The 55,150-nt window shown below is 73.6% G+C and carries 55 protein-coding genes (1 of these 55 only partly in view); 15 read left to right on the top strand and 40 right to left on the bottom strand.

Translation table 11 applies throughout. The annotated features are described in order from the left end of the window. The 3 genes from HMPREF0063_RS15390 to HMPREF0063_RS15380 form a co-directional block, all read right to left on the bottom strand. On the bottom strand, positions 1 to 1,431 hold the 5' portion of the coding sequence (locus HMPREF0063_RS15390; RefSeq protein ID WP_007079631.1) for a GMC family oxidoreductase. The gene continues 153 nt to the left of window position 1, outside the view; the window shows 1,431 of its 1,584 coding nt (coding positions 1–1,431); the start codon lies at positions 1,429 to 1,431; its stop codon lies off the left edge, out of view. Between the two features lie 131 nt (positions 1,432 to 1,562). Then, on the bottom strand, positions 1,563 to 3,119 hold the full coding sequence (menD, locus tag HMPREF0063_RS15385) for a 2-succinyl-5-enolpyruvyl-6-hydroxy-3-cyclohexene-1-carboxylate synthase (RefSeq protein ID WP_007079630.1): 1,557 nt from the start codon (positions 3,117 to 3,119) through the stop codon (positions 1,563 to 1,565). Then, positions 3,116 to 4,060, bottom strand: coding sequence for an o-succinylbenzoate synthase (locus HMPREF0063_RS15380; RefSeq protein ID WP_007079629.1), 945 nt, complete (start codon positions 4,058 to 4,060; stop codon positions 3,116 to 3,118). Before HMPREF0063_RS15380 ends, menD begins: the two co-directional genes overlap by 4 nt. Positions 4,061 to 4,166: 106 nt before the next feature. On the opposite strand from HMPREF0063_RS15380, the gene HMPREF0063_RS15375 reads away from it, so the two are divergent. After that, entirely contained in the window at positions 4,167 to 4,829 is a 663-nt protein-coding gene (locus tag HMPREF0063_RS15375) for an SDR family oxidoreductase (RefSeq protein WP_007079628.1), read from the top strand. A 301-nt stretch (positions 4,830 to 5,130) separates the two neighbouring features. Here the strand turns inward: HMPREF0063_RS15375 and HMPREF0063_RS15370 are convergent, their stop codons facing one another. From HMPREF0063_RS15370 to HMPREF0063_RS15360, 3 genes are read right to left on the bottom strand one after another with little or no spacing between them, the layout of a single operon-like run. After that, positions 5,131 to 6,129, bottom strand: coding sequence for an AMP-binding protein (locus tag HMPREF0063_RS15370; protein WP_007079626.1), 999 nt, complete (start codon positions 6,127 to 6,129; stop codon positions 5,131 to 5,133). Continuing rightward, complete coding sequence (locus HMPREF0063_RS15365; RefSeq protein ID WP_007079625.1) at positions 6,126 to 6,677, bottom strand: hypothetical protein; 552 nt, start codon at positions 6,675 to 6,677, stop codon at positions 6,126 to 6,128. The genes HMPREF0063_RS15370 and HMPREF0063_RS15365 overlap by 4 nt, the downstream gene beginning before the upstream one ends. Continuing rightward, positions 6,674 to 6,883, bottom strand: a complete 210-nt coding sequence (locus HMPREF0063_RS15360; protein WP_007079624.1) for a hypothetical protein — start codon at positions 6,881 to 6,883, stop codon at positions 6,674 to 6,676. Before HMPREF0063_RS15360 ends, HMPREF0063_RS15365 begins: the two co-directional genes overlap by 4 nt. Between HMPREF0063_RS15360 and HMPREF0063_RS15355 the strand changes: the two genes are divergently transcribed. Continuing rightward, complete coding sequence (locus HMPREF0063_RS15355; protein WP_007079623.1) at positions 6,882 to 7,829, top strand: 1,4-dihydroxy-2-naphthoate polyprenyltransferase; 948 nt, start codon at positions 6,882 to 6,884, stop codon at positions 7,827 to 7,829. The two genes, HMPREF0063_RS15360 and HMPREF0063_RS15355, sit on opposite strands and share 2 nt — an antisense overlap. A 10-nt stretch (positions 7,830 to 7,839) precedes the next feature. On the opposite strand, the gene cds1 is transcribed toward HMPREF0063_RS15355, so the two are convergent. Beyond that, complete coding sequence (gene cds1 / locus HMPREF0063_RS15350; RefSeq protein ID WP_007079622.1) at positions 7,840 to 8,925, bottom strand: L-cysteine desulfhydrase Cds1; 1,086 nt, start codon at positions 8,923 to 8,925, stop codon at positions 7,840 to 7,842. Beyond that, positions 8,906 to 9,172 carry a DUF4229 domain-containing protein gene (locus HMPREF0063_RS15345; RefSeq protein ID WP_007079621.1) on the bottom strand — a complete coding sequence of 89 codons (267 nt, stop codon included), beginning with the start codon at positions 9,170 to 9,172 and terminating at the stop codon, positions 8,906 to 8,908. Before HMPREF0063_RS15345 ends, cds1 begins: the two co-directional genes overlap by 20 nt. Before the next feature lie 41 nt (positions 9,173 to 9,213). Between HMPREF0063_RS15345 and HMPREF0063_RS15340 the strand changes: the two genes are divergently transcribed. Next, positions 9,214 to 9,483 carry a PLDc N-terminal domain-containing protein gene (locus tag HMPREF0063_RS15340; RefSeq protein WP_007079620.1) on the top strand — a complete coding sequence of 90 codons (270 nt, stop codon included), beginning with the start codon at positions 9,214 to 9,216 and terminating at the stop codon, positions 9,481 to 9,483. A 26-nt stretch (positions 9,484 to 9,509) separates the two neighbouring features. On the opposite strand, the gene ccsB is transcribed toward HMPREF0063_RS15340, so the two are convergent. From ccsB to hemL, 6 genes are read right to left on the bottom strand one after another with little or no spacing between them, the layout of a single operon-like run. Further along, complete coding sequence (ccsB, locus tag HMPREF0063_RS15335) at positions 9,510 to 10,433, bottom strand: c-type cytochrome biogenesis protein CcsB (protein WP_007079619.1); 924 nt, start codon at positions 10,431 to 10,433, stop codon at positions 9,510 to 9,512. Continuing rightward, the gene (gene resB / locus HMPREF0063_RS15330) at positions 10,430 to 12,040 is read right to left on the bottom strand and encodes a cytochrome c biogenesis protein ResB (RefSeq protein WP_050760983.1); all 1,611 of its coding nucleotides are present in this window, start codon (positions 12,038 to 12,040) and stop codon (positions 10,430 to 10,432) included. Before resB ends, ccsB begins: the two co-directional genes overlap by 4 nt. Beyond that, a complete protein-coding gene (locus tag HMPREF0063_RS15325; RefSeq protein WP_007079617.1) occupies positions 12,037 to 12,783 on the bottom strand; it encodes a cytochrome c biogenesis CcdA family protein in 747 nt (248 codons plus the stop codon). Before HMPREF0063_RS15325 ends, resB begins: the two co-directional genes overlap by 4 nt. Beyond that, complete coding sequence (locus tag HMPREF0063_RS15320) at positions 12,783 to 13,358, bottom strand: TlpA family protein disulfide reductase (protein ID WP_007079616.1); 576 nt, start codon at positions 13,356 to 13,358, stop codon at positions 12,783 to 12,785. The genes HMPREF0063_RS15325 and HMPREF0063_RS15320 overlap by 1 nt, the downstream gene beginning before the upstream one ends. After that, a complete protein-coding gene (locus HMPREF0063_RS15315) occupies positions 13,355 to 14,005 on the bottom strand; it encodes a histidine phosphatase family protein (protein ID WP_007079615.1) in 651 nt (216 codons plus the stop codon). The genes HMPREF0063_RS15320 and HMPREF0063_RS15315 overlap by 4 nt, the downstream gene beginning before the upstream one ends. After that, positions 14,005 to 15,342, bottom strand: coding sequence for a glutamate-1-semialdehyde 2,1-aminomutase (gene hemL, locus HMPREF0063_RS15310; protein WP_007079614.1), 1,338 nt, complete (start codon positions 15,340 to 15,342; stop codon positions 14,005 to 14,007). Before hemL ends, HMPREF0063_RS15315 begins: the two co-directional genes overlap by 1 nt. Before the next feature lie 176 nt (positions 15,343 to 15,518). Here hemL and HMPREF0063_RS17030 point away from each other — a divergent pair, with 176 nt between their 5' ends. Then, positions 15,519 to 16,721 (top strand): lytic transglycosylase domain-containing protein, encoded by a 1,203-nt coding sequence (locus tag HMPREF0063_RS17030; RefSeq protein WP_007079613.1) that lies wholly within the window; start codon positions 15,519 to 15,521, stop codon positions 16,719 to 16,721. Between the two features lie 80 nt (positions 16,722 to 16,801). On the opposite strand, the gene hemB is transcribed toward HMPREF0063_RS17030, so the two are convergent. From hemB to HMPREF0063_RS15270, 7 genes are all read right to left on the bottom strand, one after another. Next, on the bottom strand, positions 16,802 to 17,773 hold the full coding sequence (gene hemB / locus HMPREF0063_RS15300; protein WP_007079612.1) for a porphobilinogen synthase: 972 nt from the start codon (positions 17,771 to 17,773) through the stop codon (positions 16,802 to 16,804). 2 nt (positions 17,774 to 17,775) lie between these two features. Continuing rightward, entirely contained in the window at positions 17,776 to 19,422 is a 1,647-nt protein-coding gene (locus HMPREF0063_RS15295) for a bifunctional uroporphyrinogen-III C-methyltransferase/uroporphyrinogen-III synthase (RefSeq protein ID WP_425358314.1), read from the bottom strand. A 56-nt stretch (positions 19,423 to 19,478) separates the two neighbouring features. After that, a complete protein-coding gene (gene hemC / locus HMPREF0063_RS15290) occupies positions 19,479 to 20,402 on the bottom strand; it encodes a hydroxymethylbilane synthase (protein ID WP_245527772.1) in 924 nt (307 codons plus the stop codon). Between the two features lie 8 nt (positions 20,403 to 20,410). After that, on the bottom strand, positions 20,411 to 21,697 hold the full coding sequence (locus tag HMPREF0063_RS15285) for a glutamyl-tRNA reductase (RefSeq protein WP_007079609.1): 1,287 nt from the start codon (positions 21,695 to 21,697) through the stop codon (positions 20,411 to 20,413). Between the two features lie 156 nt (positions 21,698 to 21,853). Continuing rightward, a complete protein-coding gene (locus tag HMPREF0063_RS15280) occupies positions 21,854 to 22,534 on the bottom strand; it encodes a redox-sensing transcriptional repressor Rex (protein ID WP_007079608.1) in 681 nt (226 codons plus the stop codon). 459 nt (positions 22,535 to 22,993) lie between these two features. Then, positions 22,994 to 23,620: an MBL fold metallo-hydrolase gene (locus tag HMPREF0063_RS15275; protein ID WP_007079606.1), complete on the bottom strand. Its 627-nt coding sequence runs from the start codon at positions 23,618 to 23,620 to the stop codon at positions 22,994 to 22,996. Then, on the bottom strand, positions 23,620 to 24,705 hold the full coding sequence (locus tag HMPREF0063_RS15270) for an S-(hydroxymethyl)mycothiol dehydrogenase (protein ID WP_040321012.1): 1,086 nt from the start codon (positions 24,703 to 24,705) through the stop codon (positions 23,620 to 23,622). The genes HMPREF0063_RS15275 and HMPREF0063_RS15270 overlap by 1 nt, the downstream gene beginning before the upstream one ends. Before the next feature lie 152 nt (positions 24,706 to 24,857). On the opposite strand from HMPREF0063_RS15270, the gene HMPREF0063_RS15265 reads away from it, so the two are divergent. Beyond that, entirely contained in the window at positions 24,858 to 25,754 is an 897-nt protein-coding gene (locus HMPREF0063_RS15265) for an alpha/beta hydrolase (RefSeq protein WP_040320341.1), read from the top strand. Between the two features lie 126 nt (positions 25,755 to 25,880). Here the strand turns inward: HMPREF0063_RS15265 and HMPREF0063_RS15260 are convergent, their stop codons facing one another. From HMPREF0063_RS15260 to HMPREF0063_RS15250, 3 genes are all read right to left on the bottom strand, one after another. Then, on the bottom strand, positions 25,881 to 27,311 hold the full coding sequence (locus tag HMPREF0063_RS15260; RefSeq protein ID WP_007079603.1) for a phytoene desaturase family protein: 1,431 nt from the start codon (positions 27,309 to 27,311) through the stop codon (positions 25,881 to 25,883). After that, positions 27,308 to 29,062 carry a DUF3556 domain-containing protein gene (locus tag HMPREF0063_RS15255; protein WP_007079602.1) on the bottom strand — a complete coding sequence of 585 codons (1,755 nt, stop codon included), beginning with the start codon at positions 29,060 to 29,062 and terminating at the stop codon, positions 27,308 to 27,310. The genes HMPREF0063_RS15260 and HMPREF0063_RS15255 overlap by 4 nt, the downstream gene beginning before the upstream one ends. A 152-nt stretch (positions 29,063 to 29,214) precedes the next feature. After that, positions 29,215 to 30,501, bottom strand: coding sequence for a PucR family transcriptional regulator (locus HMPREF0063_RS15250; RefSeq protein WP_083788951.1), 1,287 nt, complete (start codon positions 30,499 to 30,501; stop codon positions 29,215 to 29,217). Between the two features lie 9 nt (positions 30,502 to 30,510). Between HMPREF0063_RS15250 and HMPREF0063_RS15245 the strand changes: the two genes are divergently transcribed. The 5 genes from HMPREF0063_RS15245 (at position 30,511) to HMPREF0063_RS15225 (ending at position 35,292) form a co-directional block, all read left to right on the top strand. Next, complete coding sequence (locus HMPREF0063_RS15245) at positions 30,511 to 31,821, top strand: glutaminase (RefSeq protein ID WP_040320340.1); 1,311 nt, start codon at positions 30,511 to 30,513, stop codon at positions 31,819 to 31,821. Positions 31,822 to 31,854: 33 nt separating this feature from the next. Next, positions 31,855 to 32,862: an alpha/beta hydrolase gene (locus HMPREF0063_RS15240; protein ID WP_007079599.1), complete on the top strand. Its 1,008-nt coding sequence runs from the start codon at positions 31,855 to 31,857 to the stop codon at positions 32,860 to 32,862. A gap of 197 nt (positions 32,863 to 33,059) precedes the next feature. Then, positions 33,060 to 33,620, top strand: a complete 561-nt coding sequence (locus HMPREF0063_RS15235; protein WP_040320339.1) for an RNA polymerase sigma factor — start codon at positions 33,060 to 33,062, stop codon at positions 33,618 to 33,620. Continuing rightward, positions 33,617 to 33,898 (top strand): anti-sigma factor family protein, encoded by a 282-nt coding sequence (locus HMPREF0063_RS15230; RefSeq protein WP_007079597.1) that lies wholly within the window; start codon positions 33,617 to 33,619, stop codon positions 33,896 to 33,898. The genes HMPREF0063_RS15235 and HMPREF0063_RS15230 overlap by 4 nt, the downstream gene beginning before the upstream one ends. Continuing rightward, a complete protein-coding gene (locus HMPREF0063_RS15225) occupies positions 33,895 to 35,292 on the top strand; it encodes a dihydrolipoyl dehydrogenase family protein (protein ID WP_007079596.1) in 1,398 nt (465 codons plus the stop codon). The genes HMPREF0063_RS15230 and HMPREF0063_RS15225 overlap by 4 nt, the downstream gene beginning before the upstream one ends. Here HMPREF0063_RS15225 and HMPREF0063_RS15220 read toward each other — a convergent pair. The 7 genes from HMPREF0063_RS15220 to HMPREF0063_RS16045 all read right to left on the bottom strand — a co-directional run bounded on the left by HMPREF0063_RS15220 (position 35,264) and on the right by HMPREF0063_RS16045 (position 41,712). Continuing rightward, complete coding sequence (locus HMPREF0063_RS15220) at positions 35,264 to 35,935, bottom strand: TVP38/TMEM64 family protein (RefSeq protein ID WP_007079595.1); 672 nt, start codon at positions 35,933 to 35,935, stop codon at positions 35,264 to 35,266. The two genes, HMPREF0063_RS15225 and HMPREF0063_RS15220, sit on opposite strands and share 29 nt — an antisense overlap. Beyond that, positions 35,932 to 36,978 carry an ABC transporter ATP-binding protein gene (locus tag HMPREF0063_RS15215; protein WP_007079594.1) on the bottom strand — a complete coding sequence of 349 codons (1,047 nt, stop codon included), beginning with the start codon at positions 36,976 to 36,978 and terminating at the stop codon, positions 35,932 to 35,934. Before HMPREF0063_RS15215 ends, HMPREF0063_RS15220 begins: the two co-directional genes overlap by 4 nt. Further along, the gene (locus HMPREF0063_RS15210; protein WP_007079593.1) at positions 36,975 to 37,760 is read right to left on the bottom strand and encodes an ABC transporter permease; all 786 of its coding nucleotides are present in this window, start codon (positions 37,758 to 37,760) and stop codon (positions 36,975 to 36,977) included. The genes HMPREF0063_RS15215 and HMPREF0063_RS15210 overlap by 4 nt, the downstream gene beginning before the upstream one ends. Continuing rightward, positions 37,757 to 38,644 carry an ABC transporter permease gene (locus HMPREF0063_RS15205; protein WP_007079592.1) on the bottom strand — a complete coding sequence of 296 codons (888 nt, stop codon included), beginning with the start codon at positions 38,642 to 38,644 and terminating at the stop codon, positions 37,757 to 37,759. The genes HMPREF0063_RS15210 and HMPREF0063_RS15205 overlap by 4 nt, the downstream gene beginning before the upstream one ends. Further along, entirely contained in the window at positions 38,641 to 39,885 is a 1,245-nt protein-coding gene (locus tag HMPREF0063_RS15200) for an ABC transporter substrate-binding protein (protein ID WP_007079591.1), read from the bottom strand. Before HMPREF0063_RS15200 ends, HMPREF0063_RS15205 begins: the two co-directional genes overlap by 4 nt. A gap of 22 nt (positions 39,886 to 39,907) precedes the next feature. Next, a complete protein-coding gene (locus HMPREF0063_RS15195) occupies positions 39,908 to 40,516 on the bottom strand; it encodes a CDP-alcohol phosphatidyltransferase family protein (protein WP_007079590.1) in 609 nt (202 codons plus the stop codon). Positions 40,517 to 40,626: 110 nt separating this feature from the next. Next, positions 40,627 to 41,712, bottom strand: a complete 1,086-nt coding sequence (locus tag HMPREF0063_RS16045) for an NAD(P)/FAD-dependent oxidoreductase (protein ID WP_007079589.1) — start codon at positions 41,710 to 41,712, stop codon at positions 40,627 to 40,629. A 42-nt stretch (positions 41,713 to 41,754) separates the two neighbouring features. Here HMPREF0063_RS16045 and HMPREF0063_RS15185 point away from each other — a divergent pair, with 42 nt between their 5' ends. Both HMPREF0063_RS15185 and HMPREF0063_RS15180 read left to right on the top strand, forming a co-directional pair. Next, the gene (locus HMPREF0063_RS15185) at positions 41,755 to 42,399 is read left to right on the top strand and encodes a DUF2461 domain-containing protein (protein WP_007079588.1); all 645 of its coding nucleotides are present in this window, start codon (positions 41,755 to 41,757) and stop codon (positions 42,397 to 42,399) included. Positions 42,400 to 42,545: 146 nt separating this feature from the next. Further along, positions 42,546 to 43,349 carry an SCO6745 family protein gene (locus HMPREF0063_RS15180; protein ID WP_007079587.1) on the top strand — a complete coding sequence of 268 codons (804 nt, stop codon included), beginning with the start codon at positions 42,546 to 42,548 and terminating at the stop codon, positions 43,347 to 43,349. Positions 43,350 to 43,365: 16 nt separating this feature from the next. Here the strand turns inward: HMPREF0063_RS15180 and HMPREF0063_RS15175 are convergent, their stop codons facing one another. The 3 genes from HMPREF0063_RS15175 to HMPREF0063_RS15165 are packed head-to-tail and all read right to left on the bottom strand — an operon-like array spanning position 43,366 to position 45,021. Beyond that, complete coding sequence (locus tag HMPREF0063_RS15175; protein WP_007079586.1) at positions 43,366 to 43,647, bottom strand: PqqD family peptide modification chaperone; 282 nt, start codon at positions 43,645 to 43,647, stop codon at positions 43,366 to 43,368. Continuing rightward, positions 43,644 to 44,564 (bottom strand): hypothetical protein, encoded by a 921-nt coding sequence (locus HMPREF0063_RS15170; RefSeq protein ID WP_040320338.1) that lies wholly within the window; start codon positions 44,562 to 44,564, stop codon positions 43,644 to 43,646. The genes HMPREF0063_RS15175 and HMPREF0063_RS15170 overlap by 4 nt, the downstream gene beginning before the upstream one ends. Then, entirely contained in the window at positions 44,527 to 45,021 is a 495-nt protein-coding gene (locus HMPREF0063_RS15165; protein ID WP_050760982.1) for a lasso peptide biosynthesis B2 protein, read from the bottom strand. Before HMPREF0063_RS15165 ends, HMPREF0063_RS15170 begins: the two co-directional genes overlap by 38 nt. Before the next feature lie 343 nt (positions 45,022 to 45,364). Between HMPREF0063_RS15165 and HMPREF0063_RS15160 the strand changes: the two genes are divergently transcribed. Genes HMPREF0063_RS15160 through cobT form a run of 3 tightly spaced genes read left to right on the top strand, consistent with a single transcriptional unit; the run spans position 45,365 to position 49,266 of the window. Continuing rightward, a complete protein-coding gene (locus tag HMPREF0063_RS15160) occupies positions 45,365 to 46,510 on the top strand; it encodes a nucleotidyltransferase family protein (protein ID WP_007079583.1) in 1,146 nt (381 codons plus the stop codon). Between the two features lie 29 nt (positions 46,511 to 46,539). Continuing rightward, on the top strand, positions 46,540 to 48,207 hold the full coding sequence (locus HMPREF0063_RS16040) for an ATP-binding cassette domain-containing protein (protein ID WP_169309999.1): 1,668 nt from the start codon (positions 46,540 to 46,542) through the stop codon (positions 48,205 to 48,207). 33 nt (positions 48,208 to 48,240) lie between these two features. Continuing rightward, positions 48,241 to 49,266: a nicotinate-nucleotide--dimethylbenzimidazole phosphoribosyltransferase gene (cobT, locus tag HMPREF0063_RS15150; protein ID WP_007079581.1), complete on the top strand. Its 1,026-nt coding sequence runs from the start codon at positions 48,241 to 48,243 to the stop codon at positions 49,264 to 49,266. A gap of 11 nt (positions 49,267 to 49,277) precedes the next feature. On the opposite strand, the gene HMPREF0063_RS15145 is transcribed toward cobT, so the two are convergent. From HMPREF0063_RS15145 to HMPREF0063_RS15120, 6 genes are all read right to left on the bottom strand, one after another. Beyond that, complete coding sequence (locus HMPREF0063_RS15145; protein ID WP_007079580.1) at positions 49,278 to 50,741, bottom strand: cobyric acid synthase; 1,464 nt, start codon at positions 50,739 to 50,741, stop codon at positions 49,278 to 49,280. After that, positions 50,738 to 51,304: an antibiotic biosynthesis monooxygenase gene (locus HMPREF0063_RS15140; RefSeq protein WP_007079579.1), complete on the bottom strand. Its 567-nt coding sequence runs from the start codon at positions 51,302 to 51,304 to the stop codon at positions 50,738 to 50,740. The genes HMPREF0063_RS15145 and HMPREF0063_RS15140 overlap by 4 nt, the downstream gene beginning before the upstream one ends. Before the next feature lie 4 nt (positions 51,305 to 51,308). Beyond that, on the bottom strand, positions 51,309 to 52,166 hold the full coding sequence (locus tag HMPREF0063_RS15135) for an ECF transporter S component family protein (RefSeq protein ID WP_050760980.1): 858 nt from the start codon (positions 52,164 to 52,166) through the stop codon (positions 51,309 to 51,311). After that, a complete protein-coding gene (locus HMPREF0063_RS15130; RefSeq protein WP_007079577.1) occupies positions 52,163 to 53,749 on the bottom strand; it encodes an ABC transporter ATP-binding protein in 1,587 nt (528 codons plus the stop codon). Before HMPREF0063_RS15130 ends, HMPREF0063_RS15135 begins: the two co-directional genes overlap by 4 nt. After that, complete coding sequence (locus HMPREF0063_RS15125; protein ID WP_007079576.1) at positions 53,746 to 54,864, bottom strand: energy-coupling factor transporter transmembrane component T; 1,119 nt, start codon at positions 54,862 to 54,864, stop codon at positions 53,746 to 53,748. The genes HMPREF0063_RS15130 and HMPREF0063_RS15125 overlap by 4 nt, the downstream gene beginning before the upstream one ends. Beyond that, positions 54,861 to 55,150: hypothetical protein (locus HMPREF0063_RS15120; RefSeq protein WP_007079575.1), on the bottom strand; the 290-nt coding region annotated here is incomplete at its 5' end. The genes HMPREF0063_RS15120 and HMPREF0063_RS15125, both read right to left, overlap by 4 nt.

The raw sequence follows: 55,150 nt of genomic DNA, 5'->3' as shown, positions 1-55,150 counted from the left end.
TCCCTCGACCGTACCCATCGAGCAGGTACCGACCGGGTGGTAGACCGTCTGGCCGATGCGGGCGACGGCCGCGAGGATCTCGTCGCGGGTGGGACGCCACGACCCCGGCAGCCACGGCTGCTCGATGAAGCCGCCCAGCGGACCGGCGCCGACCACGTCGTAGATGCGCTCGTAGCCGGCGACCATCGCGTCCAGGTCGGCCACGTCGTCGTAGTAGGCCGGTTCGATCTCGGGGTGCCACGTCGGGTCGGCCGACCGCAGCTGCAGGTAGCCCGTGCTCTCGACCCGCACCAGCGTCGACGCGATCGTCAACCCGCGCTTGGTGGGCTCGTGCAGCCCGTTGTCCCAGAACCCGGCCGGCAGCATGTGCAGCTGCAGGTCCGGCACGTCGAGGTCGTCGCGGGAGGTGAAGAAGGCGCCCGCCTCGGCGACGTTGGAGGTGAGCGGCCCGCGCCCGAACTTCTGCGCCATCAACAGGTTGCCGACCGACAGCTGCTCGGCCAGGTCGGTGGTGTGGCGGGTGTCGAACAGTGCGCCCGAGATCGGGTGGTCCTGCAGGTTGCGGCCGACGCCCGGCGAGTCGACGACCACGTCGATGCCGTGCGAGCGCAGGTGGGCGCCCGGACCGATGCCGGACAGCATCAGCAGCTGCGGGCTGTTGACGGCGCCGCCGCTGAGCACGATCTCCGAGCCGGCGTGGACCGTCTCGGTCCGGCCGCCCCGGCGGTAGGTGACACCCGTGGCGCGGGTGCCGTCCATCTCGATGCGCGTGACGAACGCCTCGGTGCGCACGGTCAGGTTGGGCCGCTGCATCGCCGGGCGGATGAACGCATCGGCCACGGACCAGCGACGACCCTTCTTGCAGGTGACCTGGTACATGCCGGCGCCCTCCTGCTCGGCGCCGTTGAAGTCGTCGGTGGGCTTGAAGCCGGCCGCCACGCAGGCCTCGACGAAGGCGTGGCTCATCTCGTGGTTCGAGCGCCGGTCCTCGACGTGCAGGGGGCCGTCGGTGCCGTGGAACTCGTCCCGCAGGCGCTGGTTGCCCTCGGACTTCTTGAAGTACGGCAGGACGTCGTCGTAGCCCCAACCCTCGGCCCCGTAGGCGTCGCGCCACTCGTCGTAGTCGGCCCGGTTGGCGCGGATGTAGATCATCGCGTTCATCGACGAACAGCCGCCGAGGCCCTTCATGCGGGGCCAGTCGGCGCGGCGTCCGCCGAGCAGCTTCTGCGGGGTCGTCTGGTACGACCAGTCCCACTTGGTGCGGAACAGCGTCGAGAACGCCGCCGGCAGGTGGATCATGTCGTCGTCGTCCATCGGGCCGGCCTCGAGCAGCAGCACCCGGACCGACGGGTCCTCGCTCAGGCGGGCTGCCACGACGCCGCCCGCACTGCCGGATCCGATGACGACGTAGTCGAAGTTCTCGGTGGTCATACGACCCTCTCGGTGGGGTGTGGCCGCCACGGCTCACGAGCAGCGGACGCCCGCGGACGGTTGTGGCCCGCGCCACAGGCGATGACCCGATCGTGACACACCGCTGACCGTGCCACAACCGCTGTCACGGTTCAGGCGAGCGCATCCCGCACCGCGCCCGACAGGCGCTGCTCGAGATCGCGTCGTCCGAACCGGTCGAGGGGCACCTCGACCACCTCGATCCCGGTGGGAGCCTGCGCCAGCACCGGCGCCAGACCCTCCACGGCGACCCGGTGGTGGGCGACACCGTGGGCCGCGCACAGGTCGGCGATGCTGCTGCCGGTGGGCGTGGCGTAGACCCGTTCAAAGGCGTCGGCGTACTCGGGGGCGCCCTGCTCCAGCAGCGAGAAGATGCTGCCGCCGTCGTCGGAGGCCACCACGACCGTGAGGTCGGGACGACGTTCCGCGACGCCGGCCAGCAGTCCGCCGGCGCCGTGCAGGAACGTCAGGTCCCCCATGTAGGCGAGGTTGCGGGTCGAGTCGCGGGCCAGCGCCGCCCCGATCGCGGTCGAGAGCATCCCGTCGATGCCGGCGAGCCCGCGGTTGGCCAGCACCATCCGCCGCTGGGACGCCGGGTGGGGCGCGGCGACCAGGTCGAGGTCGCGGATCGGGCTCGACGAGCCGACCACGAGCAGCCCGCCGGGCGGGACGGCGTCCCACACGGCCTGCGCGACCCGCTGCGGGTCGTCGGGACCGAGGGTCGCCTCGATCGCGTCGATCGCCCGACGGTCCTCCTCGTGCCAGTCGGCGTACCAGCCGAAGTCGCCGGGTCCGTCGACCATGACGTCGCGCACGAACCGCACTGACGGTCCGGGCACGGTCGGGAAGGTCCGCGGTCCTCCGACGTGCACGACCTCGAGGCCGGGTCGGGCCAACAGGGCGGTGACCTCGCGGGACAGGGTCGGGTGGCCGAACGACACGACCCGTTGGATCTGGTCGGCGAGCGCCGAGTGCGCCAGCAGCATGCGGCCGGCCGTCATGGCCTGGTCCCCGCGCCGCGCGCCGGAGCTGGGTTCGGCGATCAACGGCCACCGCCCCTCCCGCGCGATCCGGCGGGCAGCCTTCGGTGAGTCGTCACCGGCGACGACGACGGTGCGAGGTCCCGAGCGCAGCCGGTCGGCCCGCCGGTCGGTCGACGGCGCGGCGACGGGCGGGTACGACGGGACCGGACCGGTCGTGGTGTCGATCAGGGGCTCGTCGAGCTCGACGTTGAGGTGCTGGGGGGCGGCGACGGCCTTCAGGTCGGCCGCGTGCTCGGCGTACGCGATGCCCGGGAAGATGCGGCGCTGGTCGGTGGTCTGGTTGGCACCCGTGCCGCGCAGCCGGCCCGGGCGGTCGGCCGTGACGGCGATCAGCCGCACACCGGCGTGCTGGGCCTCGAGCATCGCCGGGTGCAGGTTCGCGACGGCGGTGCCCGACGTCGTGACGACGGGCACGGGACGCCGGCTCACCTTGGCCATGCCGAGCGCGAGGAAGCCGGCCTCCCGTTCATCGACGCGCACGTGCAGGCGCACCTGGCCACGCCGCTCGGCCTCGTGCAGCACCAGGGCGATCGGGCCGGAGCGCGAGCCCGGTGCGAGCACCGCGTCCGTCACGCCCAGGGCCAGCAGCCGGCCCAGCACGTCGAGGGCCAGTCGGGTCGACGTCATGCCTCCACCACCTCTCGCACCCGCTCGAACCGGGACCACCACCAGGCCTCCGTCGCGGGGTCGGCGCGGTGCCGCGCCGCGACCTCGGGGTCGACCTGCGGTCGCCGCACGCTGATGCTGCCGTCGACCGCCACGAGCGGGTCACGGACGACGTCGCCGTCGAGCAGGCTCGTCGTGGCCAGTCCGCAGGCATGCGGCAGCTCCGGGAGCGCGGCGGCGAGCGCGAGCCCGGCGGCCAGCCCGACGGAGGTGTCCAGGGCACTGGAGACGACGACCGGCAGACCGATCTGCTCCGCCACCTCCAGGCACCGTCGGACGCCGCCCAACGGGTGCACCTTGAGCACGGCGATGTCGGCCGCCTCGAGGTCGGCCACCCGGAACGGGTCGTCGGCCCGCCGGATCGACTCGTCCGCGGCCACGGGCACGTCGGTCTCGCGGCGGACGGCCGCGAGGTCCTCGACCCGGGCACAGGGCTGCTCGACGTACTCCAGCCGCACCGCCTCGTGCAGGACGGCGACGGCGAGCACCGCCTCGGCGACACCCCATCCACCGTTCGCGTCGACGCGCACGTGGCCGTCGGGGCCGATCGCCTCCCGCACCGCCTCGACTCGGGCCCGGTCGTCGGCGAGCGTCTGGCCGGCCTCGGCCACCTTGACCTTCGCGGTGCTGCAGCCACTGGCCCGCACGATCGCCGCAGCCGCCTCGGGGTCGACGGCGGGCACGGTGCAGTTGACGGGGACGGTGTCGCGCACAGGGGCGGGCCAGCTGCCGGTGGCGGCGTCGACGGCCGCCCGGAACCACACCGCGGCCTCGGCGTCGTCGTACTCGGGGAACGGGCTGAACTCGCCCCAGCCGGAGGGGCCCTCGAAGACCATGCCGTCGCGTCGCGTCACGCCGCGGAACCGCGTGCGCATCGGGATCGAGAACACGAGCGGCTGCACGCGCGAGAGCCTAGCGGCCCGGCGACCCTGCGGCGTGTCGAATCACCTGCTCGCGTCACGGCCGTGAGCAGGTTGCGTCCCACCACCCCCCTCCTAGGGTGGCGACATGGCCACCATCGCTGTCGTCGGGGGCGCAGGGCAGATCGCTCGCCACCTCCATCCACTCCTTCTCGCCGCCGGGCACCGTCCCGTCGCGCTCGTGCGTCGCCGTGAGCAGGCCGACGAGCTCGGCGCTCTCGGGGTCGACTCCCGCCTGCTGGACCTCGAGGCCGCCGGGCACGACGAGTTCGTCGCGGCCCTCGAGGGCGCCGACGCCGTGGTGTTCGCCGCCGGCGGAGGGGCCGACGGCGACCCCGAGCGCAAGCGCACGGTCGACCTGGAGGGGTCGCTGAAGTCGATCGCCGCGGCGTCGGCGCTCGGTGTCGACCGGTTCGTGCAGGTGTCGGCGATCGGTGTCGACGCGCCCGTGCCCGACGACACCCCGGAGGTGTGGCGCGCGTACGTGGAGGCCAAGCGGGCTGCCGACGTGGCGCTGCGGGAGTCCGACCTCGCCTGGACGATCCTGCGGCCCGGCGGACTCACCGACGACGAGCCCACCGGCCGCGTCACCCTCGCGGCCGACGTGGAGCGCAGCGAGATCCCCCGCGCCGACGTGGCCGCCGTGATCGCCGCCGTGATCGACGACGGCCGGGCGGTCCGGCAGCAGTGGGAGCTGGTCGGCGGGCAGGTGCCGGTGCTGGAGGCCGTCACCGCCGCCACGACCACCTGACCCACGTTCGTCGGTGGGCAGCCGCGAGAACGAGAGCGTCGTGATTACGCGTTCGCCAGCCCGAGGAACGAGGGCGTGAGCGAAGCGAGGCGAACCCACACGCGAGCCGGCGCCTCGGGCTCGTTCCTCGCCCTCACGGTCGCTCCGCTCCCTGGCGAACGGGGCCGTGCTCGCCAGCCCGAGCTGGCGAGGGCGTGAGCGCAGCGAGGCGAACCTCACGTGAGGGAACGCCTCGGGCTCGTTCCTCGCCCTCACGGTCGCTCCGCTCCCTGGCGACCGCGCCCGGCGACACGGGACGCGCCTATGGACCTGCCAGGGCGCGGGCTGCGGCGCGGTCGGGCTTGCCGTTCGGCAGCATCGGGATCGCGTCGACCAGCACCACGTCGCGCGGCGCCCAGGTCCTCGGGTGGCCGGCCGCCTCGACGACGTCGCGCAGCGCGTCCAGCCGCAACGCGTCGAGGCACACCGACTCGCCCGGGACCACCACGGCCACGACGCGCTGACCCCACTCGTCGTCGGGTACGCCCACGGCGAGCGCGTCGCCCACGCCGTCCGCGGCCTGCAGGGCAGCGGTGACCGCCGGGAGCGGCACGTTGACGCCCCCACTCACGACCACGTCGTCACGGCGGCCCAGGATCCGCAACCGGCCGTCCACCCACTCGCCGAGGTCGGCCGTGGCGAACCACTCGCCGACGCGTGGTTCGTCGCGGTAGCCGTCGAACAGGACCGGTCCCGCGACGTGCACCTGCTGGTCGTCGTCGATGCGGACCTCGACCCCGTCCAGCGGGACGCCGTCGTACACACAACCGCCGCAGGTCTCGCTCATGCCGTAGGTCCTGACGACCGGCAGGCCGAGATCCCGAGCACGGGCGACCAGCTCCTGAGGCACCGCCGCTCCGCCCACGAGGACGGCGTCGAACCCGGCCCACTCGCCGACCTCGCCGCCGGCGACGATCCGGTGCAGCTGGGTCGGCACGACCGAGACGTACCGACGGGGAGCGGTCAGGTCGGACCGGTCCTCCGCCGGGACGAACCCGGCCAGCAACGACCGCACGACGACCTGCAGGCCGGCCACCCCGGTCGGGGGCAGCGCCAGGAGCCACTGGCCCGGGCCGCCGAGCCGCTCGTGTGTCGCGGCCACGGAGGCACGGACGGCGGCCGGCGAGAGCACCACGTCCTTCGGCCGGCCGGTGCTGCCGGAGGTCCGGACCCACAGGGGCTCGTCGCCGTCCAGCCAGGCCCGCAGCAGCGGCACCAGCTCGGTGGCCGAGCCGGACAGCGGACGCAGCCCCACGGTCACGTCGGCTCGCCCGGCACCGCCGGCTCGGGCAGGGGGCGGACCAGGTAGATCCACGGGAACCAGGTACCGCCCACCCGCTGCCACCCGTCGCGCTCGAGCGCCGCAACCTGCCGGCTGCCGACGACGGCACGGTGGTGCTCCCACTGGACCTCGTCGCGCTCGATGTCGTGGTAGCCGGGTCCGGCGGCGACCGAGCGCCACCCGTGCCTGCCCCACTCCTCCAGCACGTCCATCTCGGTGAACGCGGTCATCCCCACGAGCCGGCGCCGCACGGCCGAGTCCTCGGGCACGTCCTCCTTGGAGCCGAAGCGTTGCTGGGCGGCCTGACGCGACATGCCCAGCGCCGAGCCGATCGCCTCCCAGCTCCAGCCGGCCGCCCGCGCCGCGGCGACCGAGGACCGCAGCAGGTCGGACATCCGCTCGGTGGCCCGGGCGGTCAGCACCACCAGGTCGAGGTGCGCCTGCGGGTCCGGACCGAGACGCCGCGCGATGGTGGGGTCGGCCTGGGACAGGGCCGCGGCCAGCAGGTCGGACAGTTCGTCGGTCACGGCGCTCCCTCCGCCGTCGGCTCGTCGGCCGGCGGGATCCCCGGTGCCTTCGGCTGCGGACCCAGCAGCTGGTAGACGACGGAGGCCAGCAGCACCGCGACCGCGGCGAACCCGCCCAGCCGCAGCCACCCGCTCTCGAGGGTCAGGCTGCTGGCCCCGAGCACGACGATCGCGACGAGCAGTCCGTACGGGGTGGGTCGGTCCATGCGTCAACGCTACCTTGACGGGGGTCACGCGGACCCTCCGCCGGTGGTGGCAGACTGCTGCCTTGTGACCTCTCCGAGCCCCACCCGCCTCTGGATCGCCGGAGCCCGGCCCCGGACCCTGCCGGCCGCCGTCGCCCCCGTGGTCGCCGGCACCGGCGCGGCTGCCTTCGCCGACGCGGTCGTGTGGTGGAAGGTGCTGCTCGCCCTGGGGGTCTCGCTGGCCCTCCAGATCGGCGTCAACTTCGCCAACGACTACTCCGACGGGGTCCGCGGCACCGACGACGACCGGGTCGGTCCCCTCCGGCTCGTCGGCTCCGGCCTGGTCCCGGCAGGGCGGGTCAAGGCTGCTGCCCTCGGGTTCCTCGGGCTCGGCGCCGCCCTCGGGTTCGCGCTGGCCGCCACGACGACGTGGTGGTTGCTGCTGGTCGGGGTCGCCGCCCTCGCCGCCGCATGGACCTACACCGGCGGACCCTCGCCCTACGGGTACCGGGCGCTCGGCGAGGTGAGCGTGTTCCTGTTCTTCGGGCTGGTGGCCGTGCTGGGGACGGAGTACGTCCAGGCCGAACGGATCACCGCTCCCGGGGTCGCGGCAGCGATCGGGGTCGGTGCGCTCGCCTGCGCGATCCTCGTCGCGAACAACCTGCGCGACATCCCCACCGACACCGTCTCGGGCAAGCGCACGCTGGCCGTCGTCCTCGGCGACGCCCGCTCCCGGACCTTCTACCTCCTGCTGCACCTGACCGCCGCCGCGACGCTTGCCTGGGCGGCGTTCTCGACCCCCTGGGCTCTCCTGGGCCTGGTGGCCCTGCCGCTGGGTGCCCGGGGAGCGCGGACGGTGCTGGGCGGAGCCACCGGTCCGGCGCTGATCCCCGTGCTGCGCGACACCGGTCTGGCCCAGCTGGTCTACGCGGCGGGCCTCGCGGCCGGTCTCGCCATCGGCGCGTGACCCGCGCCGGTCACGTCGGGAGGGTGAGGACCCCGGTGCGGTCGTAGTCGGCCAGCGCCGCGGTGAACGGTGCCGGGTCGAGGTCGTGCTCGGCCAGCCAGGCGTCGCTCTGGTAGGTACCGGCGTACCGCTCACCGCCGTCGCACAGCAGGGTGACGATGCTGCCGGTCTCGCCGGCGAGACGCATCCGGTCGGCGACCTGCAGGGCGGCCCACACGTTGGTGCCGGTCGACCCGCCGACCGAGCGACCCAACCGGTCCGACACCCATCGCATGGTCGCCACGGACGCCGCATCGGGCACCCGCAGCATGTCGTCGATGACGCCGCCCACGAACGACGGCTCGATGCGCGGACGCCCGATGCCCTCGATCCTGGAGCTGGCGCCAGTGGTCACGTCGGACCGGTCCTGGTCCCAGCCGTCGTAGAACGCGGAGTTCTCGGGGTCGGCCACCAGCACGCGGGTGGGGTGCCGGCGGTAGCGCACGAACCGGCCGATCGTCGCCGACGTGCCGCCGGTGCCCGCGCTGACCACGACCCAGCTGGGCACCGGGTGCGGCTCGGCGGCCAGCTGCTCGAAGATCGACTCGGCGATGTTGTTGTTGCCGCGCCAGTCGGTCGCCCGCTCCGCGAAGGTGAACTGGTCCATGTAGTGACCGCCGCACTCCGCCGCGATCCGCGCCGCCTCGGCGTACACCTCGCCGGCCTGATGCACGAAGTGGCACCGGCCGCCGTGCCACTCGATCAGCGCGATCTTCTCGCGGCTGGTGCTGGCCGGCATCACGGCGACGAACGGCAGCCCGATGAGCCGCGCGAAGTAGGCCTCGCTCACCGCCGTCGACCCGCTCGACGCCTCGACGACCGTCGAGTCCGGCCCGAGCCACCCGTTGCAGAGGGCGTAGAGGAACAGCGATCGGGCCAGCCGGTGCTTCAGGCTGCCGGTGGGGTGCACCGATTCGTCCTTCAGGTACAGGTCGACCCCGGGGGTCGCGATGTCCAGCACGTGCAGGTGGGTGTCGGCACTGCGGTTGGCGTCCGCCTCGACCCGGCGGACGGCCTCGTCGATCCAGGCGCGTCGCTCAGTCGACGTCTTCGGCACGACGGGATTCCTCGATCCGGCTGTTGACCTGCTCGGCCTTCCGGGCGATGTCGGCCGCCAGGTTCTCGCGCAGACCGCTGAGCGCCCGGATCGAGATGATGGCCGAGATGACCAGCGAGACGAACAGGATCACCAGATTGGTCAGCTCGGACCGTTCGACCCAGGTCCAGCAGACGGCCCACACCACGGCGTAGGTGAGCACGAAGATGCCCAACCGGGCGAGCGTGTAGGTCCAGAGCGCCTTCATGGGCCCAGCCTAGTTGCGAACCGTTGGGTACGGTGGCCCGCATGGGCAAGGCGTTGCTGGTGGTCATCGCGGTGGTGCTGGTCGTCTACTCGTTCTTCGACCTGCTCGCGACGCCCAAGGACCGGGTGCGCTTCGCGCCGAAGTTCGTCTGGATCGTCCTGGTGCTGCTGGTGCCGTTCGTCGGCCCGTTGGCATGGATCGTCCTCGGCACCCGGCGCATCGTCCCCCCGCCGCCGCCCGGTCGCGGCCGGCCCGGCCCGCGCGGGCCCCGTGGCCCCGACGACGACCCGGACTACCTGCGCGGCATCTGAACCGGCGGCCGCGCCGCCGGCAGTGACTACTTGGCGTACGAGTGCAGGCCCGGCACGAAGATGTTGACGCCGTAGTAGCTGAACAGGAACGTCGCGAAGCCGGCGAGCGCCAGCAGAGCGGCCCGCCGGCCGCGCCAGCCGGCCGTCGCCCGGGCGTGCAGGTAGCAGGCGTAGACGACCCAGGTGATGAACGCCCAGACCTCCTTGGGGTCCCAGCCCCAGTACCGGCCCCAGGCGTACTGCGCCCAGATCGGACCGGCGATCAGGGCACCGAAGGTCCACAGCACGAAGCCGACCGCGTGCACGCGGTACGCCAGGCGGTCCATCGCGCCGATGACGGGCAGCCGGCGCAGGATCGGGCCGACGGTGCCACGCTGCTCGGCGCGCTCCTTGACGATGTAGAGCACCGAGGCCGCCGCACCGAGCAGGAAGAGCCCGCCGGCCAGCATGACCGCCGCGACGTGGATGACCAACCAGTAGGAGTGCAGGGCCGGCACGAGCGGCCCGGCCGGCACGTAGGCGGTCCAGGAGAGGCCGAGGACCAGCAGACCGAACCCGGCGACCACGCCGCCGAGCCACTGCACCTGCGAGGTGACCGAGAGGATCAGGAAGGTGACCAGGGCGATGGCGACGCCGGCGGCACCGAACTCGTACATGTTGCCCCACGGCACCCGCTCGGCGGCCAGCCCGCGGGTCACGACGCCGACGGTCAGCACGGCGGCCGCCACGGCCGTCAGGGCGACGCCGACGCGCTGCAGCAGGTCGCTGCGGGTCTCGGGCGCCTCGGCGGCCTCCGGCTCCAGGGGCTCGCCGTCGGAGCCGACCAGCACCCGGGCCTCACGGCGGACGAAGCCGAGCTCGGCGACGAACGCGAGGAAGGCCAGCGACAGCACGACGGTCGCGGAGGCGACGGCGTACTGCGAGAAGGTGGCGTAGTCGGCCAGGGTCATGACGGCTCCTTGCTGCCTGGCTGCCCACCGGACAGCTCGGTGCGCATCCGTTCGATGACGTGCTGCAGGTCGTCCCCGAGATCGTCGCGGGGCACGCGATCGAGGGCTGCAACCTCCACCACGGTACGTGAGCCGTCCCGACGCGCGCGAATCCAGATCCGCCGCGGGCGGACGAACAGCGACAACGAGATGCCCACCAGTCCGGCGATGACGCCCCACAGCGGCAGCTGCACCAGCGGGGTCGACGACACCTGGAAGCGCACGAACTGACGCAGGCCGGTGAACGCGACCGTCGTGCCGTCGGGGAGGTCGATCTCCTGCCCCGGCACCAGCTCGACCCGGAACGGGTCGCCGTCGTCGTCCAGCACCTGGTCCATGCGGCGGGTGTCGAGGCTGAACACCGACTGGGCCCGGCCGTCGTCGAGGCCGAGGTCGCCGGTCCACACCTGCATCGCGACGTAGGGGTTGGCCGCGGCCGGGAAGGCCGAGATCGACGCCTCGTCCTCGCCGACCGACACCGCGGTGGGCAGGAAGAACCCGCGCATGCCGATCTGGTCGCCGGTGGTGTCGGGCACCTTGACGACGCCCGTGGACGTGTAGGTGGCGTCCTCGGGCAGGAAGGGGACGGCCTCGTCGAACACCACGGTGCCGTCGGGCTGGGTCACCCGGATGATCGGGGCGTACCCCTGACCGACCAGGTAGACCGCCGTGGACCCGACCTGCAGCGGGTGGTTGACCTCGATCTCGAACGGCCGGGCCGCCCCGTCGAGCCCGTCGACGAAGGTTCCGGTGGCCTCGAACTCCCGCGGCGCACCCCGCTGCGGGCCCTCCAGCTGGAACTCCGCACGGAAGTCCTCGAGGGTCAGCGAGAACGGCGGCAGGTCGTCGGGGTCGAACAGGGCCCCGGAGGCGAAGTCGTCGTACTGGGTGAGGACGTTGGAGAACGAGTCGCCCTCGGTCACGATCGAGGCGCCGCGGTAGCTGAACAGCGCACCGGCCGCGACCCCGACGAGCACCACCACGACGCTGACGTGGAACACCAGGTTGCCGAACTCGCGCAGGTAGCCCTTCTCGGCGCGCAGCTCCCCCGTGGCGGCATCCCCGTCCCCGTCGAGGACGACGTCGACGCGGGCCCGACCGACGACGCGCCGCCCCACCGCGAGCGTCTCCTCGACCGACAGGTCGGTGGTGAACTCACCCGAGGCCGGCAGGCGCGCGAAGTTGCGCGGGGCCCTCGGCGGGCGCGCCCGCAGCGCCTTCAGGTACACGTTCGTGCGCGGCAGGATGCACCCGACGAGCGAGACCATCAGCAGCAGGTAGATCGCGCTGAACCACGGTGAGGTGTAGACCGAGAAGAACCCCAGCGCGTCGAGAACCGGCGAGAGATCCGGGTGCCGGGACATGAACGCCTCGGTGGCGCGGGCGTCGACGCTGCGTTGCGGCACGAACGACCCGGGCAGCGAGGCGATGGCCAGCAGCAGGAGCAGCAGCAGCGCGGTGCGCATCGAGGTGAGCTGCCGCCAGATCCAGCGGGCGAACTCACGGCCGCCGAGCGCCGGGGCGCCCGACGCCTCGGGGCGGGAGGTGGTCGTCGTCTCGTCGGTCACAGCAGCGCCCCGAACCCGCCGGCCCACGTCTGCAGGTCGGCGATCAGCGAGTCCCACACCCCGGTGACCAGCAGCACGCCGACCACCAGCAGCAGCACGCCTCCGGCGACCGACAGGGCACGCTGGTGACGGCGCACCCACTGGGTGCTGCGGGTGAACCGGGCGAAGCCCAGCGCGGCCAGGACGAACGGCACCCCGAGGCCGAGGCAGTAGACCCCGGTCAGCAGCGCGCCCCGTGCCGCCGTGGCCTCGTTGCCGGCGAGGACGAGGACGGCGCCGAGGGTCGGGCCGATGCACGGCAGCCAGCCGAGACCGAACAGCACGCCGAGCACCGGGGCGATGCCCAGGCCGACGGCCGGCACGGCGTGCACCCGCCACTCGCGCTGCATGGCCGGCACGAGGCCGAGGAACACCAGCGCGAGGACGATGACCAGGACGCCGGCGACGATCGAGAAGGTGCGCTGGTGCTGGGCCAGGCGCAGACCGACCGCCCCGAAGAGCGCACCGCCGGCGACGTACACCGCCGAGAACCCCAGGACGAACAGCACCGCCCCGGTGACCACGCGGGGACGCCGCGAGGTGTCGAGGTCCTGCACCCCGACGCCGGACACGTACGACAGGTAGCCGGGGACGAGGGGGAGCACGCAGGGCGAGAAGAACGACACCAGTCCGGCCAGGACCGCGACGGGGATCGCCAGCAGCAGCGAGCCCGAGAGCACGGTCTGTTCGAACCAGCCGCCCATCAGTCCCGGGCCTCGGCCAGCACGTCGTCGATGATGCCGCCGAGCGTCGAGGCGGTGACCTCGTCCATCAGCCGCGCGGCCACCCGGCCCTCGGTGTCGATGACCCACGTGGTCGGGATGGCCTGGGAGGGCAGGGAGTCGACGAACCGCAGCTCGAGCCGGCCGCCCTCGTCGGCGAAGCTCGGGTAGTCGATGCCGACCGATCGGTTGAAGGCCGTGGCGGCAGCGTTCTTGGTGCGGTTGAGGATGCCGAGGAACTGCGCGTCACCGGCGTACTGGTCGGCCAGCTCCTTGAGCACCGGCGCCTCGGCCCGGCACGGCGGGCACCAGGACCCCCACACGTTCACCACGATCACCTGCCCGGCGAAGTCGTCCGTCGACAGCGGGTCGCCGTCGAGGTCGGTGCCGGTGAGGGTGGGCGCCGGCTCCCGGTCCTCGGGGTCGACCACCGTGATGCCACCGTCGCCGCTGACGTAGCCGCCGGTCGATCCGGGATTGCCGACCCCGCTGCAGGCCACGGTCAGCAGGAGCAGGGCGAGGAGTGCCGGCGCCCGCCGGACGGGGACGCGGGTCATGCGCCCCCGACGAACTTGCCCTTGAGCGCGTCCGGCAGCAGGTCGCCGGCGGGCTCGGCATAGGTGAACCCGGCGTAGTCGTCGCCGTCGAACGTCAGGCTGGTGATGCTGGCCAGGGTGCACTGGCGCTTGCGGGGGTCGTGCACGTAGCTGTTGCCCTCGTAGGCCTGCCGGGCGATCCACACCGGCAGCTGGTGGGACACGATGACCGCCTCGTGTCCGCGCGCGGCCTCGCGGGCGTCGTCGACGGCGGCCTGCATGCGGTCGGCGATCTCGCCGTACGGCTCGCCCCAGGACGGCCGGAACGGGTTGCGCAGCTTCCACCAGTTCTTCGGGTGGACCAGCGCCTTCGGCTCGGCGCCGACGGTGCGGCCCTCGAACAGGTTGTCGGCCTCGATGACCCGGTCGTCGGTGGTGATGGCCACGTCGAGCAGCTTCGAGAGCGGGTCGGCCGTCTGCTGCGCACGCTCCAGCGGCGAGGCGACCAGGTGCACGATCTCGTTGGCGTGCAGGAAGTCGGCGGCGCGGGCGGCCATCTGGTGACCGAGGTCGGACAGCAGGAACTCCGGCAGGCGGCCGTAGAGGACCCCGTCGGGGTTGTGGACCTCCCCGTGCCGCATGAGGTGCACGATCGTGCGAGTGCTCATCAGTGACCCTGCTTCCTCGGTCGTCCATCGGGATCGGTCGCCGCGGCTGCGGCCCGGGCGGCGCCCGGCAGTGCCTCGATGATTCTAGAGAGTGCCTCCCCGTCGTGGGCCGCCGACAGGAACCAGGCCTCGAAGGCGCTCGGCGGCAGGTACACGCCGGCGTCCAGCATCGCGTGGAAGAAGGCGGCGTAGCGCCAGGTCTGCTGGGCCTGCGCCCCGGCGAAGTCGCGCACCGGGTCCGGCCCCCAGAACACGCTGAACATCGTGCCGGTGGACTGCACGACGTGCTCGACCCCCGCGGCCGTGAGGGCCTCCGCGACCGCGCCCTGCAGCGTGGTCGACGCCGCCTGCAGGCCGGCGTAGACCTCCTCGGTCGCGAGCCGCAGGGTCGTGAGGCCGGCAGTCGACGCGATCGGGTTCCCCGACAGGGTGCCGGCCTGGTAGACCGGGCCGACCGGCGCGAGCATCTCCATCAGGTCGCGCCGCCCGCCGAACGCGGCGGCGGGGAACCCCCCACCCATGACCTTGCCGAACGTCAGCAGGTCGGGCATCCAGCCCTCCACCGCGCCGTCGAGCCCCCACTGGCCGTGCCGGGTGACCCGGAACCCGGTCATCACCTCGTCGCTGATGAACAGGGCCCCGTGTCGGCGGCAGAGGGCCGAGAGGAAGGCGTTGAAGCCGGGCTCAGGGGCGATCACGCCCATGTTGCCGGGGGCCGCCTCGGTGATGAGGCACGCGATGCGGTCGCCCATCTCGTCGAACACGCGGGTCAGCGCCTCACGGTCGTGGTACGGCAGCACGACCGTGTCGGCGGCGACGTGGTCGGGCACGCCGGGCGTCCCCGGGATGCCCAGGGTGACGACGCCCGAGCCGGCCTCGGCGAGCAACGGGTCGACGTGACCGTGGTAGCAGCCGGCGAACTTGACGATCAGGTCCCGGCCCGTCGCCGCCCGCGCCAGGCGCACCGCCGACATCGTCGCCTCGGTGCCCGACGACACCAGACGCACCTGCTCGACCGGGGTCCGCGCCACGATCTCCTCGGCGAGCAGCACCTCGGGCTCGCTGGGGGTGCCGAACGACGTACCGCGCCCGGCGGCGTCGCGGACCGCCGCGACCACCTCGGGATGCGCGTGACCCAGGAGCATCGGCCCCCACGAGCCGACCAGGTCGACGTAGGTGCTGCCGTCGACGTCGGTGAGGTAGGCCCCCGCACCCTGCGCCATGAAGCGCGGGACCCCGCCGACGGCCCGGAACGCGCGGACCGGTGAGTTCACGCCACCGGGCGAGACCACCTTCGCGCGGTCGAAGAGACGGGCGGACTCGTCGGTGGTGGCCATGCCCCCATTGTCCCCGGTCGGGCGACCGGCGGCGCCGCGGGAGTCCGAGCGGCGTAACCTCGATCACACCCGGGTCGTTGTGCAGTCGTCGACCCGGTTGGTCGAACCGCACGATGGCTGTAACATGCTGTGACGCCTGCAGGCGTCTGACTCGCCTGCTGTCTGGGAGGAATTCGATGCGAGCTCGCAAGCTCACGCGGTGGCAGAAGGCCAGCGCCCTGGTGCCGATGGCCGTGCTGGTCGGCGCATGGGGAGCCGCGTTGACCAACACCAGCCTCGCCTCGGCCGCGGGCGACGACGACGCCTCCGCGATCCCGTCCGTCCCGAGCACCCCGTTCGACCAGCCCGCCAGCGTGCAGGCCGACCCGGCCGGCATCGACCCGCGCGCCGGTGCCGACGGCGCCCTCGCGACCCTGTCGACCAACGGCATCCCGGTGGCAGCCGTCTCGGCCTACCGCCGCGCCGAGACCCTCCTGGCCCAGGCCGACGAGTCCTGCCGCCTGCCGTGGCACCTGCTCGCCGCGGTCGGTCGGGTGGAGTCCAACCACGGCCGCATCAACGGCAACTCGCTGAACGCCGACGGCGTCGCGACCCCCGGCATCTTCGGTCCGCTGCTCGACGGCAGCAGCGACACCGCCCGCATCAACGACACCGACAACGGTGCCCTCGACCAGAACGCCGTGTTCGACCGCGCCGTCGGCCCGATGCAGTTCATCCCCGGCACCTGGGCGTCGGTCGGCGTCGACGCCGACAACGACGGCACCAAGAACCCCCAGGACATCGACGACTCGGCCACGGCGGCCGGCATCTACCTGTGCGCCGGCGACGGCGACCTGAGCAACCCCGAGGACCTGCGGTCCGCGGTGCTGCGCTACAACCGCTCCGGCACCTACGCCGACACCGTCATCGCGATCTCCGAGGCCTACGCCCAGGGCGACTTCACCGAGGCGCCCAACAACCTGCGGGCCTCCGCGCCGGTCGTCAACCGGGCCATGGACCAGTCGATCAGCGAGAGCGACCGGCAGGCTGCGGCCGAGGCCGAGCGCGTGGCCGCGAACCCGCCCCCGGCGACCCCCGGGTCCACGGGCGGCGGCACCACCGCTCCCCCGGCGTCCGGCGGCGGCACGGGCGGGACGCCCGGCACCGGCGGCGGCACCACCGCACCGCCGGCCCCCGCACCCTCCCCGGGTGTCACCGGGCTCGTCAACGGTCTGGTCAACGACCTCACCGGTGCCGGCACCTCGACCTCCGGCACGGGCACGGCGCCGGGCTCCAGCACGCTCACCTGGGCGCAGGCCAAGATGCAGTGCCTCGCGACCGGCATCATGTCGTTCGACGTGGTCGGTCTGCTGAACTGCATCACCAGCCTGCTCAGCTGACACCCGCACACGACGACGAAGGCCCCCACCGGTGGTGGGGGCCTTCGTCGTTCCGCAGCTGACCGCCGGGATCGTGAGGGTCAGCGACGACGGGCGATCTCGGCAGCCCAGTAGGTCAGGACAATGTCGGCCCCGGCGCGCCTGATCGACGTGACGGTCTCGTCGATCGCGCGCTCACGGTCGATCCAGCCGCGCTCGGCGGCGGCCTCGAGCATCGCGTACTCCCCCGACACGTTGTAGGCGGCCACCGGGACGCTGACCCGGTCACGGATCGCGGCCACCAGGTCGAGGTAGCCCAGGGCCGGCTTGACCATCACCACGTCGGCGCCCTCGGCGACGTCGAGCAGCACCTCGCGCAGCGCCTCCCGCCCGTTCGCCGGGTCCTGCTGGTAGGTGCGTCGGTCGCCGACCAGGGACGAACCGGCTGCCTCGCGGAAGGGGCCGTAGAACGCCGAGGCGTACTTGGCGGCGTACGCGAGGATCGCGACGTCGACCTGCCCCGCTGCGTCGAGCGCGGCCCGCACGACGCCCACCTGGCCGTCCATCATGCCGCTCGGACCGACCCAGTGGGCACCGGCCTCGGCCTGGGCCACGGCCATCCGGCCGTAGATCTCCAGCGTGGCGTCGTTGTCGACCCGGCCCCGGTCGTCCAGGACGCCGCAGTGGCCGTGGTCGGTGAACTCGTCCAGGCACAGGTCGCTCATCACGACGAGGGCGTCACCGGCCTCCGACCGGGCGTCCGCGATCGCGACGTTGAGGATGCCGGCGGGATCGAGGGCCCCGGACCCGGACGCGTCCTTGTGCTCGGGAACCCCGAACAGCATGACTCCGCCGAGCCCGAGCTCGGCGGCCTCGGCGACCGCGGCCCGGGCCGAGTCACGGGTGTGCTGCACGACGCCCGGCATGCTGCTGACGGGGCGCGGCTCGGTGAGTCCCTCGCCGACGAACATCGGCAGCACCAGCTGGGCGGGCTCGTACCGCGTCTCCCGGACGAGGCCCCGGACGGCTGCGGAGGTCCGCAGCCGTCGGGGCCGGTCGCCGGGGTACACCATCGTCAGGCCTTGCGGCGCGACGACGGGCGGCGCTGGGACGGCTTGGTGACCGGCTCGCCGGCCTCCAGCATCGACAGCCGGCGGGTGGCACCGAAGTCCGCCAGGGCGTCGGCGAGCACGTCCACCGACGGCGACTCCGCCAGGACGTCGACCCGCAGGCCGTGCTCCTCGGCGGTCTTGGCCGTCGCCGGTCCGATGCACGCGATGATCGTCGACGGGTGCGGCTTGCCGGCGATGCCCACGAGGTTGCGGACGGTCGAGCTCGACGTGAACAGCACGGCGTCGAACTTGCCCGACTTGATCGCCTCGCGGGTCGGCGCCGGCGGCGGGGCCGCCCGCACGGTGCGGTACGCGGTGACGTCGTCGACCTCCCACCCGAGGTCGACCAGACCGGCCACGAGGGTCTCGGTCGCGATGTCGGCCCGCGGGAGGAACACCCGGTTGATCGGGTCGAGCGACTCGTCGTAGGGCGGCCAGTCCTCCAGCAACCCGCGGGCGGACTGCTCGCCGGTCGGCACGAGATCGGCGCGGATGCCCCAGGTGGCGATCGCCTCGGCGGTCTTGTCACCGACGGCCGCGATCTTCAGACCCGAGAACGCCCGTGCGTCGAGCCCGTACTCCTCGAACTTCTCGCGCACGGCCTTGACGGCGTTGACGCTGGTGAACGCGATCCACTCGTAGCGGCCCTCGACCAGACCGCGCACGGCCTTGTCCATCTGCTGCGGGTTGCGAGGCGGCTCGACCGAGATCGTCGGGACCTCCTCGGAGATCGCGCCGTAGCCCCGCAGACGCCGGGCCAGGCCGGCCGACTGCTCCTTGGTGCGCGGCACCAGGATGCGCCACCCGTACAGCGGCTTGGTCTCGAACCACGACAACGCCTCACGCATCGCGACGACCTCGCCGACGACCGTGATGGCCGGCGACGTCATGCCGGCCTCCTTGGCGTCGGCCGCGATCGCCCCGAGGGTGCTGACGACGGTGGACTGCTCGGTGGTCGTGCCGACCCGGGTCATCGCGACCGGCGTCTCGGCGGAGCGGCCGGCGGCGATGAGGCCGTCGGCGGCCTCGCCGATGCGGGCGACCGCCGAGAGCAGCACGAGGGTGTCGTCACCGCCGAGCTCGTCCCAGGCGATCGTGGCGTCGCCGACGCTGACCGTGCGGTACTCCCGATGGGTGCGGTTGGTCAGCGGCACGCCGGCGTACGCGGGCACTGCCGACACCGACGAGATGCCGGGTACGATCTCGAACGCGATGCCGGCCTTGGCGCACGCGGCGGCCTCCTCCGGTCCCGTGGCGTAGGTGAACGGGTCGCCGGAGATCAGGCGGACGACGTGGGCGCCGGTCTTGGCGTGGCGCACCACGAGGCGGGCGCGGGCGGCGTGCGTGAGCAGCTCGCCGTCCTCGCCGACACCCCCGTCGACGACCTCGGCGTCGGTGACGACGAGGTTCGCCTGCTCGGGCAGTTCGGTGATGACGACGTCGGCGGTGGCGAGGAGCTCGGCCGCGCGGACGGTCAGGAGGCTCGCGTCGCCGGGGCCTGCGCCGACGAAGCTGACGTGCCCGAGGCGCTTGGCCGTGGACTTCTTGGCGGTTCCTGCCGGTGCGCCTCCCTTCGTGGCGGGGGCGACCTCGCGGGCTGCGGTGGTGATGGTCACGTGGTTCTTCCTTGTCGTGCTGCCGGGGTTCTCGGTGTCGGTCGGTCGAGTCATGGCACGGGCGCCATGATCCGATCGGCTCCGTCGGCGAGCATCTCGGCAGCGAGACGCTCCCCGACCGCGGCGGCCTCGGCGGGCAGACCGGTCGCGGACAGGCGGATGGTGGGGGATCCGGACGGGTCGGCGACCACGGCTCGGATCCAGAGCTCGTCGCCGTCGTCGCCCCAGGCGACCTCGGCGAGAGCTCCGACGGGGGCGGAACAGCCGGCCTCGAGCGCGGCCAGCAGGCTGCGCTCGGCGGTCACGGCTGCCCGGGTGTCGGCGTCGTCGAGCGCGGCCAGCAGGCCGATCAGCTCGTCGTCGCCGGCGCGGCACTCCACGGCCAGGGCACCCTGACCGGGGGCCGGGAGGACCTGGATGGGGTCGAGCACCTCGGTGGCCTCGTCGGCCCGTCCGAGCCGCAGCAGACCGGCGCGGGCGAGCACGACGGCGTCGACCTCGCCGCTGGCGACCTTGCCGATGCGGGTGTCGACGTTGCCACGGATGGGGACGATCTCGACGCCGAGACCCAGCGCGTTGATCTGCGCCTCACGACGCGGCGACCCGGTGCCGATGCGGGCGCCCTGGGGCAGCTCGCCGAGCGTCAAGCCGTCGCGGGCCACCACCACGTCACGCACGTCCTCGCGGGGCGGGACGGCGGCCAGGGCCAGGCGCGGGTCGGGCGCGGTCGGCAGGTCCTTGAGCGAGTGCACGGCCAGGTCGACGTGGCCGGCCGCGACCGCCTCCCGCAACGCGGCGACGAACACTCCCTGGCCACCCATCTCGGCGAGCGGACCGGTCGACCGGTCGCCCTCGGTGCTGATGGTCACGAGCTCGACGGCTCGGCCGCTGACCTCGGTGATGCGGTCCGCGACGTGGCCGGACTGGGTGCGGGCGAGCACGCTGGCGCGGGTGCCCAGGCGCAGGGCGGGCAGCTGGACGGTCATGGCTGGTCACCCACTCCCGTGACCGCCTCGACGGCGGCCGGGTCGAGGGCGAACAGGTCGGCCAGCGCGTCGGCGTAGGTGAGCCCGGCGGGGCCCTCGACGAGCTGCTGGACCCGCACGGTGGGGGCGTGGATGAGCTTCTCGGAGACGCGGCGCAGCGCCGTGCGGACCTCGGCCAGCTGGGCCTCGTCGAGGCCGGCCAGCCGTGATTCCAGCCGCTCGGTCTCGGCCGCGACGACCTCGGTGGCCATGCTGCGCAGGGCCACGACGGTGGGCGTGACCGCCGACGCGGACTTGGCGGCCAGGAAGCTGCGCACCTCGTCGTCGACGATGGCGCGCACCTGGTCGACGTCGGCGGCGATCTCGGCGGTGGCCGCCTGCTGCGACAGCACCGTCAGGTCGATCAGGGTGACGCCGTCGATCGCGACGGTGTCGGCCGCGATGTCGCGGGGCAGCGCGAGGTCCACGAGCGTCATCGACCGGCCGGCGGCCGCCGTCCGGATGCGGTCGGCGTCGAACACCACGCCCGTGGCCCCGGTGCAGCTGACGAGCACGTCGGCGGCGGCCAGCTCGACGTCGAGGGCCTGCCAGCGGACGGCGCTGACGCCGAACGCGGCCACCAGCTCGTACGCCCGCTGGTAGGTGCGGTTGGCGACCATGATCCGCTGCGGTGCGACGCCACGGTCGACCAACGTGCGCACGGCGAGGTTGGCCATCGTGCCGGCACCCGCGACCAGGTAGCGGGTCGAGGCGTCCGGGGTCCCGGCGGCGTCGAGCGCGGCGGTGACCACCGACGGCGCGAGCCGGTCGATGCCGGTCTCGGCGTGACCGCGCTTGCCGATGCGCAGCGCCTGCTGGAACAAGGTGTTGAGGGCCGTGCCCACGGTCGACTCGGCCTGCGCGGTCTGCAACGACTGCCGGACCTGGCCCAGGATCTGGCTCTCCCCCAGGATCATGGAGTCCATGCCCGCGGCCACCCCGAACAGGTGGGCGACGGCGGCATCGTCGTAGTGCACGTAGAGGTGCTGCACGAGCTCGTCACGGTCGAGGCCGGCGTGCTCGGCGAACAGCCGCGACAGCTCCTCGATGGCCCCGTGGAACCGCTCGGCCTCCACGTAGACCTCGACGCGGTTGCAGGTCGAGATGACCACCGACTCGGTGATGAAGGGGGTCTCCAGGACGCGGCTGGCCAGCTTCAGGCCCGCGTCGGTGTCGAGCGACGCCCGCTCGAGCACGTCGATCGGCGCCGACCGGTGGGACATCCCCACGACAAGAACGCTCATGCCGTCGCCTCCGTCGGAACAGCACGGTACGCAGACGCCGGCATGACGGATCCACGGTTCACTCGCTGACGCTCGCTCATGCCGTCGCCTCCGTCGGAAGGGCACGGTACGCAGACGCCGGCATGACGTATCCACGGTTCACTCGCTGACGCTCGCTCATGCCGTCGCCTCCGTCTCGTCGGCGCGCCGCTGCTGGTGGTACGCCAGGATCTGCAGCTCGATGGACAGGTCCACCTTGCGCACGTCGACGCCGTTCGGCACCTCCAGGTGCGCGGGCGCGAAGTTGAGGATGCTCGTGACCCCGGCGGCGACGAGCACGTCGGCGACCTCCTGGGCGGCCGCGCCGGGCGTCGCGACGACGGCGATGCGGATGCCCCGTTCAGCGACGATCGCGGGCAGCCGGTCGACCGGCTCGACCTCCAGGCCGGCGACGGTGGTGCCGATGCGAGTCGGGTCGGCATCGACGAGCGCGACGATGCGGATGCCGCGGGTGCTGAACCCCTGGTAGGACGACAGCGCCGTGCCGAGATGACCGACCCCGACGATGACGACGTCCCAGTCCTGGGTCTGCCCGATCGCGCGGGCGACCTCGTGCCGGAGGTGCTCGACGTCGTAGCCGACCCCCCGGGTACCGTAGGAGCCGAGGTGCGACAGATCCTTGCGCAGCTTGGCGGGGTTCACCCCGGCAGCAGCCGCGAGATCGACCGACGAGCAGGTGGGGGTCCCGGCCTCCGCGAGCGCGTTCAGCGCGCGCAGGTAGACCGGAAGACGAGCCACGGTCGCGTCCGGCACCTCCCGCCCCGGCGGGACGGTGCGGTCGTTGCGAAGAATTGTCACAGCACTCCTGCGGCGTCGGACCTGGGGATTTCCCTGACGGGACGGGCCCACGCAGCGCGCTTCATTCTAGGAGTTCGTGAAGGTGTTCACAAAATCGTCATCCGGCGGGGTGCGCGATCTCACCCGCCACGCCACCGGTGGTTGAGGCGGCGCGAGGAACGAGCGCCCTCGAAACCACCACGGCACGCCACCCGGTGGTTGAGGCGGCGCGAGGAACGAGCGCCCTCGAAACCACCATGCTGCGCCACCGGGTGGTCGAGGCGGCGCGAGGAACGAGCGCCCTCGAAACCACCACCCGCGACGCCACCCGGTGGTTGAGGCGGCGCGAGGAACGAGCGCCCTCGAAACCACCACCCCTCACCCAGGTGGTTTCGAGGCTCCTCGCAGAGCTCGTCACACCTCAACCACCGAGCCACTCGAGGCTCGTCACACCTCAACCACCGGCCCGGCGACTCCCGGTCAGTGACCGCGGTCGAGCCACTCCTGCAGGTGCGGGGCCTCCGCGCCGATCGACGTGTCGTCGCCATGACCGGTGTGCACCACGGTCTCGGGCGGCAACGTCAGGAGTCGTTCGCGGATGGAGTCGACGATCGTGTCGAAGCTGGAGTAGGACCGTCCGGTCGCGCCCGGGCCGCCGTTGAACAGCGTGTCACCGCTGAAAACCGCCCCCAGCGACTCCGCGTACAGACAGGTGCTGCCCGGGGAGTGACCCGGGGTGTGGAGGGCCCGGAGGGTGACGCCGGCGACCTCGAACGTCGCGCCGTCGACCAGCTCGTGGTCGGGGGGCGAGTCGTGCTCGACGTCCCACAGCATGCGGTCCTGGGGTGGGAACCAGATCTCGGCCCCCGTCGTGTCGGCCAGCTCGACGGCCGCGTTGACGTGGTCGTTGTGGCCGTGGGTCAGCACGATGCCGACCACCGTGCGGTCGCCGACCGCGGCCGCGATCGCCGGGGCGTCGTGCGGGGCGTCGATCACCAGCACCTCGCGGTCGTCGCCGACCAGCCACACATTGTTGTCGACGTCCCAGCTGCCGCCGTCGAGGGCGAACTGGCCGGAGGTGACGACCTTGTCGATACGAACCGCCATCAGAGCGTCACCACCGAACGCAGCACGTCACCGTCGTGCATCCGGGCGAACGCCGCCTCGACCCCGTCGATGCCGATCGTCTCGGTGACGAACGCGTCGAGGTCCAGCCGGCCCTGCAGGTAGAGGTCGATCAGCATCGGGAAGTCCCTCGACGGCAGGCAGTCGCCGTACCAGGACGACTTCAGCGAGCCGCCCCGACCGAACACGTCGATCAACGGCAGCTCGAGCGTCATGTCGGGGGTCGGCACGCCCACCAGCACCACCGTGCCGGCGAGGTCGCGGGCGTAGAACGCCTGCTTCCACGTCTCCGGACGGCCCACCGCGTCGATCACGACGTCGGCACCGAAGCCGCCCGTCAGGGCCTGCACGGCCTCGACCACGTCGGTGGTCGAGGCGTCGATCGTGTGGGTGGCGCCGAGGTCGGTGGCCCACTCCAGCTTGCGGGGGTCGAGGTCGATCGCGATGATCTTCGCCGCTCCGGCCAACCGGGCACCAGCGACGGCGGCCGCTCCCACGCCGCCGCAGCCGATGACCGCGACCGAGTCGCCGCGACCGACGTTGCCGGTGTTGATGGCGGCGCCCAGGCCGGCCATGACACCGCAGCCCAGCAGGCCGGCAGCGGCGGGCGAGGCCGCCGGGTCGACCTTGGTGCACTGCCCGGCGGCGACCAGCGTCTTGTCGGCGAACGCCCCGATGCCCAGCGCCGGCGACAGCTCGGTGCCGTCCTCCAGGGTCATCTTCTGGGTCGCGTTGTGCGTCGCGAAGCAGTACCAGGGCCGCCCGCGCTCGCAGGCCCGGCAGCTGCCGCAGACGGCACGCCAGTTGAGGATGACGTAGTCGCCCGGGGCGACGTCGGTGACGCCCTCGCCCACCGACTCGACGACACCGGCCGCCTCGTGCCCGAGCAGGAACGGGTACTCGTCGTTGATGCCACCCTCGCGGTAGTGCAGGTCGGTGTGGCAGACGCCGCAGGCCTGCACCGCCACCACCGCCTCGCCCGGACCGGGGTCGGGGATGACGATGTTCTCGAGCGTGACGGGCGCTCCCTTGGCCATCGCCACCACTCCACGGACGGTCTGCGGCATCGTGATCTCCTTCACATCGGGGTCTGGGGGCGACGCTACCGGCCGACCCGTCGCTCCGCCGGTCCGCGGTCGAGGCGGCGGACGCCGGCGGGCTCGGAGCGCGCCGAGCGGTTCGGGTGGACGGCCGGCGCCGGGGCGGCCAGACTCGGCAGATGCGCACCGACGTCAGCTTCCTCAGCCACGGCACCCGACTCGCCGCGTGGCACTGGTCCGGCGAGGGCGACGCCCTCACCTCCACCGGCGGACGGCCCTGCGTGGTGATGGCCCACGGCTTCGGTGCCACCAAGGACGCCGGCCTCGAGCCGTTCGCGGAGCGGTTCGCCGCCGCGGGCGCCGACGTGCTGATGTTCGACTACCGGGGGTTCGGCACCTCCGAGGGCTTCGAGCGTCAGGTCGTCGACCATCGTCGTCACCGTGAGGACTACGTCGCAGCCGTCGCGCACGCCCGGACCCTCGAGGGGGTCGACCCCGACCGCATCGTGCTCTGGGGCAGCTCGTACTCCGGCGGCCACGTCGTGGCGGTGGCCGGGGGCGACCCGCGGATCGCCGGCGTCGTCTCGCAGGGCGCGGCGATGGACGGTCTCGGCGCCGTGCTGCAGATCGTGTCCTACGCCGGGCTCCTGCACCTGCTGAAGCTCTCGGCCCACGCCCTGCGGGACGCGGTCGGCCACCTGCTGCGCCGGCCGCCGCGACTCATGCCGATCGTCGGTCCGCCCGGGTCCGTCGCCGCGATCACCTCGGCCGACGGCGAGTCCGGCTACCGCACCATCATGGGGCCGACGTTCCGCAACGAGATGCCCGGTCGCTGCGTGCTGCCGATCATGACCAACCGGCCGGTCACGCACGCCAAGCGCCTGCACATGCCGCTGATGCTGGTCCTGGCGAGCCAGGACTCCATCGCCCCGCCGTCCGCGGTCGAGCGGGTAGGCCGGCTGGCGCGCGGCCCGGTGACGATCGAGCGGCTCGACGTCGGGCACTTCGACATCTACGTCGGGGAGCCGTTCGAGACCTCGGTCGCCGCGCAGGTGGAGTTCCTCCGCACCCTCTGACCCCTCACGCCGATTCGTGTCGGTGCCGAGTGGCGCAGAACGGGTCTCGAGTGGCGCAGAACGGCCCGACACGCCGTCTCAGAAGCGCCGAACTGCGCCACTCGCGGAACCTGGGGTGGGGGTGGGTCAGGTGGACGGGTCGTGGCCGAGCTTGCGGAGGGCCCGGTTCGCGGCGAGGAAGCCGGACATCCCGTGGGCGCCGGCGCCCGGAGGGGTCGCGGCGGAGCAGAGGTACACCCCGTCGACCCCCGTGTCGTAGGGGGTCAGGGTGACCCGCGGGCGGAACACCAGCTGCCACATGTCGTTGGCGCCCGAGACGATGTCGCCGCCGACGTAGTTGGGATTCGATCGGGCCAGCTCGGTGGTGCTGCGCACGGCCACGGCCCTGATCCGGTCGCGGAACCCCGGCGCGAACCGTTCGATCTGTGCCGTGATCGCCTCGGTGGCGTCGCCGGTGAAGCCGGCCGGCACGTGGGCGTAGGCGTAGAGCGGGTCGACGCCGCCGGCCGACCGCGACGGATCGGCGACGTACTGCTGCCCGACCAGGACGAACGGCCGCTCGGGCATCCGGCCGCGGGCGACCTCACGCTCGACCCCGGCGACCTCGGCGAGGTCGCCGCCCAGGTGGACGGTGCCGGCGCGACGGGTCGGCTCATGGGTCCACGGCACCCCGCCCTCGACCGCGAAGTCGACCTTGAACGATCCGGGCCCGTGGCGGTAGCCGCGCAGGGCCCGGGCGATGCGGCGGGGCATCCGGTCTCCCACGATGTCGGCCGCCGCGGCCGGTGAGGTGTCGAGCAGCACCACGTCGGGCGATCCGAGCTCGGCCAACGACCCCACCATGACGCCGGTGTCGAAACCGACCCCCAGGCGCCGACCGATCGCGATCAGTGCGTCGGCGATCGCCCCGGACCCGCCCTGCGCGACCGGCCAGCCGTAGCGGTGCGCAGCCGTCGCGAGGGCCACCCCGATCGCGGAGGAGACGGGCGAACCGAACGGCCGGAACGCGTGGGCGGCCGTGCCGGCGAAGAGCGCCCGTGCCTCCGGCTGCTTCCAGCGACGCGCGGTGAACGAGGCGGGCGCCGCGGCCCGCAGCCCGAAGCGGGCCAGGTGCACCGGGTGGTCCGGCACGTGCAGCACCGGCTGCAGGAACTCGGTCCCGATCGTGTCGAAGCGTTGCTCCAACGGCCCGAACACCCGACTCCAGGTGCGGCCGTCACGGCCGCCGAGCGCCTCGGCCGTGGCGTCGACCGACCGCCAGGCGGCGGCGCCGCGTCCGCCGTCGAGCGGGTGCGCGTACTGCACCTCGGGCTGCAACCACCGCAGCCCCTCGGCCTCGAGGTCGAACGACCGGGAGAAGCCGGACGCCGTCGCGAACGGGTGGAAGCCCGAGCACTCGTCGTGCACGAGACCGGGAAGGGTCAGCTCGGCCGAGCGGATGCCACCCCCGAGCGTGTCGGCCCCCTCGACCACGCGGACCTCCAGGCCGGCGCGGGCCAGCGTCACCGCGGCGGCGAGCCCGTTGGGCCCGCTGCCGACGACGACGGCGGTCGTCACCCCTGACCCGACGGCACCGACGGACCGAACGTGCGCACGTCGTGCACCGGGAAGACGTCGCCGGCCTCGGGCCACGGCTGACGGCTCAGCATGTCGCTCACGCGCACGTAGCCCTCCTCGAGCAGTCCCAGGTTCGCGTCGTACACACGGTACTGCTGCGTCTGGGTCTGGATCGGCTGGGACTCCAGCACCATGACGACGAGCTCGCCGGGCTCGAAGTCGCAGCGCTCCTGCACCGCGGCGAGCAGCTGGCCGTTGTGCAGGTGGCCCTCGCCGAAGTTCCAGCCCAGCGCGTAGCCGGCGACGATCTCGCCGTCGCGCACCGTCCAGCCGTCGCCATCACCGATGATGCGGCGGGTCAGCCCGGCGTGGGCGCGACCGTGGCTGTGCAGCGACCGCCAGGCCATCACCTTGGCGAGGAACAGCTGGACCGTCTCGTCGGGGTACAGCATCCGCAGCTGGTCGACCGGGAGCGGGCTGGTGGTGGTCAGGGCCGCGTCCATCCTCTGCTCGGCGTCGCCCTTGAAGTACCAGGCGCTGGTGGCCCAGTTGCCGGCGTAGTAGCGCATGGCCGGCAGGAACGAGACCTTCTCGGGTCGCACGTTGCCGAGCAGCGGGAGGCCGACCAGGGGGATCAGCACCAGCAGGGTGGCCGGGGTGGTCATGTCCCAGATCTGGGTCTCGCCGTAGGTGCCGAAGAGGTAGAACAGGCTGAAGATGAAGAACACGTTCCACTCCAACGGCACGCCCATCGGGACCGTGGAGAGGATGTGCAGGTGGAACACCACCATGAAGATCAGCGCCGCCCAGGTGAGCGTGCCGCCGTCGCCGAGGAACACCAGGTAGGCCGGCACGAGGTACTCCACGGCCGTGCCGACGTGTGCCATGGTCCGCGGGATCGCCGAGGGCTGCAGGTCGTCCGGAGCGTTCCGGTACATCTTGCGCTTGACCCAGCGGGAGCGGATCAGCGGGCTGTTGCTCATCATGACCGCCACCACGTGGGGGAAGTGGTGGTTGAGCTTGGAGGTGGCCGCGCCCCACCAGAGGGCCAGCATCACGAGCTTGAAGGCGATGATCATGTCGACGAACGGCAGGAAGAACACGAACAGGGTGACCCAGTACTGCTCGCCGCGGGCGGCCAGGAAGATCGTCTTGTCGCGCAGGCCGAGCAGGCCCAGGGTCGCGATCAGCGGCAGGGCCGCGACGGGGTCGAGCAGCCCGACGGTGTCACCGGCGGTCACCGCCACGCCGTCACCGGGCTGCGCCAGCAACCACACCGCCGTGCCCAGCACCCCGGCGTAGAGCGCGACGTCGAACCAGGTCCGGGTGGTGCCGCCGGTCCCGGGCACCTTGTCGGGCCACGGGGCGAGCCGGATCGTGCCGGGGCGCAGCCAGTAGAGGAAGGCGCCCATCGGCGGGACGAACCGGCTGGTCAGCGGCCCCCAGCCGCAGCCGAAGCCGGCGACCTCGAACAACAGGGTCCACACGACCAGCTTCTGGTAGACGATCGGCTGGTCCCACCACACGTCGATGTCGCCCAGGCCGCCCAGGCCCGGCGTCATCGAGATGAACCAGGCCGCACCGGCGACGTACAGCCCGATCTTCAGCACGTAGACCAGGTAGATCGCCGAGGGCGTGCCGAAACCGTGCTCGACCCAGTGCTGCGCCAACGGCTTGAGCCGTTCGCTGTAGGGCCGGCGGCTCCACTCGTCGTGGTCCAGGTCCGGCAGGTCGGGTGCGACGAAGCCCATGACGGTCTCGCTCTCGGCTCGGGGGTGACCCGACCCTACGGCTCCGATGTGACCTGCGCCACGGAACCGCGGCCTGAACTCCGGGTCTTCACTCGTGCGGACCGCACGAACCGGCAGCCTGGTTCACGTCGCCGGACGGTCTCGCAGCACGATCACGGCCGGGTGAGCACGGCCCGGCCCAGCCATCGGGCGGCTTCCAGCGCCACGAGCACGTCGAACGCCGTCGCCGGGTCGGTGGGGTCGAGCGCGCACAGGTCCTTGGCCTGCTGCACCCGGTACTGCACGGAGTTGCGATGCAGGTTGGTCGCCGCAGCGGTCGCCGCGAAGCTGCCGTGCCGCAGCACGAACTCCCGCAGCGTCCCGCGCAGCATCTGCGCCCGGTCCGAGTCCTCGGCCAACGAACCCAACGCCCGCAGCACCAGCGCCCGGGTGGCGTCGAGGTCCTCGGCCAGGACCGTGACGGCGGCGACCTCGGCGTAGGTGGTGACCGCCGGCTCGGAGCGGCCCGACGCCGCGCGCACCAGCTTGACCCGCCGCGCCTGGCGGTGGCTGCGGCGGAACCCCTCGACGCCGTGCTCGGGTCGTCCGCACGCCACCTGCACCGGTGATCCCGCCGCGACGAGCTCGGTCGCCAGCGCCCGCGGATCGACGTGGACGCCGTCGGCCACCTCGAACCAGGCGGCGACCTCGCGGTCGTCGGTGCGGACCACCAGGGGGTCGCGCCGGACGCCCAGGTGGCGGGCCACCACGTCGCAGGAGGCCTGCACCACCCGGTCGACGTCGCCGTCGGCGACGTCGTCGGTCGGCCAGAGCTCGACCGCCAGGTGCAGCGCGTCGAACCGCAGCCCCAGGGCCTCCGCGGCGCGGTCCAGGTCGACCTGCCGGTCGGCGAGCACCTGGTCGACCCACTGCCGTCGGACGCCGAACCCGCTGGCGGTCCAGCGCTCACGTTCGGCCTCCCACGCACGGCCCACCCGGTCGCAGACCAGGTCCAGGTAGTCGGCCGACTGCCGGACCAGGTGCGGCACGACGGCCATCGGTTCGCCGGTCACGGCGTCCGGCAGCACCGCGAGGGCAGCGTCGAGGAAACGGGTGTGCCCCAGCCGGTAGGCCCGGATCAACGCCGACAGGGGCACCCCACGCTGCGCGAGGATCCGCGCGTAGGCCAGCGCGGCCGTGGGCGCATCCAGGTCACCGGGCTCCGGTCCGCGCTCCAGGTAGTTCAGCGCCGTCACGATGTTCTCGGTGATGCTCGCCTCGAGCAGCCCCCGCAGCCGCTCGTCGTGGTCCAGCTCGGCGATCTCGACCAGGGTCAGGTCGAACAGGTCCCGGATGAACGGCTCGCGCAGGGGTCTGAGCCGGCGGGCCACCTCGGCCACCTGCACGGACGCCTCCGACACCTCCACCCGGTCAGTATGTCCCCAGGTGGCACCGGACATGCTGGGCCGGTGAAGACACCCGTGCCGGACTACCTGGAGGAGGTCCTCGGCGCGTGCGCCGAGGACGACGGCGAGCTGGCCGACTACATCCCCGAGCTGGCGTCGGCCGACCCCGATCGGCTCGCCGTCGCCCTCACGACCCTGGACGGCGAGACCTACGCGGCCGGTGACGCCGACGAGCGGTTCACGGTGCAGTCGATCTCCAAGCCCTTCGTCTACGCCCTGGCGCTCGCCGACCGCGGTCTCGACGCCGTGCTGGAGGCGGTCGGCACCGAGCCGTCCGGCGACCCGTTCAACGAGATCTCGTTGGAGGACCACAGCGGCCGGCCCCGCAACCCGATGATCAACATCGGTGCGATCACGACCCACTCGCTCGTCGGCACCCCGGGGTGCACCGTCGAGGAGCGGTTCGAGCGGGTCCGCTCCGGCCTCTCGGCGTTCGCCGGCCGCGAGCTGGAGGTCGACGAGCGGGTCTTCGCGTCCGAGCGGGCCCATGCCGACCGCAACCTGGCGCTGGCCTACATGGTCAGCAGCCGCGGCATCATCTCCGAGGACCCCGCGGTCCTGGTGCAGGAGTACACCCGGCAGTGCTCGGTGGTCGTGGACGTGCGCGACCTGTCGGCGATGGCCGCGACCCTGGCGAACGGAGGCCTCAACCCGGCCACCGGCGTCCGCGTCCTCGAGCCGTGGGTGTGCCGCCAGGTGCTGGCCGTGATGGCCACCTGCGGCATGTACGACGCGGCCGGCGACTGGCTGTCGTCGGTCGGCATCCCGGCCAAGAGCGGCGTGGCCGGCGGCATCATGGGCGCCCTACCGGGCCAGGTGGGTCTGGCCACGTTCTCGCCACGGCTCGACGGTTTCGGCAACAGCAGCCGCGGGGTGCGCATCTGCGAACGACTGTCGCGCGACATGGGGCTGCACCTCATGAGCCTGCCCGCGACCGGCCCGTCGGTGCTGAGGGGCACCGGGGACCTGGTCGCCGGCGACGGCGACGGCACGGCCCGGGCGGTCCTGCAGGGCGCGATCACGTTCGCCGGCGCCGAGCGGGTCCTGCGCGAGCTGGCCACGATCGAGCCGGGCGACACGCTGGTCGTGCTGGACCTGAGCCGGGTGTCGCACGTCGATGACGTCGGGCGCCGCATGGTGCTGGAGGGCATCCGGCGCCTGTCGCTGGACGGTCATCCGATCACGCTGGTCGACCCCGAGCGCACCCTGCCCGATCCCGACGCCGGCGACGGCGTGCGCCCGGAGGTGGTCGACCGGCTGGCCGACGACGCGCCGAGTGACCCAGGCCACACCCGGACGCGTCCCGACTCCTAGGCTGGGGCACCCGGCCCGCCCCTCGGAGGTTCCATGATGCTGAAGGCCACGACCCTGGCCAAGCTCGGCCTCGGTGCCGCCGGCCTGGCGGTCTCGCGCCGGTTCGCGAGCCTGCAGGCGGTCGCGCCCGAGCTGCGCACCCGTTCGTTGTTCCTGCCGATGCCGATCGACAACCCGGCCACCCTGCAGGTCGCCCGCCGCCTCTACGGGGCGGCGTCGGAGGTCGACCCCGAGGTGACCGTGGAACTCCGCACCGCGGAGGCCGTCGGGGCAGCACCGACCCAGGTGGCGGTCTACCGCCCGCCGAGCCGCACCGAGCCCGGCCCGGCCCTGCTGTGGATCCACGGCGGCGGCTTCATCATCGGGACGGCCGGCACCTCCAACGACATGTGCAGCTGGATCGCCCGACGCCTGGGCATCGTGGTGGTCTCGGTGGACTACCGGCTGGCCCCGGAGGATCCCTTCCCCGCCGGTCTCGACGACACCGACACCGCCCTGCAGTGGCTGCACAGCCGCGCCGGCGAGCTCGGCGTCGACCCGGCGCGCATCGCCGTCGGGGGACCCAGCGCGGGCGGAGGCCTGGCCGCGGCACTCGCCCAACGCGCCCTCGACGAGGACCTGCCGGTCGCCTTCCAGCTGCTGGTCTACCCGATGCTCGACGACCGCACGGTACTGCGCTCCGACCACGGCGGCACCGGCCGCGTGGCCTGGTCGCCGCGATCGAACCGGTTCGCCTGGACGGCCTACCTGGGCCGTCCGCCGCGGGCACAGGAGCCGCGGCCGTACGCCGCAGCAGCCCGCCGCGACGACCTGCGGGGTCTGCCGCCGGCCTGGATCGGTGTGGGAGCGCTCGACCTGTTCCACGCCGAGGACGTCGACTACGCCGAGCGGCTGCGCGCGGCCGGCGTGCCGTGCGAGCTGCGCGTGGTGCCCGGCATGTACCACGGCGCCGACTCCCTGCCGGTGCCGTCGATGCGGGCGTTCCGCGAGGAGATGCTGCAGGCCCTCGCGGCCGGTCTGGGCGTCACCGTGCGCCCGTGACCGGATGTCGAGCCGGTCGGGAATGACAGGTCGCCGCACCGGGTTCCCTGATCAACGAACCCCACCGGAGGAGGCCACGTGCGGTACCGAGCGACCTTCCACGGACGGGTCGTCGCCCTCGAGGGCCACGTCGCCTTCCACCCCGGATCGGTGCTGGTCGAGCCGGTCGAGGAGCACCGGTGACGCATGCTGGACCCGTGCAGGACGGATCAGCGGCCACCGACGCAGAGCGCGGCCGCGCCTTCACGCGGTACGTCGAGCCCGAGATCCCGGTGATGCTGCGGGTGGCGACGGGACTCACCGCGAACCGCGCCGACGCCGAGGACCTCGTGCAGGAGACGCTGATCCGGGCCTACCGCAGCATCGAACGGTTCGACGGCGCCCACCCCCGGGCCTGGCTGCTCACCATCCTGCGTCGGGCCCACCTGAACACCCACCGCCGGCGCCGGCCGGTGCCCGGCGACCCGCACGGCGACCTGGTGCACCACCGGCCGGCCTTCGGGGCGGCGACCGCCGCCGACCCGGCGGACGAGATCGCGGACGGCACCGTCGACGCCGACCTGGCCCGCGCCCTGGCGGGGCTCGACGCAAGGTTCCGCGACGTGGTCGTGATGGTCGACCTGCACCAGCTCAGCTACGCCGAGGCCGCGGAGGCACTCGGCGTCCCCGTGGGCACCGTCATGTCCCGGCTCAGCCGCGCCAGACGGCGCCTGCGCGACCAGCTCCCCCATCTCTCCCCCCGACGGAGGCCCTCGTGATCACCTCGCTGCGCCACATGGTCACGTGCCACTGGTCCGCGCGCCGGATCCAGCGGTACCTCGACGCCGACCCCTCGGCGCCGCTCGATCCGGCCGAGATCGACCGGCTGGAGGCCCACCTCGCCGTGTGCCGGCGGTGCACGGCGGCGCTAGACGACCTGCGCGGCATCCGGCTCGCCCTGCGACGGCTCGGCCACCGCGCCGCTCCGGACCCGGACAGCGTCGACCGGCTGGTGTCCTCGGCCCGCCGCATCGCCGACGAGGGGACGACCTCGTGACCACCCCGATCGACTGGGCCTCCGACGACCTGACGCCCCCGCCGTCCGGGCGGTGGGACCTCGTGGTGGTCGGCGGCGGCACCGCCGGGATCGTCGCGGCGAAGACCGCGGCCCGGTTCGGTGCCGACGTGCTGCTGGTCGAACGGCACCGCACCGGCGGCGACTGCCTGTGGACCGGCTGCGTGCCCAGCAAGTCCCTGCTGGCCCAGGCGCACGAGGGCGCGGACTTCGCCGCCGCGATGGCCCACGTGCACCGGGCGGTCGAGACCATCGAGCCGGTCGACTCCCCCGCCGACCTGCGCGCGCACGGCGTGCGGGTCTGGCACGGCACCGCCCGGTTCACCGGTCCAGGCTCGCTGGACCTCGACGGCACGACGGTCGGGTTCGTGCGGGCCGTCGTCGCCACGGGGTCGAGCCCCGTGGTCCCGCCGATCGACGGCCTCGACTCCGTCACCGTCCTGACCTCCGACACCGTGTGGGACCTCACCACCCGACCCGACCGGCTCCTCGTCGTCGGCGGCGGTCCGATCGGGTGCGAGCTGGGCCAGGCGATGCGGCGCCTCGGCGCCGACGTGACGATCGTCGAGGCGGGCGAGCGGATCCTGCCCCGCGAGGACGCCGACGCCGCCGAGATCATCACCGCGACGTTGCGGGCCGACGGCGTCCGGGTGCTGACGTCCACCTCGCTCGAGCGGGTCACCGACGGCCGGGCGCTGCTGTCGGACGGCCGGGAGGTCCCCGTGGACGCCGTGCTGATGGCGGTGGGCCGGCGGCCCGGCACCGCGGGGCTGGGCCTGGAGGCCGCCGGTGTCGCCACGACCGAGCACGGCCATGTGCAGGTGGACGACCGCCTCCGCACCACCAACCGCCGGGTCTGGGCCGCCGGTGACGTGTCCGGCCACCCCGCACTGACCCACGTGGCCGGCGTCCACGGCAGCACGGCTGCCACCAACGCCGTCCTGGGCCTGCGCCGCGCGGCCGAGACGACCGTGGTGCCTCGCGTCACCTACACCTCTCCGGAGGTCGCGGCCTTCGGCGAGGGCGGCACGCTCCGACCCGGCCTCCGCAGCCGGACGATCGACCACCACGAGGTGGACCGCGCCGTCACCGACGGGACGACGGCCGGCTTCAGCCGGCTCGTGCTCGACCGTCGCGGCCGGGTGGTGGGAGCCACCGTCGTCGGTCCCCGGGCCGGGGAGTCGCTCGCCGAGGTGCTGCTCGCGGCCCGCCACGGACTGAGGGCGCGCGACATCGCCGCCTCGATGCATCCGTACCCGACCCACGGCGACGGCGTCTGGAAGGCCGCCCTGGAGGACCTGCAGGACCAACTGGCGTCGGCCCGGGTGCAGCGCGTGATCGGGTGGGTCAGGCGACTTCGTCGCCGGTGGTCCTGAGCGGGTCCCGGGAGCGCACCCGCCGCTGGTGGGTCACCCCGATCACGGTGAGCACCACCAGACCGGCGATCGCGATGGCGAAGGGCCACGAACCGGGCTCGAACCCGAAGGCGCCGACCGCGACGTAGACCGCGGTGCCGGGGACGATGCCGACCGCGGTGGCGAGCACGTACGGGGCCAGCCGGATCGAGGTCAGGCCCAGCACGTAGTTCAGGCTGGTGAAGGGGATGACGGGGAGCAGGCGGGCCGCCAGCACCGCGGAGAAGCCCCGGCGTCCGATCTGCTCGTCGACGCGCCGCACGCGCTCGGCCGACAGCCCCCTGACCGAGTCGCGCCCCAGCCACCGCGCACCCAGGAACGCCAGGGTGGAGCCGACCGTCGCCCCGACCAGCACCGCCGCGAGCCCCGTCCAGAAGCCCAGCACCGCCCCGCCGACGATCGTGCAGACAGCCTTCGGCAGAGGCAGGAGCGTCGCGACCGCGTAGAACCCCACGAAGGCCGGCACGGCGACCCACCCGCGGTCGTCGAACCAGCCGCGCACCTCGTCCTCGGACGGGAACCCGACCTGCGTCTCGAGCACCACCAGCGAGGCCACGACCGCGACGAGCACGACGACCCGCAGCACGACGCCGCGCCGCGTCATCCCTCGCTCCTCGGGTAGGCCCGGGCGCGACCGGGGTCGATGGTCAGCTCGACGCGGTCACCGACGGGCACGTGCGTGCCGAGCGGCGCGTCGACGACCAGGACCTGGCCGTCGTCGGTCCGGGCATCGATCCGCAGGTGCGTGGCGGCGAACCGCACCCCCTCCACCCGGACGGGCAGGCCCCGCGACCCCGGTGGGGCGGTCCGCAACGCACCGGGGTGGACGGTGACGACCACGGGACCGTCGGTCGCCGGCGAGCCCACCACGGCCGGGTCGAGCCGGTGACCGGCGACCTCGACGACACCGTCGACGGCCCGACCGAGCAGCTCGTTGCCGGCGCCCAGGAACCGGGCGACGTCCAGCCGCCGCGGGTCGGTGAACACCGTCTCGGGCGTCCCCCGGGCTGCGACCCGTCCGTCGAGCATCACCACGAGGTGGTCGGCCACGTCGACGGCCTCGTCCAGGTCGTGGGTGACGAACAGGGTCGTGACACCGGAGTCGCGCAGCAGGGCGCGGACGAGGTCCCGCATCTCGGCCCGCAGGCCGGGGTCGAGCGCCGAGAACGGCTCGTCCAGGAGCAGGATCGACGGCCTCACCACCAGGGCACGGGCCAGGGCGACGCGCTGCTCCTGACCGCCGGACAGGGCCCGGGGCGCACGGCCCGCGAACCCGGACAGCCCCACCTGTTCGAGCGCCTCCTCGACCCGGCGGGCCGCGTCGGCGCGCGGGACGCGGCGCATGCGCAGGCCGAAGCCGACGTTCTGTCCCACGTCCAGGTGAGGGAACAGCAGCGCCTTCTGCGACACCAGGGTCACGGGGCGCCGCTCGGCCGGACGGCCGGTCAGGTCGACGCCGTCCGCGAGGATCCGTCCCTGGTCGGGCTGCTCGACGCCTGCCACGAGGTGCAGCGTCGTGCTCTTGCCGCACCCGGACGGCCCGACCAGCGCCGTGACCCCGCCGTCGACCTGCAGGTCGACGCCGTCCACCGCGACCGTGGCACCGAAGTGCTTCGTCAGGTCGTGCGTGACCAGGGACGCCGTCATGGCTGCATCATCGCCGGGCGGGCGAAACGGGACCGACGGGCCAGGAGCACCAGCCCGAGCAGGAGCAGCACCGGCGGGATCGCCACCACCAGCCCGAGGGCCGCCGAGGCGGTGGTGTCGGACGTGCCGATCGCCGAGAACAGCAGCAGGGTCAGCGTCGTCACCTGCCCGCCGCCCACCAGCAGCGTCAGCAGGTAGTCACCCCACGAGATGAGGAAGGTCAGCACGAACGTCGCCGCCACCGCGGGGGCCAGCGCGGGGACCGTGACGTGCACGGCGGTGCGCCACGGTCCGGCGCCGAGGGTGCGCGCCTGACGCTCCAGACCGGGGTCGAACCCGGCGAACGACGCCGCCAGGAGGGCCACCGCGTACGGGACGGTCAGGACCAGCTGCACGAGCACGACGCCGAGCCACGAGTCGGCGAGGCCGGAGCGGATCACGAACACCTGGAGCCCGAGCACGACGGCCAGGCCCGGCACCAGCACGGGCAGCACGAGCAGGCCGATCAGCAGGCGCCGCCCGGGGAACCGGTGCAGGCCGAGGACCCGACCTGCGCCGAAGCCGATGCCGCACGACAGGGTCGCGACGGCCGTGGACACCGTGACCGAGGTGAGCAGGGCCGCGAGGGTCTCGCCGCGGAGGGCGATCGCGATGCCGCGGCTGCTCGGCCCGGTGGGCAGCAGGTCCGGGTAGGGCCAGGACGACCCCCCGGCCCACAGGGCGAGCGGGACGAGCGGGACGAGCAGGCCGAGGACCGCCGCACCCAGCACGAGCCGCCTCATCGCCGCACCCTCGCCACGGACCGCAGCAGCACCACCACGGCGACCGCGGTGGCCGCGGTCAGCACGGTCAGCACCACGGCCGAGGCCATCGCCTCCGGACGCGCCGACAGGTCGGTGTCGGTGAACGACCGGTAGGTCACCACCGACAGCGGCGCCGGGAACGACTGGCCGAGCAGCACCGGCACCTCGTACGACCCGAGCGTGAAGGCCACCAGCAGCACGCCGGCCGCGGCGACCGGACGGACCAGCAGGGGCAGGGTCACCCGTCGCAGCCGCTGCCACCGGCCGGCTCCCAGCGTGCGGGCGGCGACCTCGAGGTCGTGCACCCGCGGGGTGAGGGCCGCCAGCGCGACGAGAGCGACGAACGGGGTCTCACGCCACACGTACTCGGCGACGATGCCCCAGCCGAACCCGTCCTGCACCAGCAGCGGGAAGGCTGCCGGTTCGTCGACCAGGCCCAGGGCCGCTGCCGCGCGGGACACCAGACCGCTCGGGGCGAGCAGCAGGGCGATGCACAACGCCCCGACCAGGTGCGGCACGGCGAGGATCGACTGCAGCAGGACCGTGAACCGCCGCCGCCCGGCCGCGAGACGGCGGACCCCGAGCGCCAGCGCCACCCCCAGGACCAGCGAGAGGGCCGTCGCCAACAGGCTGATCCGGAGCGTCAGCGGCAGCGAGGCGCGGACCGCAGGATCGGCAGCGACCGCCCGGTACGCGTCCAGGCTCCAGGTCGGGTCCCCGACCAGCGGCTGCCGGCCGAGGCTCTGCAGCGTCGCGGTCGCGAGCCCGCCGACCACGAACACCCCGACCACGGCAACGGCCGGCAGCAGCAGGAGTCCCCGCCGCACCACCGTCGCCCCGGTCGAGGTGCCCGTCAGGCTCACTGCTGCTGCACCAGGGCGGTCCAGTCGGACTCGATGCGGGTGAGGTACCCCGCGGCGAGCTCGGGCAGCAGGCCGGCGGTCAGCTCGTCGAGGTCGAGCGTCGACCGGCCCGTCTCCACCGCGTCGAACTCCGCCCTCAGGTCCGCGGGCAGCCGGTCGAGGTCGATGGCCGGGTACGTGCCGTTCGCCCGGTACAGCGCCAGCTGGACCTCGGGGTCGAGCAGGACGTCGGCCAGGACCAGGGCGGCGGCCCGGTTGGCGGCGTTGGCCGGGATCGTCACGAAGCTGACGTTCCCGATGTTGCCGGGCACTGGGGCGGCCTGCCGGGTCGAGGCCGGGAAGATGCCGTCGGCGACGCGGGCGCCCACCGCACCGGGCCCGTAGGTGAAGTACGCACTGATCTCCCCCGAGGCGAAGAGGTTCTCCACGTCCTCCTGGCGGTTGGGATAGGAGTCGCCGCCGCGCCAGAGGCTCGGCTCGAGGTCGTTCAACCGGTCCCAGAAGTCGTCGGTCGCCGCGGCGTAGGCGTCCTCGTCGAACGCGCCCGCGAGGTCGTCCGGCCCGCCGATCTGCCCGTAGAGGAGGGTGCGGACCACCATGGAGCCGGTGAAGTCCGGCGGGGCCGGGTAGGCGAACCGCCCAGGGTTGGCCTCGACCCAGGCCAGCAGGGAGTCGACCGACTCCACGTCCGCCGGCCCGAGGTCGTCGGCGTCGTAGACCAGCGCCGAGCTGGCCTGCTGCCACGGCGACTCGCACCCGTCGACCGGGACACCGAAGTCGGTCGTGATCGCCGGGTCGCCGGCGTCGACGAACTGCGCGTTGGGCAGGTCCCCGGCCCATCCGCACGACCACAGGTCGGCCTGCACACCGGTCGCGAAGTTCTCGCCGTTGATCCAGATGGCGTCCACCGCGCCGCCGGACGTCCGCCCGGCCTGCTGCTCGCCCAGGACCCGTGCGACCGCGTCGGCCGTGTCGGCGATGCGGACCTGGTTGAGCGTGACGCCGAGCTCGGCCAGACGCGGGGCGACCTCGTCGGCGACGAACGTGTTCAGCACGTCGTCACCGCCGAACATGTGCCAGTTGACGCTCTGGCCGTCGGCCTCGGCGAGCACGGCGTCCCAGTCGGCGGCGTCGACCGGGTCGGCTGGCTCGTCGGCGGACCCGCAGGCCGACAGGCCCAGTGCGGTGGCGGCGGCGAGGGCGACCAGACGGGTGCGGCGGGGCGGTCGGCGACGGTTCATGGAGCTCCTGGTGGGGGATCGGTCAGGGACGGGGACGGAGGAGACGGACGGCGTCGGCGACCCGCTGCAGGGCGGTCACGGCGACGGCCGCGGTGAAGATCCACAGCAGCGCCTCGGCCCAGGCCGGCACCAGCAGCAGGACGGAGTACAGCAGGACGGTCTCGGTGCCCTCGGCGATGCCGCCGCTGAACCGCAACGACCGTTCGTCGGTGTGCTCGGCGGCGCGACGGCGTTCCAGGATCGACGACAGGGCCAGGAAGGCGACAGCGGAGACGTAGTACGCGGTCAGGACGGCCACGGCGGCGAGCCGAGCGTCGGGCACGGCGATCGCGACGGCCAGCACGATGCCCGCGTAGATGCTGAAGTCGGCGACCACGTCGAGGAATCCACCGAGGTCGGTCGCGCCCCGCCGACGGGCGACCGCACCGTCGAGACCGTCGAGCACCCGGTTGGTCCACCACAGGACCAGCGCCAGCGGCCAGGCCTCGACCACGATCGCCGCGCACGCACCCAGCCCGGCCAACCACCCGGCGGCGGTCAGCGCCGTGGCGGGCACGCCCGCGGCGGCGAGCCGAGCGGCCGCCGGTGCCAGCAGCGGCGTGGTGAGGCGCCGGGCGGCGGTGTCGAGCATGGCGGCCGGCCTCCTGGTCGGTTCGTGGCGGGTGCACGGGTCGGACGAAGAACCCGGCGGAGCGGCACCACATTCCCACGGATGCTCCGCCGGCACCGGCCACCGGCGGATCAGGCGCGGTGGGACCGGATCCAGCGACGGTCGATCCAGCGCTTCAGCCGCAGGGCGCTCGTGCCGCACCACCACCAGCGCCCGCGCACCGCGAGCCCGGTCCCTGCCCCGAGATCCAGGATCGCGAGGGCATGTCGCTGCGGCTCGTACACCGGGAGCGCAGCGCCCCGGCTGCGGGCGACCAGGCTGCACAGCAGCACGGGGCCCTGCCGCACGCCGTGCACGCCGATCCGCGGCAACGGGGCCGGGAGGAAGTGGGCGCAGTCCCCGACCGCATGGATCTCCGGGTGGTCCGGGTGCTGCAGGGTGGCCCGCACCGGCACGCCGTGTCGGTCGCCGAGGCCGACGTCGGCCAGCAGGCCCGGTGCCGCCAGCCCCGTCGCGAGCAGGGCGAGGTCGTGGGGCAGCGTCGTCCCGTCGGCACGGACCACGGCACGCTCGGCGACCTCGTGGACCTGCCACCCCGTCAGGACCTGCACCCCCCGCGCCGCGAGCAACCGCTGCAGACGGCGGCGGGCGCCGGCGGGCAGGTCGGGTCCGATCCGCTCGCCGGCCTCGACCAGGTGCACCGACCCGACGTCCGGATGCACCGCGAGGTGGGCCGCGAGCTCGAGTCCGCTCGCGCCACCGCCGACTACGGTGACGTCGGCCGGGCGCCCGACCCTCCGGATCCTCGGGTCGAGGTCGGCCAGGCCGGACAGGGGCTTGACCGTCAGCGTCGACGGGTGCACCGTCATGCCGCTCGGAGCCACGACGCTGCCCACGTTCAACGACAGCACGTCGTAGGTGAGCTCGGTGCCGTCCGACGTCGTCGCGGTGCGACGGGCGGTGTCGAGACCGACCAGCGTCGCCACGGTGTGGTCGACCCCCGCTCGTGCTGCCAGACCACACACGTCGGTGCGGCCCTCCTCGACGGACAGGCCGCCGGCCGCGGTCGCGGAGGCGACCCCGCTGTAGTCGAACGTCGCCGGGGCCAGCAGCCGCACCCGGTACCCGGCGGCTACGAGCTCGCCGGCGTGGCGCAGCAGGTGCAGGTGGCCGTGACCGGCTCCCACCAGCAGCAGGTCCGTGCGCGGCAGGGTCACGCCCGCAGCCTAGGCAACGGATCCTCACCTAGGCTCGCTCGCATGGACCGTCCCGATGAGTTCACCGGCTTCCCCGTCGAGGCGCTCGACTTCTACGACGACCTCGAGATGGACAACACCAAGGGGTTCTGGGAGGCCCACCGCTCCACCTACGACACCGCCGTGGCCGCCCCGATGAAGGCGCTCACGGCAGCCCTGGCCACCGAGTTCGGCCAGGCCAAGATCTTCCGCCCGTACCGCGACGTGCGGTTCGCGAAGGACAAGACGCCCTACAAGACCCACCAGGGTGCGTTCGTCGCGAAGGGCCCGTCGACCGGCTACTACGTGCAGGTGGGCGCCCCCGGCGTCCGCGTGGGGGTCGGGTTCTACGAGGCCTCACCGGCCCGGCTCGCCAGCCTGCGGGAGGCGATGGTCGAGCAGCGACGAGGGGCCGAGCTCGAGGACGTGCTGGCCACGCTCACCGGGGCGGGGTGGGAGCTCGGCGGCGACCGGCTGAAGACCGCTCCCCGCGGCTACGATGTCGACCACCCGCGGATCGAGCTGTTGCGGCACCGCTCGATGACGCTCGGCCGGTCCTACGGGTTCGACCCGGTCATCCACACCCCCGAGCTGGTCGAGCGGGTGCGGGCCGACTGGCGCGAGGCCACGCCGTTCGTCGAGTGGGTCCTGCGGTACGCCCGCGGCTGACCCCTGAGGTTTCCCAGGAAATCCCAGAAAACTGTCACCGTTGACAGGTTGCAACAGGGGTGAGGTGTCAGTTTTCTGGGATTTCCTGGGAAACTGCGACGTGGTGGGGCGGTGGCGGGGATCGGTGGGCAGGGCAGACTGGGGCGATGACCGTCCCCACCCCGTTCTGGCGCTCGATCGAGTCGCTCCACCACTTCATCTACCTCGTCCCCGAGACCGGCACGCACTACGCGCCGCTGGGCCTCAAGGGCACGTGGATGGGCTACTTCGCGTCGCGGGCGGCGCCGATGGGTGCGGCCTCCCCCGAGCTGGTCACGGCGACGTTCCACGGGTTCGCACCGTCGCGGGTGCACCGCGCGATCCCCGACGCGTGGGCGCTGGCGTCGCCCGAGCAGATCCACGCCTCGCGGCTCGACCTGGCCCGCGAGGTGCTCGGCCGGGTGACCACCGACGAGCACACCGCCCCGCTGGCCGACACCCTCGCCACGATCGCCGCCGGGCTCGACCTGGCCGGCAAGCCCCTGGCGGCGGCCCACGCGTCGCTGACCCCTCCGGCCGACGGCATCGCCCGGTTCTGGCTCGCCGGGTCGGTCATCCGGGAGTTCCGCGGCGACTGCCACATCGCGCTGCTCGTCGGCCACGGGCTGGGCGGGGTCGACGCCAACGTGCTCAACGTGGCTGCCGGGCGCACCTTCCCCCAGCAGCAGGCCCTGCGCGGCTGGACCGACGAGGAGTGGGCGGCCGGCGTCGAGCGCCTGCGGGCCCGCGGGTGGTTGGACGCGGACGGTGCCATCACCACCGAGGGCACCGCCTTCCGTGACGAGCTGGAGGACGCCACCGACCGGGCCTGCCTGGCCGCGATGAGCGACGAGGCCGTCGAGGCGGCCGTCGACATCACCGACGCCCTGCGGGACATCGGCCGCGACCTCCGGGCCGCACTCGCCGGCTGAACCCGACGGGCGCTGCTCAGGCCGGCTCGACCAGGCCGCGGCGGAGCAGGTCGTCCAGGAACCGGACGACGTCGGGCCGGCACCGGTCGACCTCCACGTCGTACTCCTCGGCCAGTCTGGACGCCAGGGTCTGGACGTCCGACGCCTGCTCGAGGTAGCCCCAGATGCTGGCAGCGGTCCCCCGCAGGCCGTAGTACTCCCCCTGCTCCAGGCCCATCATCACCAGCTCACCGTCCATGTCGACGGCGTTGACGCCGGCCCGCCGGGCGTAGGCCACGGCGGGATCGACCCGGGTCATCGCCGGACGTCCTCGGGGGTCCGCAGACCGCGGGTGCCCGCGATGTCGGCCAGGATCGCATCGGCCGTGGCGGCGGCGGTCATCGTGGCGGCCGGCCGGACGACCCGCACGATGCGGGCCCGGGCGGCCAGGTCGGCGCACTGCCGGAGGTGCTGCCACTCGTCCGCCGGGTCGACCAGCAGCTCACCGCGGTACGTGTGGGTCCGGAGCGCCTCGTAGGCGGCCATGCCGGTCACCTCGGACAGCTCCAGGGACGGCCGGTCGTGGGTCTCGAGCACATAGACGAATTCTGCCGCGAGCGGCGCGATCCCGCTCCGTGACAACGGGACGTGGAACTTGTCGTGCCCGTCGGTGATGCGCTCGAACCCCGCCGTGTCCAGACCCAGGTCCTGCAGCGCGTCGGCCCACAGCTTGATGCGGGGATAGCCCGGCGCCGCGACACCGGCCGCGTCGATCGGTACGACGTCGTCGGACAGCACCGGCAGGCCGCGACGGTCGAGCTCGGCGGCCAGCGTCGACTTGCCGGCACCGGAGTGGCCGACCACGATCGCCGCCGACGCACCGCAGTCGAAGGCGTTGCCGTGCAGCACCAGGTGGCCGCGCTGCCGCAGGATCGCGCCCAACATCGTGCCCAGCACGAAAATGCGCACGTCGCCGTCGGACACCCCGGGCTCGCGCTCCACCACGACCGTCGACCCGTCCCTCGCCACGAACCGGCCGGTGCCCGGCGCCTCCAGCCACACCTCGCCGCGGTGCCACCACAACCCGGGGACCGCCCGGACGGCAGCAGCAGGCCGGGCCTCCACCGGACGCTCGCGGACGGTCACGTCCGCCGTGGCCCCCGGTCCGGCCCCCTCGAGGTCGGGCAACGGGATCGAGCTATCGACCGTGATCCCGAAGCAGCTGTACATCGGCACGGGGCGACCTCCTCCCCGCGCGACCCGGGACCCACGAGAACGACCCGACCGGGACGAAGCCGGCCCCGCGGCCACCGGCGACCCTCACGTCCCCCGCCTCGACCCACACGTGGGCCAGCAGGGCACCGGCGGTGTCTCTGCGCACCCCGAACACCAGGGTGTGGGGGACACGCGCCGGGACCAGCATCAGTCGGGCGGCGATCGCCTGCGGGTAGCAGTCGGCACGCCACGGACTGGACCTCACGGCCCGCGCGATCGCCCCGGCGACTCGCCGGGCCCGTTCCGGTCTCGCCGTCGACGGAGCCCCGCCCCCGTCGTCGCCCAGGCCGTCCTCACCGAGCAGTCGGCGGACCAAGCCGAACGGCAGCAGCGCGATGGCCACCCGCGCGAGGGCGAGCAGGACCCATGCCACGACCGCGAGCGGTCCGGCGACCAGGGCCGACCGGACGCGCCTCACCCGAAACCCGGTCGCCGGGCCGTGCTCCACTGACTACCCCCGGAGGTCGATGGACCGCACCGCCCGGCAACCGGGACCCATCAGCTGCCGATACCGATGCCGATACCGATGTCGATGCCGACGCCGCGGGTCTCCGCGATGTCGAGCGTCTCCAGTACCGGGGCGGTGTAGGCCGTGCGAGTGGTGGATTCCATTCGGTTCTCCTCCGGGTGGGTGTTGCCCGTTAGAACGACGCCGGAGGGCGACGGGTTACGTCCGTCACCGTGAAATCCTGCTGAAACACCGGCACGCGGGCCCACCGGTTCACCGGGTCGACACCCGCGGGGCTGCGTACGCTGTCGGCGTGCACCCCAGCCCCCAGGCCAGCCGGACCGTCCGCGCGTGGACGCGCGCGGCGCTGGCGGTCGAGGCGGGTGGGGACCCGCGAGGGGCGGTCGGGACCCACGATCCGACGAGGGACCTGCTCGCGGCCATCACCCGCCACCGGGTCGCCGAGGTGCTCCGGCCGCACGGCGCGACCCTGGGCCTGCCGTCGCCGGTGCTCGAGGCACTCGACGAGGCACACCGGCGCACCGCGAGGGTGCTGGGCGTGCGCCTGCTCGAGCTGCACCGGGTGGCCGCGGCACTCGACGCGGCCGACATCCCCTGGCTGCTGGTCAAGGGACCGGCCCTGGCCGTCCAGACCACCGGCGACCCGGGTGGCCGGGGCGCCGGTGACCTGGACGTGTGGGTCGCGCCCGAGTCCGTGGCCCGGACCGTCGCCCTGCTGCTCGACCACGGCTGGACACCCCGACCCCCGGCGATCGTGCCCGGCTCCTGGGCCTGGCGACACCTGTTGTCCGCCGGGTACGAGGTGACGTTGGACGGCCGCGCCAGCACCATCGATCTGCACTGGCGCCTCGACGCGACCCACGACGGGCTCCCGACCTTCGACGAGGCGTGGGCCGGGCGCGTGCAGGTCGACGTCGGCGGTCTCGCGGTCGACACCGTCGCGGTCGACCTGGCCTTTCGGCACAGCTGCCACCACGCCGCCAAGGACGGCCACCGCTGGCTCCGGAGCCTGGTCGACGTGCACCGGCTGGCCCGCCTCGAGCCGACCTGGGCGCGACACCGCCCCGGTCGCGTCGAGCTGACCACGCTCCGCGCCACCGACGAGGCGCTGGGGCTGCCCGCGCAGGTCCCGGCCGCCGTCGTGGAGCTGGTCGGGCGGGTGCCCGCCCGCGTGGCGTCCCGGTCGCTCGCGGCGCAGGACCGGCCCGCCAGCGGCAGCGGTTCGGCCCCGGGCGTGGAGCTGGCCCGGCTGACCCGCCACCGCCTGACGGCCAGTCGCAGCGCCGCCGACCTCCGCCACACCGCGACCGCCGTCGTGGTCCCCCTGACCATGGTGGCCGGACTGCCCGACTGGTCGGTGCGCACCGCGCTTCCCCGAGCACTGTGGCGCCGCGCCAGGCACCTGGTGGCCCGGTGCCTCCCGGGCCGGGCCCGATGACGGCCCGGTCCCGGGCGTACCTGTCGCTCATGTCGTCGACCGCGGGCCGGGGTGCCGTGGCCGGGCTCCTGTCGCTGCAGGTCGTGGTCGCCCTCATGGAGGGCCTGGGGCTGACCTTGCTGGTGCCGGTCATGCAGTCGCTCGGCGGGGACGACGAGCTCCGCCTGCCCGGGACCGACGCGACCCTGACCCTCCCGGTCGCCTTCGCCCTGGTGCTGCTGGTGGTCGTGGTCAGGTCGCTCGCCCAGTGGCGGGTCGCGGTGGTGTCCGTGCAGATCCGCCTCGCGACCGTCGACGCCCTGCGCCTGCGCCTGTTCGACGGCCTGCTCGCCGCCGAGTGGACGTACGTCGCCGGTCAGCGGCGCAGCCACGTCGTCCAGCGGCTCACCACGGAGGTCGAGCGCGCCCAGACCGCCCTGGTCATGCTCCTGCGCATCCTCGTCGCCGTGCCGATCCTGGCCGCCACCGTCGGCGTGGCCGTCCTGCTCTCACCGCTCATCGGCGGGCTCGCCGCCGTCGGCCTGCTGCTCGCCACGGCGGCCACGAGGCGTTCGGTCCGGTCCGCCACCCGGCTCGGCCAGGAGATGAGTCGGGGCGTCGCCGACCTCGGGGCCGCCGTCACGGACTCCCTCGCCTCGGTCCGGCTGACGCGGGCGCACGATGCCGGACGGGCGTGGACCGACCTGGTCGAGGCCGAGGCGAGCCGTGTCCGGGGGATCCGCACCTCGTTCGTGCGACGCACCTCGGCGGTCGTGGCCGGGCTGGCGGTCGGGGTCGTCTTCGCGGTCATGGTCCTGGTGGTGGTGGGCCGACAGGCCGGCCTCCCGTTCGCGGAGCTCGCGGTGCTCGTCGTCGTCGCGTCGCGCATCCTCGCGACGGCCCAGGGCCTGTTGGGAGCGGTCCAGGTGTTCGCGAACGAGGCGCCCGCCCTCGACCAGCTCTCGGACTTCGAGCGAGAGATCGAGCAGCACCGCCAGACCGGATCCGTACCGGGCCGACCGCAGGAGCCCGCCGGGCCGCAGGAGCCCCTGGTCGCGCTGCGCGGCGTGACGGTGCGGTACGCCACCGACGGGCCGACCGTCCTGGACGACGTCGACCTGCAGGTCCCCCACCGCGGGCTCGTGACCGTCTGGGGGCCCAGCGGCGGGGGCAAGAGCACCCTGCTCGACGTGGTCCTGGGACTCGTGCCGCCCGAGACCGGGCAGGTCCTGGTCGACGGCTCGCCCCTCGTCGACCTGTCGTCCTGGCGGGCCCGGGTCGGCTACGTGCCGCAGCAGACCGTGCTGGTGCCCGGCACGGTCCGGCAGAACCTCACCTGGTCGCTGCAGCCCGGTCGCGAGGTGGCCGACGAGGACCTCTGGGCGGCGTTGCGGACCGCCTGCGTCGACACGGTGGTGGAGTCGCTGCCGGCCGGTCTCGACACCCCCCTGCGGGAGATCGCCGGGCTGTCCGGCGGCGAGCAGCAGCGGCTGTGCATCGCCCGCGCACTGGTGCGGGACCCCGAGCTGCTGGTCCTCGACGAGGCGACCAGCGCCCTCGACACCGGTACCGAGGAGCGCGTCCTGGGTCAGCTCCTCGACGGGTCCCGCGCCGTCCTGCTGGTGACGCACCGGCCCGCGGAACGCGCGAGGGCCGACGTGGTGGCCCACCTCGCCGATGGCATGCTGACGGTCGGTCCCGACACGGGCCGCAGCTGACCGGCGGCACACCCGCCCGACCCGAGGAGTGCCATGCCGGCCGTCACCCCACCGTCGTCCGCCGCCCGGGACGAGGCCGCGACCAGGCTGGCAGGACTGGCGACCCCGGCCGGCGCCCTGGGCCGGCTCGGCGACCTGGCCGTGTGGGTCGCAGCGACCCAGGGCCGGGTGCCGCCGGAACCGGTCGAGCGGGTCCGCGCCGTGATCTTCGCCGGCGACCACGGGGTGGCCGACCACGGGGTGTCGGCCTACCCCAAGGCCGTCACCCCCGCCATGGTGCGCACCTTCCTGACCGGGCGGGCCGGGGTGTCCGTGCTGGCCGCCCAGCACGCGGTGACCGTGCGCGTGCTGGACCTGGGGGTCGACGACGACCTGGAGGGGGTGCCGGCCGACGTCCAGCGGCACAAGGTCCGCCGCGGCAGCGGCGCGATCCACCTCGAGGACGCGCTGACGACCGACGAGACCCTCGCCGCGATCGCCGCCGGACGGTCGGTCGCCGCCGACGAGATCGCCGCCGGCGCCCAGCTGCTGATCAGCGGCGACATGGGGATCGGCAACACCACCCCTGCTGCGGCCCTCGTCGCCGCGTCGCTCGGCCTCACCGCCGAGGCGGTGACCGGGCGTGGCACCGGCATCGGCGACGCGGCGCTCGACCACAAGACCGCCGTCGTGCGGCAGGCCCTGGCCCGGGCCGGCGAGCGGGTCGCCGACCCCGTCGACACCCTCACCTCGCTCGGCAGCGCCGACATCGCCGCGTCGGCCGGCTTCCTCGCCGGAGCGGCCGAGGCCGGCGTCCCCGTCCTGCTCGACGGGGTGGTGGCGGTCGCCGCGGCCCTGCTCGCCGACCGGCTGGCCCCGGGCGCGGCCGCCTGGTTCGCGGCCGGTCACCGGTCGCCCGAGCCGGCCCAGGGACTGGCCCTGGCGTCGATGGGGCTGCAGCCGCTGCTCGATCTCGGCCTGCGGCTGGGGGAGGGCAGCGGGGCGCTGGCCGCCGTTCCGCTGGTGCGGTCGGCCGCACTGCTGCTCGCCGACACCGCGCTGCTCAGCGAGATCCTCTGACGGCGGTCCGCTCAGTCGCGACCCCCCGGGGCGATCCGCGGGAGGCCGGCCGGCGCACCGGTCGTCGCCAGGTCCAGCAGGGCATCGACGTCGAGGTGCTCCTCGGCGAGGTCGGCCAGCAGGTCGAGCCGGGCCTCCCGGTGCTGCTCGAACGACGCCGTGGCGGGTGCCAGGTCGATACCGGCGGCGCGGGCCGCCTCCGTCAACAGGTCCCGCCGGGCGGTGTCGTCCTCCAGACAGCCATGCCACATCGTCCCCGCGACGGCCCCCGCCCGGGCGCCGCCCGGGTGGTCCTCGGTCCCCGGGCCGCGGGTGACGCGGCCGTGGTGGATCTCGTACCCGGGGCCGTGCAGGCGGAGCACCTTGTCGACCGTGAACTCGGTCGTCACGTCCAGCAGCCCGAGCCCCTCGACCCGCGCTCCGGGCTCGCCCTCCACCCCGTGCGGGTCGGCGATGCTGCGACCCAGCATCTGCATCCCCCCGCAGATGCCCAGCACCGACCGGCCCGCCGCGGCGTGCCGGACGATCGCCCGGTCGAGCCCACGCGAGCGCAGCCACGCCAGGTCGTCGATGGTCGCCCGGGTGCCGGGCAGGACCACGAGGTCGGCCGGGTCGAGGTGGCGCGGCTCGGAGGCGAACACGACGTCGACGCCCGGCTCGATCCCGAGGGCGTCGACGTCGGTGAAGTTGCTGATGCGCGGCAGCCGCACGACCGCGACCCTCAGGGCCGCCCCGGCGTCGCCGGACCGGCGGCCGTCGAGGTCCAGGGCGTCCTCGGAGTCCAGCCACAGGCCGGAGTCCCACGGCAGGACGCCCGCGAACGGACGTCCGGTCAGCGCCGTGATCCGGTCGAGGGCGGGCCCGAGCAACGACGGGTCGCCGCGGAACTTGTTCAGCACGAAGGCCGACACCAGGTCCTGGTCGGCGCCGTCGAGCAGCGCGAGGGTGCCGTGCAGCGCGGCGAACACGCCGCCGCGGTCGATGTCGCCGACGACGACCACCGGCAGGTCACCGTGCCGGGCCAGGCCCATGTTCACGAAGTCGTGCTCGCGCAGGTTGATCTCGGTCGGCGACCCCGCCCCCTCGGCCACCACCACGTCGTACCGGCCCCGCAGGTCGTCGAAGGCGGCGAACGCGGCGGTGGCGAGCCGGCCGCGACCGCCCAGGAAGTCGGCGGACGACAACGAGCCGGCGGGGCGCCCCATGACGACCACGTGGCTGCGCCGGTCACCCCCCGGCTTGAGCAGCACGGGGTTCATCGCGGCCTCCGGCTCGGCCCGGGCGGCCCGGGCCTGCACCCACTGCGCCCGCCCGATCTCGGCCCCGTCGGCGGTGACCATCGAGTCGTTCGACATGTTCTGCGCCTTGAACGGCGCGACCCTGACGCCGCGACGGGCGAAGGCGCGGCACAGCGCGGTCGTCACGACGCTCTTGCCGGCGTCGGACGTGGTGCCGGCGACCAGCAGACCGGTCATGTGCGCCGGGGAGCGTTCAACCAGGGCGCCAGCAGGCGGGTGATCCACGGCAGCGCGAGGTAGGTCATGATCGGCGTCATCGCGAGCACGCTGACCAGCACGCGCAGCACCAGCGGCACTCCGTCGAGGAAGGTCGAGGTGGTGGCGTTGGCGGCGATGCTGAGCGGGAAGAACACGCAGAAGATCGCGCACATCTGCTTCCAGCGCGGGGGCGGTGCCGGCGCGGGTCGCAGGTCCGCGACGTCGACGCTGGTCGGCTCGTCGAACCAGCCCTCGATGCCGGTGCGCTGCTCGTGGCGCGCCTCCTCCACGAACCCCTGGGCGGACTCCAGCCACCAGCGGCGCTGCTCGGAGGAGTCCCAGGCCTGCAGCGACGCCGCGTCGGCGAACCGGTAGAGCATGTGCCACTCGGTGGAGCCCGGAGCGGGCCGCACCCACCCCGATCCGAGGAAGCCGTCGAAGCGCTCGGACAGCTGGGTGCCGGCGCGCAGCCACGCGAGCATCTGGTCCTCGTGGCCGGGGTCGACGTGCCGGGTGATGGAGACGGTGACGGGTCCGGTCATGCCGTCAGCGTAGGACCGGGGCGGCCGGGAGGTAACGGGCGCGGCGGGCGGCGCGGCGCAGGGTCGCGAGGACGGCCGGCCCGAGCACCGCGATCAGGACCGCGTTGGTGATCGCCCGCCCGGTGTCCCAGCCCCAGGTCGACGTGACCAGGTTGTAGACCACGAACCGTCGCAGGTTCTCCAGCACCGGGTCGCCGGGCACCATCTGCGCCCCGCCGTCGGTGCCGGGCACCGCGATGCCCAGGGTGAACGGCCACGACGACAGGTTCATCAGGAACCCGAACACGTACGACACCAGCACCCCGAAGACGACCAGCAGGACGATCTCCGCCCGTCCTGTGACCCGGCGGGGCAGCAGGCCGGCGAGCATGCCGATCCACGCCGCGCACATCATCTGGAACGGCAGCCACGGCCCCACGCCCGAGGTCAGCAACGCCGAGGCGAACAGGCTCGTGCAGCCCAGCACGAACCCGAATCCGGGTCCGAACACCCGGCCCGACAGCACCAGCAGGAAGAAGACCGTCTCGATCCCTGCCGTGCCGGCGCCCAGGGGCCGCAGCGCCGCGTTGATCGCGGTGAGCACGCCGAGCATCGCGAGGGCCTTGGAGTCCATGCCGCCCTCGGTCAGCTCGACGACGACCACCATGACGACGACCGGCAGGATCGCCATGAAGATGAACGGCTGGTCGAAGCGTTCCTGACCCGGGGCCGGCTGCATGAACAGCGGCCAGAGGAACATCACGAGCCCCGCCAGCGAGGCCAGGGCCAGCACCACGGCGGAGCGACGCGTGACCGGTACCGCCCGCGGGAGTGCGGGAACGGGTCGGGGCGCGGACGGTCGGAGGCCTGGCAGCAGGGTCATGCGAGGGCCGCCTGCACGTCGGCGACGGTCAGCCACTGCGGACCCAGCACCTTGCTCATCTGCGGCGCGAAGGCCGGCGACTCGGCCAGCACGCCCGCGACGGGACCGGACGACACGACGTCCGCGTCGGCCATCACCACGACCGAGTGCGCCACGGTCGCCACGAACTCGACGTCGTGGGTCGACACCACGACACCGCGACCGTCGGCGGCGAGCTCCTGCAGGATCGCGGTCAGGGCCGCCTTGCCCGCGTAGTCGAGACCGCGGGTGGGCTCGTCGAGCGCGATCACCTGGGGTCGGGCGGTCAGCACGATGGCGAGGACCAGCGACAGCCGCTGACCCTCGGAGAGGTCACGGGGGTGCTGGGCGCCCTCGATGCCGGGGGCCAGCCGGTCCAGCAGGGCACGGCAGGCACCCGCCTCGGCACCCGCCTGACGGTCCGCGGCCCCGCACTCGGCGTCGACGGACTCCAGGTAGAGCAGGTCGGCGGCGGTCTGCGGCACGAGGCCGACGAGCCGGCGGGCCCGGTCGGCCGACACCGTGCCGGGGTCGACACCGCCCACGGACACCTGACCGCCGTGCCGCTTGCCGGCCCCCTGGATCGCCCACAGCAGGGACGACTTGCCGGACCCGTTGCGGCCCATGACCGCGACGATCTCGCCCGCGCCGACCGCCAGGTCGACCTCGCGCACGGCGACGGTCGACCCGTACAGCACGCTCATGCCGCTCGCCGAGAGCGCGGAGGTGCGGACCGGGTCGACCCGCGGCTCGGGAGCGTTCAGCTGCGGGGTCAGCTCGCGCACCCGGCGCCGGGCCTCGCGCACCGACAACGGCAGCGGGGTCCATCCGACCAGCCGGCCGAGCTCGACCAACGGCGGCGCCACCGGGGCGTCGACCAGCAGGTCGGCGGGAGCGCCGTCGCGGACCCGGCCGTCCTCGACCAGCACCAGGCGGTCGGCGAACGGGATGACCCGCTCCATCCGGTGCTCGGCGACGACGACGGTGAGACCGACGTCGTCGACCAGGCGCGCGATGGTGGCGAGCACGTCCTCGGCCGCCGTGGCGTCCAGCGCCGAGGTGGGTTCGTCGAGCACGAGCACCCGCGGATGCATCGTGAGCACCGAGCCGATGGCCACCCGCTGCTGCTGGCCGCCGGAGAGGGTGCGGAGCGGGCGGCGGCGCAGCGCCGCGATGCCGAGCAGGTCGAGCGTCTCCTCGACCCGCCGGCGCATGGTCTGGGCGTCGAGACCGAGCTGCTCCATGCCGTAGGCCAGCTCGTCCTCGACCACGTCGCTGACGAATCCCGCCAGCGGGTCCTGCGCGACGTAGCCCACGAGGTGGGCCAGCTCGCGCGGCGGCCGGCCCACGACGGACGCGCCGTCGATGCGGACGTCACCGGCGAGGGTGCCGCCGCTGAAGTGCGGCACCAGTCCGTTCAACAGACCCAGCAGCGTCGACTTGCCCGACCCGGTCCGGCCCGCGACCAGCACCAGTTCGCCCTCGGGCACGTGCAGGTCGACGTCGCGCAGGGTCGGCGCGGTGGCTCCGTCGTAGGCGAAGGTCACCTGCTCCAGGCTGATCATCGGACCACCTCGGGCTCTCGTTCCGGCTCGGCGGACAACGCCTTCGCCGGCTCGGGGGTGATCAGCGCCGGCAGCGCGGCCACGAGCACCGCGAGCACCGCGACGACCGGCACGGTGGGGACCGAGGTCAGGCCGGGGAAGACGCCGTACGGGTCGAGATCCACCGCACGGTCGACCCCCACCGCCGCGGCGATGCCGGCGAGGGCGGTGCCGATCTCGGCACGGCGCCACCGGTCGGGCCGGTAGCGGGTCCGCTGCACGCGCTGCCCGGCCGACCACAGGGCGAGCCCGGCCAGCACGACCCCGGCCGCCAGCATCGGACCGGCCAGGTACCGGGGGGCCGTCCCGTCGAGGTAGGCGTAGGCGCCGATGCAGAGCCCGAACAGCCCCAGCAGCATCAGCACGCCGGTGCGCAGCCGCTCATGTGCGGTGGCGTCGCCGCTGCGGCCGTAGCCGCGCGCGTCCATGCCGGCCGCCAGGGTGAGCGACCGTTCGAGCGCGTCCTCGAGCACCGGGACGACGATCCGACGCAGGGCCCCGACGCCCTTGCCGGGGTCGCCCCGCAGCTTGCGGGCCCGGTGCACCCGCTGCACGCTCTCGGCCAGCTGGGGGAACACCGACAGCGCGACGACGATCGCGGTCCCGACCTCGTACAGCGCCGGCGGGACCGACTTCAGCAGTCGCTTCGGGTTGGCCAGGGCGTTGGCGGCGCCCACGCAGATGACCATCGCGGCCAGCCGGAGACCGTCGTACAGCGCGCCCAGCAGCTCAGGGAGCGTGAACGGGCCCAGCAGCTCGATGCCACGGGCGGCTTCGGGCAGCGGCACGCTCGGCAGCGTGAACAGCACGACGTCGTCGGGCATGCCCCCGCCACCGAGCACGATCCGGTAGAGGACCCGGATGACGACGATGAAGAGGCCGAAGTACACGTAGAAGCGGAACGACAGCGCCCACGGCGCGTCGGACCGACGGGCCATGACGGTGAGGGCCGCCACCGCGATGATCAGCAGCAGCAGGAACGGGTTGAGGGTGAACGAGGCCGCAGCCGCGAGCCCGAGCGCCCAGATCCACCAGGCTCCCGGGTGCAGGTCACGCGGCAGCGGCCTCGTCGTCATGCCTGCTCGACGGCCCGTCGTCGGTGCACGACCACGGCGGCACCGCCCAGACCGGCGACCGCCACCAGCGCGACGACCAGCCCCAGCGGGCTCCCGCCGTCGCCGTCGGTCGTCGCCGACGTCGCCGTGGTGCGGGCGTCGGACTCCTGCGAGTCACGGGTGTCCGGGGTCGCGGTGGACTCCGCTCCCGGCTCGTCGGCGGCGCCCTCCTCCACCGGCTCGTCGCCGGGCTCCTCCGAGGGATCGGCCGACGGTGCCGTCGGTGCGCCGGGCGCAGCAGGGGCGG

Origin of the sequence: Aeromicrobium marinum DSM 15272 (genome assembly GCF_000160775.2) — a bacterium.
Taxonomy (GTDB): Bacteria; Actinomycetota; Actinomycetes; order Propionibacteriales; family Nocardioidaceae; genus Aeromicrobium; species Aeromicrobium marinum.
This window is presented reverse-complemented; position numbering and strand designations above follow the sequence as displayed.

What these genes read in the sequence shown, in the direction of transcription:
- menD (WP_007079630.1), bottom strand. Translation starts at nt 3,119, where the DNA reads ATGACGTCGACCCGACTGGCCCTCGACGTGCTGGGCCGGCTGCTGGCC.
- HMPREF0063_RS15375 (WP_007079628.1), top strand. Translation starts at nt 4,167, where the DNA reads ATGGCCACCATCGCTGTCGTCGGGGGCGCAGGGCAGATCGCTCGCCAC.
- HMPREF0063_RS15355 (WP_007079623.1), top strand. Translation starts at nt 6,882, where the DNA reads ATGCGTCAACGCTACCTTGACGGGGGTCACGCGGACCCTCCGCCGGTG.
- HMPREF0063_RS15360 (WP_007079624.1), bottom strand. Translation starts at nt 6,883, where the DNA reads ATGGACCGACCCACCCCGTACGGACTGCTCGTCGCGATCGTCGTGCTC.
- HMPREF0063_RS15345 (WP_007079621.1), bottom strand. Translation starts at nt 9,172, where the DNA reads ATGAAGGCGCTCTGGACCTACACGCTCGCCCGGTTGGGCATCTTCGTG.
- HMPREF0063_RS15340 (WP_007079620.1), top strand. Translation starts at nt 9,214, where the DNA reads ATGGGCAAGGCGTTGCTGGTGGTCATCGCGGTGGTGCTGGTCGTCTAC.
- ccsB (WP_007079619.1), bottom strand. Translation starts at nt 10,433, where the DNA reads ATGACCCTGGCCGACTACGCCACCTTCTCGCAGTACGCCGTCGCCTCC.
- HMPREF0063_RS15325 (WP_007079617.1), bottom strand. Translation starts at nt 12,783, where the DNA reads ATGGGCGGCTGGTTCGAACAGACCGTGCTCTCGGGCTCGCTGCTGCTG.
- HMPREF0063_RS15320 (WP_007079616.1), bottom strand. Translation starts at nt 13,358, where the DNA reads ATGACCCGCGTCCCCGTCCGGCGGGCGCCGGCACTCCTCGCCCTGCTC.
- HMPREF0063_RS15315 (WP_007079615.1), bottom strand. Translation starts at nt 14,005, where the DNA reads ATGAGCACTCGCACGATCGTGCACCTCATGCGGCACGGGGAGGTCCAC.
- hemL (WP_007079614.1), bottom strand. Translation starts at nt 15,342, where the DNA reads ATGGCCACCACCGACGAGTCCGCCCGTCTCTTCGACCGCGCGAAGGTG.
- HMPREF0063_RS17030 (WP_007079613.1), top strand. Translation starts at nt 15,519, where the DNA reads ATGCGAGCTCGCAAGCTCACGCGGTGGCAGAAGGCCAGCGCCCTGGTG.
- hemB (WP_007079612.1), bottom strand. Translation starts at nt 17,773, where the DNA reads ATGGTGTACCCCGGCGACCGGCCCCGACGGCTGCGGACCTCCGCAGCC.
- HMPREF0063_RS15285 (WP_007079609.1), bottom strand. Translation starts at nt 21,697, where the DNA reads ATGAGCGTTCTTGTCGTGGGGATGTCCCACCGGTCGGCGCCGATCGAC.
- HMPREF0063_RS15275 (WP_007079606.1), bottom strand. Translation starts at nt 23,620, where the DNA reads ATGGCGGTTCGTATCGACAAGGTCGTCACCTCCGGCCAGTTCGCCCTC.
- HMPREF0063_RS15270 (WP_040321012.1), bottom strand. Translation starts at nt 24,705, where the DNA reads ATGCCGCAGACCGTCCGTGGAGTGGTGGCGATGGCCAAGGGAGCGCCC.
- HMPREF0063_RS15265 (WP_040320341.1), top strand. Translation starts at nt 24,858, where the DNA reads ATGCGCACCGACGTCAGCTTCCTCAGCCACGGCACCCGACTCGCCGCG.
- HMPREF0063_RS15255 (WP_007079602.1), bottom strand. Translation starts at nt 29,062, where the DNA reads ATGGGCTTCGTCGCACCCGACCTGCCGGACCTGGACCACGACGAGTGG.
- HMPREF0063_RS15250 (WP_083788951.1), bottom strand. Translation starts at nt 30,501, where the DNA reads ATGTCCGGTGCCACCTGGGGACATACTGACCGGGTGGAGGTGTCGGAG.
- HMPREF0063_RS15240 (WP_007079599.1), top strand. Translation starts at nt 31,855, where the DNA reads ATGATGCTGAAGGCCACGACCCTGGCCAAGCTCGGCCTCGGTGCCGCC.
- HMPREF0063_RS15220 (WP_007079595.1), bottom strand. Translation starts at nt 35,935, where the DNA reads ATGACGCGGCGCGGCGTCGTGCTGCGGGTCGTCGTGCTCGTCGCGGTC.
- HMPREF0063_RS15215 (WP_007079594.1), bottom strand. Translation starts at nt 36,978, where the DNA reads ATGACGGCGTCCCTGGTCACGCACGACCTGACGAAGCACTTCGGTGCC.
- HMPREF0063_RS15210 (WP_007079593.1), bottom strand. Translation starts at nt 37,760, where the DNA reads ATGAGGCGGCTCGTGCTGGGTGCGGCGGTCCTCGGCCTGCTCGTCCCG.
- HMPREF0063_RS15200 (WP_007079591.1), bottom strand. Translation starts at nt 39,885, where the DNA reads ATGAACCGTCGCCGACCGCCCCGCCGCACCCGTCTGGTCGCCCTCGCC.
- HMPREF0063_RS15195 (WP_007079590.1), bottom strand. Translation starts at nt 40,516, where the DNA reads ATGCTCGACACCGCCGCCCGGCGCCTCACCACGCCGCTGCTGGCACCG.
- HMPREF0063_RS15185 (WP_007079588.1), top strand. Translation starts at nt 41,755, where the DNA reads ATGGACCGTCCCGATGAGTTCACCGGCTTCCCCGTCGAGGCGCTCGAC.
- HMPREF0063_RS15180 (WP_007079587.1), top strand. Translation starts at nt 42,546, where the DNA reads ATGACCGTCCCCACCCCGTTCTGGCGCTCGATCGAGTCGCTCCACCAC.
- HMPREF0063_RS15175 (WP_007079586.1), bottom strand. Translation starts at nt 43,647, where the DNA reads ATGACCCGGGTCGATCCCGCCGTGGCCTACGCCCGGCGGGCCGGCGTC.
- HMPREF0063_RS16040 (WP_169309999.1), top strand. Translation starts at nt 46,540, where the DNA reads ATGTCGTCGACCGCGGGCCGGGGTGCCGTGGCCGGGCTCCTGTCGCTG.
- cobT (WP_007079581.1), top strand. Translation starts at nt 48,241, where the DNA reads ATGCCGGCCGTCACCCCACCGTCGTCCGCCGCCCGGGACGAGGCCGCG.
- HMPREF0063_RS15145 (WP_007079580.1), bottom strand. Translation starts at nt 50,741, where the DNA reads ATGACCGGTCTGCTGGTCGCCGGCACCACGTCCGACGCCGGCAAGAGC.
- HMPREF0063_RS15140 (WP_007079579.1), bottom strand. Translation starts at nt 51,304, where the DNA reads ATGACCGGACCCGTCACCGTCTCCATCACCCGGCACGTCGACCCCGGC.
- HMPREF0063_RS15135 (WP_050760980.1), bottom strand. Translation starts at nt 52,166, where the DNA reads ATGACCCTGCTGCCAGGCCTCCGACCGTCCGCGCCCCGACCCGTTCCC.
- HMPREF0063_RS15130 (WP_007079577.1), bottom strand. Translation starts at nt 53,749, where the DNA reads ATGATCAGCCTGGAGCAGGTGACCTTCGCCTACGACGGAGCCACCGCG.
- HMPREF0063_RS15125 (WP_007079576.1), bottom strand. Translation starts at nt 54,864, where the DNA reads ATGACGACGAGGCCGCTGCCGCGTGACCTGCACCCGGGAGCCTGGTGG.